Source organism: Streptomyces sp. STR69 (assembly GCF_024519455.1).
Lineage (GTDB): Bacteria > Actinomycetota > Actinomycetes > Streptomycetales > Streptomycetaceae > Streptomyces.
On record NZ_JALJRY010000038.1, the window covers coordinates 1 to 57197 of the forward strand.

The following is a 57197-nucleotide window of genomic DNA, read 5'->3' on the forward strand; positions in this document are numbered from 1 at the left end:
CACCCCACACCCCGCACCCCACACCCCACACCCCCACCCCACTCCAATCCCCGCGCACCCCCACCTCCACCCCGGCGTCCACATCCCGGACCCTCGGCCAAACCGGCTGGCCTACCCACCCCCCTCCTCCCCTACGCTTGTCCCGTGACCCCCGTCGAGCTCTCCCGTACCGTGCTGCGCGCGGTGCGCCGTGCTGTCGAGGACGGGGAGCTGAGCGTGGTCGTGCCGGAGAAGGTCTCGGTGACTGTGCCGGGGGCCGGCGGGTGGGGTGACTACGCCACCAACATCGCCCTTCAGCTCGCCCGGCCCGCCGGAGAGACCCCCCGTCACGTCGCCGAGCTGCTGCTGCCGCATCTGGCCGGCGCGCAGGGCGTCAGCGGTGTCGAGATCACCGGGCCCGGTTTTCTCAACATCAGTCTGGGCAGTACGGCGTCCACCTCGCTCGTCGCGGAGATCCTGCGACGCGGACCGCGGTACGGGTTCGTCGACGGCCCCACCGGCCGCGATGACACCCCGAACGCCCCAACCACTCACCTCGTACGCCTCCACGCCCCCCACGAACCCCGCGCCCGCGTCGTCATGGACGTCGTCGCCCGCCTCCTGCGCTCACAGGGTGCCCACGTCCGCATCAGCTGTGAGACCGGGCCACCCGAGCCCGCCTGGGCGACCGTTCTCGGTGTCGCCGGTCTCGCCGGTGTCGACGCGTACAGCTCCCCACAGGAACCGTCGGCTCCACCCGACGTCGCCGTACGTCCCGTCCCGGTCCCCACCCCCGACATCGCAGCCCTCCTCACGCTCGGTCGCGACGCCGCCCGCTGGGCCCTGCTCCATCCCGCCGCCCACGACCGGCCCCGTCTCACCGCCGACCACCTCGTGCAGCGGGAGACGAATCCCCTCTTCCGCGTCTGTTACGCCTACGCCCGTACCCGGGCCGTCAGCCGCAACGCCGCCGACCTCGGATTCACCGCCCAACCCGGCGACGTACGAGACACGCACGACGTACAAGGCGACGCACAAGGCGCCGTAGAAGAGTCCGCCGCCCCCCTCGGGCGGCCTCTCGTTCAAGAGGTCACCACCCTCCTCGCCGACCACCCCCGCGTCCTGTCGCGGGCGGCAGCCCACCGCGCCCCCGACCTGCTCGCCCGTCACCTGGTCGCCGTAGCCGATGCGGCGTTTCCTCTCCTTCCCGCAGTGCTTCCGCTCGGGGACGAGAAACCCTTGGCCGCCCACCGTGCCCGGCTTGCGCTTGCCGAAGCCGTCGGGGCGGTGCTCGCCGGTGGCCTCTCCCTGCTCGGCATCGACGCACCCGAACACCTCTGAGCGCCAGGACCGGGCCAAGATCAGGCCAGACAGAACAAAGCAAGAAGTCACCGCTCGGTCCCCGCGCCAGGAAGAGACAGAAGAGAACACGACATGAGCCGTTCCGCACACCCCGCCGGTCCCCGTCACGCCGATGTGCTGCCCGAAGGGCACTACTCGGGGCCCGCCGCCGACCTCAACGCACTCGACCCCAAGGTGTGGGCACAGACCGTCACCCGTGACGCCGACGCGAACGGTGTCGTCACCGTCGGCGGTATCGATGTGAAGACCCTCGCCGAGCGGCACGGGACCCCCGCCTACGTCCTCGACGAGGCGGACTTCCGGGAGCGGGCCCGTGCCTGGCGTACCGCGTTCGGGCCGGACGCCGATGTCTTCTACGCCGGCAAGGCGTTCCTGTCCCGTGCCGTCGTGCGGTGGTTGCACGAGGAGGGGCTCAATCTCGATGTGTGTTCCGGGGGCGAGCTCGCCACCGCTCTCTCCGCCGGCATGCCCGCCGACCGCATCGCCTTCCACGGCAACAACAAGTCCGTGAGCGAGATCACGAGGGCCATCGAGGCCGGTGTCGGGCGGATCGTTCTCGACTCCTTCCAGGAGATCGTCCGCGTCGCCCACGTCGCGCAGTCCCTCGGCAAGCGGCAGCCCGTGCAGATCCGCATCACGGTGGGGGTGGAGGCGCATACGCACGAGTTCATCGCCACCGCCCACGAAGACCAGAAGTTCGGGATTCCGCTCGCCGGGGGGCAGGCCGCCGAAGCCGTACGGCGTGCTCTTCAGCTCGACGGGCTCGAACTGATCGGGATTCACTCCCACATCGGGTCGCAGATCTTCGACATGTCCGGGTTCGAGGTCGCCGCCCATCGCGTTGTCGGGTTGCTGAAGGACATTCGCGACGAGCATGGCGTCGAGCTGCCCGAGATCGACCTCGGGGGCGGTCTCGGTATCGCCTACACCAGTGACGACGATCCCCGTGAGCCGCACGACATCGCCAAGGCGCTCACCGAGATCGTCACCCGTGAGTGCGATTCGGCCAGGCTGCGGACTCCTCGTATCTCCGTCGAGCCCGGGCGCGCCATCGTCGGGCCGACCGCGTTCACGCTGTACGAGGTCGGCACCATCAAGCCCCTCGACGGGCTGCGGACGTATGTGTCCGTCGACGGCGGCATGTCCGACAACATCCGGACGGCGCTCTACGACGCCGAGTACAGCGTCGCTCTCGTGTCCCGCCGCTCCGATGCCGAGCCGATGCTCGCCCGCGTTGTCGGCAAGCACTGCGAGAGCGGGGACATCGTGGTCAAGGACGCGTTCCTGCCGGGGGACCTGGCACCCGGTGACCTGATCGCCGTACCGGCGACGGGCGCGTACTGCCGTTCCATGGCCAGCAATTACAACCATGTGCTCCGGCCGCCGGTCGTCGCCGTGAAGGACGGCGAGTCGCGGGTCATCGTCCGCCGGGAGACCGAGGAGGACCTGCTCCGGCTCGACGTCGGTTGAGCCGGAGCGAGCTGAGACCGGGGTGGAAGATCTCCCGTCTTCCACCCCCGTGAAAATGAAATCGATGTCTCACGATCCGGACTATGGATAGAAAGTCCCGTCCGGTGAGTGAGACTGGTCCAACCGATGACGGTATGAGGAAACGAGGTCGGATGATGCGTACGCGTCCGCTGAAGGTGGCGCTGCTGGGCTGTGGAGTGGTCGGCTCAGAGGTGGCGCGCATCATGACGACGCACGCCGACGACCTCGCCGCCCGCATCGGCGCACCTATCGAGCTCGCGGGGGTCGCGGTACGGCGGCCCTCCAAGGTCCGTGAAGGCATCGACCCCGCCCTCGTCACCACCGACGCCACCGCCCTCGTCGAACGCGGCGACATCGATGTGGTGGTGGAGGTCATCGGGGGGATCGAGCCCGCCCGTTCCCTCATCACCACCGCCTTCGCGCACGGCGCCTCCGTCGTCTCCGCGAACAAGGCGCTGCTCGCCCAGGACGGTGCCGCCCTGCACGCCGCCGCCGAGCGGCAGGGCAAGGATCTGTACTACGAGGCCGCCGTCGCCGGTGCCATTCCGCTGATCCGGCCGCTGCGCGAGTCCCTCGCCGGGGACAAGGTCAACCGGGTGCTCGGCATCGTCAACGGGACGACCAACTTCATCCTCGACAAGATGGACAGCACGGGGGCGGGGTACCAGGAGGCCCTCGACGAGGCCACCGCCCTCGGCTACGCGGAAGCCGACCCGACCGCCGACGTCGAGGGTTTCGACGCCGCCGCCAAGGCCGCCATCCTCGCCGGAATCGCCTTCCACACGCGCGTGCGTCTCGACGACGTCTACCGCGAGGGGATGACGGAAGTCACCGCCGCGGACTTCGCCTCCGCCAAGAACATGGGCTGCACGATCAAGTTGCTGGCTATTTGCGAGCGGGCCGAGGACGGCGGGTCCGTCACCGCGCGCGTGCACCCCGCGATGATCCCGCTCAGCCACCCGCTCGCCTCCGTGCGCGGCGCCTACAACGCCGTGTTCGTCGAGTCCGACGCCTCCGGGCAGCTGATGTTCTACGGCCCCGGAGCGGGCGGCGCCCCCACCGCCTCCGCCGTCCTCGGCGACCTCGTCGCCGTGTGCCGCAACCGGCTCAACTCGACCACCGGGCCCGGGGAGTCGGCGTACGCCGGACTGCCCGTGTCGGGCATGGGCGAGGTCGTCACGCGGTACCACATCAGCCTCGACGTCGCCGACAAACCAGGTGTTCTCGCACAGGTCGCCACCGTGTTCGCCGAGCACGGTGTCTCGATCGATACGGTTCGGCAGCAGGGGAAGGACGGCGAGGCTTCTCTCGTCGTCGTCACGCACCGCGCGTCCGACGCCGCCCTGGGCGGGACCGTCGAGGCGTTGCGCAAGCTCGACACCGTGCGGGGTGTCGCCAGCATCATGCGGGTTGAAGGAGAGTAACCAGCAATGACCCACCAGTGGCGCGGAATCATCGAGGAGTACCGGGACCGGCTCCCGGTGTCCGACAGCACGCCGGTCGTCTCCCTCCGCGAGGGCGGCACGCCCCTCGTGCCCGCGCAGGTGCTCTCCGAGCGCACCGGCTGCGAGGTCCACCTCAAGGTGGAGGGCGCCAACCCCACCGGGTCCTTCAAGGACCGCGGTATGACCATGGCCATCACACGGGCCAAGGAGGAGGGCGCGCAGGCCGTCATCTGCGCCTCCACCGGCAACACCTCCGCGTCCGCCGCCGCCTACGCGGTACGCGCCGGGATGGTCTGTGCCGTCCTCGTGCCGCGCGGCAAGATCGCGCTCGGCAAGATGGGCCAGGCCCTCGTGCACGGCGCGAAGATCCTCCAGGTCGACGGGAACTTCGACGACTGCCTCACCCTCGCCCGCGAGCTGAGCGACAACTACCCTGTGGCGCTGGTGAATTCGGTCAACCCGGTGCGCATCGAGGGCCAGAAGACGGCCGCCTTCGAGATCGTCGACATGCTCGGCGACGCGCCCGACATCCACGTCCTGCCGGTGGGCAACGCGGGCAACATCACCGCGTACTGGAAGGGCTACAAGGAGTACGCCGGCGACGGCATCGCCGCGAAGACGCCCCGCATGTGGGGGTTCCAGGCGTCCGGGTCCGCGCCCATCGTGCGCGGCGAGATCGTCAAGGACCCCTCGACGATCGCCACCGCGATCCGCATCGGCAACCCGGCCTCCTGGCAGTACGCGCTCGCCGCGCGGGACGAGTCCGGCGGGTTCATCGACGAGGTGACGGACCGTGAAATCCTGCGCGCCTACCGGCTGTTGGCCGCGCAGGAGGGCGTTTTCGTCGAGCCCGCGTCCGCTGCTTCTGTCGCCGGTCTCCTCAAGGCGGCCGAGCAGGGCAAGGTCGACCCGGGCCAGACCATCGTCTGCACGGTGACCGGAAACGGCCTCAAGGACCCCGACTGGGCCGTCGCGGGCGCCCCGCAGCCGGTCACGATCCCGGTCGACGCGCCGACGGCCGCCGAGCGACTCGGACTCGCGTAGACCCACAAGCGGAACGGCACCCGGGGAAGATCCCCGCAGGGGGTGCACAGGGGGCTTACGACACGCATCGTGCGCCTCCTGTGCGCCCTATGTCGCCACAGAACCTTCCTTCGATAGGCTGTACCGAACCCGCCCGCCGCATATGCCTGCGCGCATGGCTCGGCACCGCGCCGTCTCCACGGCCCGAGGGTCTCCACGTACCTATCGGATGTCATCGAACTTCATCGCACTTCATCGAATGTCTTCGACAATCACGCAGCTCAAGGAGAGTCATCGAGCGATGGCCGGTCCAGCCTTCCGCGCCGCCGCCGTCCGGGTGCGCGTCCCCGCCACCAGCGCCAACCTCGGCCCGGGCTTCGACGCCTTCGGCCTCTCGCTGGGGCTCTACGACGACGTCGTCGTCCGTGTCGCCGACTCCGGGCTGCTCATCGACATCGCCGGCGAGGGCAGCGAGACCCTCCCGCGCGACGAGAACCACCTCCTCGTACGGTCCCTGCGCACCGCCTTCGACCTGCTCGGCGGGCAGCCGCGCGGCCTGGAGATCGTCTGCGCCAACCGCATTCCGCACGGCCGCGGCCTGGGCTCCTCCTCTGCCGCCATCTGCGCCGGCATCGTCGCCGCGCGCGCCGTGACCATAGGCGGGGACTCCCGGCTCGACGACACGGCCCTGCTGGAGCTCGCCACCGAGATCGAGGGCCACCCCGACAACGTGGCGGCCTGTCTGCTGGGCGGCTTCACGCTCTCCTGGATGGACGCGGGCGCCGCGCGGGCGATCAGGATGGATCCCGCCGATTCCATCGTTCCGGTGGTTTTCGTGCCCGGGAAGCCCGTCCTCACCGAGACCGCGCGCGGTCTGCTCCCGCGCAACGTCCCGCACGTCGACGCCGCCGCCAACGCGGGCCGCGCCGCACTTCTCGTCGAGGCCCTCACCCGCCGCCCCGAGCTGCTGCTGCCCGCCACCGAGGACCGGCTGCACCAGGAGTACCGCGCGCCGGCCATGCCGGAGAGTGCCGCACTCGTGGACCGCTTGAGGGCGGACGGAGTTCCGGCCGTCATCTCCGGTGCCGGGCCCACAGTGTTGGCACTGGTCGATGCCGACAACGCCGACAAGGTCGCCCATCTCGCCGGCGAGGGCTGGGCCGCCAACCGGCTCGACCTCGACGAACAAGGCGCGTGCGTACTCCCGCTCGCGGCCCCGAGCAGCAATTGACTACGTATGGTCGCCGGATTTCGAGAGGGGGAATGTTTGTTGGATCCGGTAGTGTTAATCTCAAGTCTGCACCCGACCCCACCATGGCGAGGTGCTTGTTGTCCCCGTCAGGGACAGACATTCTTCCGGGAGCCTCCCACACCACACTGTGTTCCGTCCGGGCACTGAGTGGTTCGCCGGGCACGCTCCGGAAGCCGGGAAAGCTCCGGAATTGGTGCGACCAAGCAACGTGACACAGCCACTCGGTGCCACTGCTTTGGGAAGCGCCGTCACCCGAAATCTCTTCCGCCGCTTAGGCGGACCACCGCCCCGGCACGGTTCACACAGCAAGAACCGAAGCCGGACAGCACAACCGGTCGCCGAGCCAGACAGGCCGACGTCCGCTCCAGGGAAGGACCCTTCGTGAGCGACACCACCGATCTGATGGGCGCGCGTGTCGAGGAGACCGCTGCCGCGCCCGCCACGGACGCCTCCGCGCCTGCCACCGGTGCCGGCTCCCGGCGGCGCCGCGGTACCGGCCTCGACGGCATGGTGCTGGCCGAGCTGCAGCAGGTCGCATCCGGCCTCGGCATCAGGGGCACCGCGCGGATGCGCAAGAGCCAGCTGATCGAGGTCATCAAGGACGCGCAGGCGGGCGGGGGTGCTCCGGCCAAGGCCGAGACCGCCACCGAGACCAAGCCCAAGCGCCGCGCCACCTCCAAGACCCGTACGGGCGACGAGACGGTCGCCCCGGCCGAGCAGAAGGCCGAGCAGGTCGCCGCCGAGAAGGCCGTGGCCCAGCAGCAGATCGAGATCCCCGGCCAGCCGGCTGGGGGCCCCTCCCGCGCGAGCGAAGCCGAGCGTGGGGGAGAAGACGCGCCTGTCGAGCGTCGTCGGCGCCGTGCCACCGCCGAGGCGGGCAGCCCCGAGACGGTCGTCGCCGAGGTCAAGAGCGAGCCGAAGGCCGAGACGCCCGCCGCCGCGCAGGGCGAGGCCAGGGGCGACGCGGGTGACGACGGCCGACAGGGCCGCCGTGACCGCCGCGACCGCGACCGCGGTGGCCGCCAGGACCGTGACCGCGGCGACCGCCGCAAGGGCGACGAGCAGCAGGGCGCCGGCCAGCAGCAGAGCGGTGGCCGTCAGGACCGGCAGCAGCAGGGCCAGCAGCAGAGCGGTGGCCGCCAGGACCGTCAGGACCGGCAGCCGCGCGACAACGGTCCGCAGGACGACGACGACTTCGACGGCGGACGCCGTGGCCGTCGCGGCCGGTACCGCGACCGCCGTGGCCGTCGCGGCCGTGACGAGTTCGGCGGCACCGCCGCAGGCGAGCCGCAGGTCGCGGACGACGATGTCCTGATCCCCGTCGCGGGCATCCTCGACATCCTCGACAACTACGCCTTCATCCGTACGTCGGGCTACCTGCCGGGCCCCAACGACGTGTACGTCTCCCTCGCCCAGGTCCGCAAGAACGGTCTGCGCAAGGGCGACCACGTCACCGGCGCGGTCCGCCAGCCGAAGGAGGGCGAGCGCCGCGAGAAGTTCAACGCGCTCGTGCGCCTCGACTCGGTCAACGGCATGGCGCCCGAACACGGCCGCGGGCGGCCGGAGTTCAACAAGCTGACGCCGCTGTACCCGCAGGACCGCCTCCGCCTGGAGACGGACCCGGGCGTCCTCACCACCCGCATCATCGACCTCGTCGCGCCGATCGGTAAGGGCCAGCGCGGTCTGATCGTGGCCCCGCCGAAGACCGGCAAGACCATGATCATGCAGGCGATCGCCAACGCGATCACGCACAACAACCCCGAGTGCCACCTGATGGTCGTCCTGGTCGACGAGCGTCCGGAAGAGGTCACCGACATGCAGCGGTCGGTGAAGGGCGAGGTCATCTCCTCGACCTTCGACCGCCCCGCCGAGGACCACACCACGGTCGCCGAGCTCGCCATCGAGCGCGCCAAGCGACTGGTGGAGCTGGGCCACGACGTCGTCGTCCTGCTCGACTCGATCACGCGTCTGGGCCGTGCCTACAACCTCGCCGCCCCCGCCTCCGGCCGCATCCTCTCCGGTGGTGTCGACTCCACGGCGCTGTACCCGCCCAAGCGCTTCTTCGGCGCCGCGCGCAACATCGAGGACGGCGGCTCGCTGACCATCCTCGCCACCGCGCTCGTCGACACCGGCTCGCGTATGGACGAGGTCATCTTCGAGGAGTTCAAGGGCACGGGCAACGCCGAGCTCAAGCTCGACCGGAAGCTCGCCGACAAGCGCATCTTCCCCGCGGTGGACGTCGACGCGTCCGGTACCCGTAAGGAAGAGATCCTGCTCGGCAGCGACGAGCTGGCCGTCACCTGGAAGCTGCGCCGGGTGCTGCACGCGCTCGACCAGCAGCAGGCGATCGAGCTGCTCCTCGACAAGATGAAGCAGACGAAGTCGAACGCCGAGTTCCTGCTCCAGATCCAGAAGACCACTCCTGGCAACGGAGACTGACGCAAGTCGGCATTACCGGAGGGCCGCTCCCTGTTGAGGGGGCGGCCCTCTGCGTTGTCAGTGCCCCGCTGTAGGATCACGCCCTTCGGACTTGCATTCGACATTCGTCCGAACTTCTGATCCCGAGGGGGGACTTGAGTGGGTACGCCCATGCCTGGGACGGGTCGGCACAGACGCCGGATACGTTTCGCCCTGCCCGTCGCCGCGGCCGGTATCGCCGCCGCCGTGACCGTCGCAGTGCTGACGACGTCCGCCGGCGCTGCCACCGCGCTTCCGACACCGACCGCGAAGCCCGTAGTCAGCCAGCCGTCGCTCGCCACGCTGAAGAAGCGCATCGCGGGCGCCGAGGCCGGTGACGACATCGCCGGCCAGACGACCAAGAAGTCGTCCCGGAGCGCGAGCACCACCGCCACGACCGTCAGCCCGAAGATCATCGGCGGTACGACGACCACCATCAGCGCCGCGCCGTACATGGCGCAGCTCTGGTACTACGACGACAAGGGCACCGCCGACGAGAGCGACGACCTCGGCTTCTTCTGCGGTGGCTCGGTCATCTCGCCGTCGAAGATCCTGACCGCCTCGCACTGCGTCAAGGGCTACAACTGGGCCAAGTACGGCACGGTCGTCACCAGCGCCACCGTGCTGCCGACCACCGACGCCGACAACAACCTCGACCTGCACGGCGGCCAGGCCACCGCGGTCCTGCGCCAGTGGAACCACCCGTCGTACAACGCGACGACCGTCGACAACGACGTAGCGGTCCTCACCCTGGCGGCCCCCGTCAAGGCGACCCCGATCCGTATGACGACGAACACCGACACCACGTCGTACACGGGCACGGCCGCCAAGACCGCCAAGGTCTACGGCTGGGGCCGCACCAGCTCCTCCTCGGAGGACATCTCCGAGACGCTGAAGACGGCCTCGCTGCCGATCCAGTCGGACGCCACCTGCGCCGCCGCCTACGGCAGCCTGTACATCAAGGGCCACAACGTCTGCGCGGGCGAGCCCGCCACCGGCAGTGACGCCACCACGACGGCCATCTGCAACGGCGACTCCGGCGGCCCGCTGGTCGTCGCCGGCCGGATCGTCGGTGTCGTCTCCTGGAGCGCCGACGACGGCGACGCCAGCACGGTCAACGACTGCGTCGTCGAGGGTACCTACGGCGTCTTCGCGAAGGTCAGCGCGTACGTCGGCGCGGCCTACGCGCAGGTCGACGACGGCAACCTCAGCTACACCGACAACAAGGCCGACATCTTCGCCCGCAAGTCCTCCACCAAGGTGGGCTACGAGCTGGACTCCAAGGGCACCTCGCTGGCCACCCGCCAGTCCCTGGGCGACTGGGGCGGCGTCAACCTGGTCCGGTCCGCCGACCTGAACCGGGACGGCTTCCAGGACTGGGTCTACCGGACCACCGCCGGCGCGGTCTACTGGGACCACTTCCAGCTCAACAGCGCGCGTGACGACGGCAGTTGGGTCAGCACGAAGATCTTCGCCAACTGGAAGACCCGCACCCGGATCGTCGCCCCCGGCGATGTCACCGGCGACTACCTGCCCGACCTGATCTCGGTCGACAGCTCCGGTGTCCTGTGGATCTACCCCGGCAAGGGCAACGGCACCTTCAGCTCGCCGTCGCGGGTCGGCGGGGGCTGGAGCCAGTACAACGCGCTCGTCGGCAAGGGCGACTTCAACGGTGACGGCAAGGCCGACCTGATCGCCCGCAACAAGAGCACCGGCGCCGTCTACCTGTACAAGGGCGCAGGCAAGTCCGGCTCGGGTGCCTTCGCGGCCCGCGTCAAGGTGCGCAGCTGGCCCAGCTACAACGCCTTCGACTCCGTCGGCGACTTCAACGGCGACGGCAAGGCGGACCTCCTGATCCGCAACGCGAGCGGCTCGCTGTACCTGTACCCGGGCACCGGAAAGGCCACCAGCGAGATCTTCGGCACAGCGAAGTCACTGGGCACCGGTTTCCAGCAGTACGACATCTTCGGGTGAAATAGCAGGTGAGCGCGGTTTGACCCGCTGACACGACTACACAGAGTGCCCATCGCCGTACGCGATGGGCACTCTGCGTTGTGCAACCCTTTGTCGAGTTTCGCCGTCTGACCAGGCGGACGAAAATGGAGCGGTACTGACCGCGCCTGACCCTGAAAGCAGGGGGTAACCGACCGGACGAGAGACCGAGGAGCCCATGTCCGCCGAGAGCACGCCGGAGCCCGCCATACCGGGCAAGGACGGCAGCAGCGGCCCGCGCCACCGCGCCGGAGGCCGCAAGCAGAAGAACCGCGGTCCGCGCCACAGGGCCCTGATGATCACGGCCTGGGTCGCGGGAGGTGTCCTGGTGCTGGGTGGCACCGGCGCCGGGTACGTGTACTTCAAGCTCAACGGCAACATCAAGAGCGTCGACATCAACCAGGCCCTCGGCACCGACCGGCCGGTCAAGGTCGACAACGGCTCCGAGAACATCCTCGTCCTGGGCTCCGACTCCCGCTCCGGCACCAACAAGAAGCTGGGCGGCGGCACCGACGACGGCAGCGCCCGCTCCGACACCGCGATGATCATCCACGTCTACAAGGGCCACAAGAAGGCCAGCGTGGTGTCCATCCCGCGCGACACCCTCGTCGACCGCCCCGAGTGCACCGACACCAAGGGCGTCACGCACGACGCGGCCTCCGGCGTGATGTTCAACGAGGCGTACTCGACCGGCGGCGCCGCCTGCACGGTGAAGACCGTCGAGTCCATCTCCGGTCTGCGCATGGACCACTACCTCGAAGTCGACTTCGCGGGCTTCGAGAAGCTCATCAACGAGCTCGGCGGGGTCCAGATCACCACCACCAAGGACATCAAGGACACGAAGAGCCACCTGGACCTCAAGGCCGGCAAGCACACGCTCAACGGCTCGCAGGCCCTGGGCCTGGTCCGCACCCGGCACGGCGTCGGCGACGGCTCCGACCTGGGCCGCATCCAGCTCCAGCAGGCGTTCATCAAGGCCCTGGTCAACCAGGTCAAGCACGTCGGCCTCCTGACCAGCCCGACCAAGCTCTTCGACCTCGCCAACACCGCCACGCAGGCCGTCACCACCGACTCCGACCTCGGCTCGGTGAACTCCCTCACGTCCTTCGCCAACGGCCTCAAGGGCATCAGCTCCGCCAACATGAACATGGTCACAATGCCGGTCGAGTACGACCCGGCCAACCCGAACCGGGTGATCGTGGAGAAGTCGAAGGCACAGCTGGTCTGGACGGCACTGAAGAACGACCAGGCGATTCCCGCGGCGGCCTCCAAGGGCACGGCAACAGGCGAAGCCAAGGGCGTCGTAACAAGTTCCTAGGGCGCAACCCCCCTAAGGGGCGCGGGGCCGTGTCGATTTGCGGCTCCGCCGCGGGGCGCGACAAGCCCCCACCGGCCCGCAGGGAATACACAACGCACACCCCCCGTTTTGGGGGATGGCCCCAGTCCTGGCAGACTGGACAGTCGGCCCCGGTTCACGCCCCGCGAACCCGCGGAGCGACCCGGCGCCCTCCCGAACCTAGGAGACACCTTGAAGCGCGAGATCCACCCCGAGTACGTCGAGACCCAGGTCAGCTGCACCTGTGGCGCGTCGTTCACCACCCGCAGCACGATCACGAGCGGCAACATCCGCGCCGAGGTCTGCTCCGAGTGCCACCCGTTCTACACGGGCAAGCAGAAGATCCTCGACACCGGTGGCCGCGTGGCCCGCTTCGAGGCCCGCTTCGGCAAGGCTGCTGCCGGCTCCACGAAGTAGCGAGCTCAATTTCGCCGGTCCACGGCCACGCCCCTCCACTGGCGTGCCGGGACCGGCGTTTTTGGTCGCCCGCCTTCCCTTTCTTCACCGCATTTCAGGAGCCCAAGATGTTCGAGGCTGTCGAGGACCTCATCGGCGAGCACGCCGACCTTGAGAAGAAGCTCGCCGACCCGTCGGTCCACGCCGACCAGGCCAACGCGCGCAAGCTGAACAAGCGCTACGCCGAGCTCACCCCGATCGTCGCCACGTACCGCTCCTGGAAGCAGACCGGCGACGACATCGAGACCGCGCGTGAACTCGGCGCCGACGACCCGGAGTTCGCGGCCGAGGTCAAGGAGCTGGAGAAGCACCGGGACGAGATCACGGAGAAGCTGCGGCTGCTGCTGGTGCCGCGTGACCCCAACGACGACAAGGACGTGATCCTTGAGGTCAAGGCGGGCGCGGGCGGCGACGAGTCCGCCCTGTTCGCCGGTGACCTGCTGCGCATGTACCTGCGGTACGCGGAGCGCGTCGGCTGGAAGACCGAGATCATCGACGCCACCGAGTCCGAGCTGGGCGGCTACAAGGACGTCCAGGTCGCCGTGAAGACCAAGGGCGGCAACGGCGCGACCGAGCCCGGCCAGGGCGTGTGGGCCCGTCTGAAGTACGAGGGCGGGGTGCACCGCGTGCAGCGGGTGCCCGCGACCGAGTCCGCGGGCCGTATCCACACCTCCGCGGCCGGTGTCCTCGTCACCCCCGAGGCGGAGGAGGTCGACGTCGAGATCAACCCGAACGACCTCCGCATCGACGTGTACCGCTCCTCCGGTCCCGGCGGCCAGTCCGTCAACACGACCGACTCCGCGGTGCGCATCACGCACATTCCCACCGGAGTCGTCGCCTCCTGCCAGAACGAGAAGAGCCAGCTGCAGAACAAGGAGCAGGCGATGCGTATCCTGCGCTCCAGGCTGCTCGCCGCGGCGCAGGAGGAGGCGGAGAAGAACGCCGCCGACGCCCGCCGCAGCCAGGTCCGCACGGTCGACCGCTCCGAGAAGATCCGTACGTACAACTTCCCGGAGAACCGCATCTCCGACCACCGCGTCGGATTCAAGGCGTACAACCTTGACCAGGTCCTGGACGGCGACCTCGACGCGATGATCCAGGCTTGCGTCGACGCGGACTCGGCCGCCAAGCTCGCGGCGGCGTAACACCACGGCACGCACGGCACGTTCGGCACGGACGAGTACGACACGGAGGACTTGCGTGAACCTGCTGCTAGCAGAGGTGGCCCAGGCCACCCAGCGGCTGGCCGACGCCGGCGTGCCCTCGCCGCGCAACGACGCGGAGGAGCTCGCCGCGTTCGTGCACGGTGTGAAGCGGGGCGAGCTGCACTCCGTGAAGGACGTGGACTTCGACGCCCGCTACTGGGAGACCATCGCCCGCCGTGAGCAGCGTGAGCCGCTCCAGCACATCACCGGCCGCGCCTTCTTCCGCTATCTGGAACTCCAGGTCGGTCCGGGGGTGTTCGTGCCGCGCCCCGAGACCGAGTCGGTCGTCGGCTGGGCCATAGACGCGGTCCGCGCGATGGACGTCGTGGAGCCGCTGATCGTGGACCTCTGCACCGGATCCGGCGCCATCGCGCTCGCCCTCGCGCAGGAGGTCCCGCGCTCCCGGGTGCACGCCGTGGAGCTGTCCGAGGACGCCCTGCAGTGGACCCGCAAGAACATGGAGGGGTCGAGGGTCGACCTGCGGCAGGGCAACGCCCTGGACGCCTTCCCCGACCTCGACGGCCATGTCGACCTGGTCATCTCCAACCCGCCGTACATCCCCCTCACCGAGTGGGAGTACGTCGCTCCCGAGGCCCGGGACTACGACCCCGAACTCGCCCTGTTCTCGGGCGAGGACGGCCTCGACCTGATCCGCGGCATCGAACGCACCGCACACCGACTTCTCCGTCCGGGCGGTGTCGTCGTCATCGAGCACGCCGACACCCAGGGCGGCCAGGTGCCGTGGATCTTCACCGAGGAGCGTGGCTGGGCCGACGCGGCCGACCACCCCGATCTCAACAACCGCCCGCGCTTCGCGACCGCCCGCAGGGCGACGCCGTGACCGGCGCCCCGACTTTCGACCCGCAGCAGTACGTGTACGAGGAGGCCCGCTAGACATGGCACGGCGATACGACACCAATGACGCGACCGACCGCACGACGGGTCTGCGCGAGGCCGCGTCCGCCGTCCGCCGGGGCGAACTCGTGGTCCTGCCGACCGACACGGTCTACGGCATCGGGGCCGACGCGTTCACCTCCGAGGCGGTCGCCGATCTCCTGGACGCCAAGGGCCGGGGCCGCAACATGCCCACGCCCGTCCTCATCGGCTCCCCGAACACCCTGCACGGCCTTGTCACGGACTTCTCCGAGCTGGCCTGGGAACTCGTCGACGCGTTCTGGCCGGGCGCCCTCACGCTGGTCGCCAAGCACCAGCCGTCCCTCCAGTGGGACCTGGGGGACACCCGGGGCACGGTCGCCATCCGTATGCCGCTGCACCCCGTCGCCATCGAGCTGCTGACGGAGGTCGGCCCGATGGCCGTCTCCTCCGCCAACCTCACGGGCCACCCCGCGCCGGAGGACTGTGACGCGGCCCAGCAGATGCTCGGCGACTCGGTCTCCGTGTACCTCGACGGCGGTCCGACGCCCGGCAACGTGCCGTCGTCGATCGTCGACGTCACGCGCGAGGTGCCGCTGCTGCTGCGGGCCGGCGCGATCTCGGCCGAGGAGCTGCGGAAGGTCGTCCCCGACCTTGAGGTGGCGAATTGACAGCCCCTGACGCGGGGCGTGGCATAGGCAACGGGGAAGTGACGGGGACCTTCGGGCTCCCCATGGACAGCTTCCGCATCCTCCACGTCAGCACCGGCAACGTGTGCCGCTCGCCGATCACCGAGCGGCTGACCCGTCATGCCCTGGCGGACCGGCTCGGCGACCCGCTGTGGGGCGGGCTCATCGTGGAGAGCGCCGGCACCTGGGGCCATGAGGGCGCACCCATGGAGACCAACGCGGCGACGGTCCTCACCGACTTCGGCGCGGACCCCTCCGGGTTCACCGGCCGCGAGCTGCTCGACGACCACGTGATCCGCGCCGACCTGGTGCTGACCGCCACCCGGGACCACCGTCAGCAGGTCATCTCCATGGGCCACTCGGCGGGCCTGCGCACCTTCACCCTGAAGGAGTTCACCCGCCTGGTGAAGGCGATCGACCCGGCGACCCTGCCGCCCCTGGGGGACGGCATGGTGGCCCGCGCCCGCGCCCTGGTCCGCGCGGCGGCGGCCCTCCGAGGCTGGCTCCTGGCCCCCACGGCGGAGGCCGACGAGGTCTTCGACCCCTACGGCGCCCCCCTCCCGTTCTTCCGCTCCATCGGAGACGAGATAAACCAGGCGATCGATCCGGTGGTCACGGCGTTGACGGGTGTGTCTGCGCGGACTTGATCCGGTGGGAGCGGGGTCGGCGAGGGCCGCTGCGGTGCGGTTGATCCGGTGGGCCGAGTCGGAGACGCCCGCCGCGGAGCGGCTGATGTGGCTGAACCAGGCGATCGATCCGGTGGTCACGGCGTTGACGGGGGTTTCCGCGCGGACTTGATCCGGTGGTCGTGGCGCTCACGAGTCTGTCCGCGCGGACTTGATCCGGTGGGAGAAGGGTCGGCGACGGCCGCGCGTCCCACCCGCCCCGGGCCTACATTGGACGTACGTCACCGTCGACGGCTCGGAGTCCACCATGTCGGTCACCCCTGTCCTTGAGGCCGATGTCCTGCGTCGTCAGGACCCCGAGCTGGCCGAGATCCTGCTCGGGGAGCTGACCCGGCAGTCGACGACGCTCCAGCTGATCGCCGCCGAGAACTTCACCTCGCCCGCCGTGCTGGCCGCCCTCGGCTCCCCGCTCGCCAACAAGTACGCCGAGGGCTACCCCGGCGCCCGCCACCACGGCGGCTGCGAGATCGTCGATGTCGCCGAGCGCGTCGCCGTGGACCGGGCGAAGGCGCTGTTCGGTGCCGAGCACGCCAACGTGCAGTCCCACTCCGGGTCTTCGGCCGTGCTGGCCGCGTACGCCGCGCTGCTGCGCCCCGGTGACACCGTCCTCGCGCTGGGGCTCCCGTACGGCGGTCATCTCACCCACGGTTCGCCCGCGAACTTCTCCGGGCGGTGGTTCGACTTCGTGGGCTACGGGGTCGATGCCGAGACCGGGCTCATCGACTACGACCAGGTGCGCGCCCTCGCCCGTACGCACCGGCCCAAGGCGATCGTGTGCGGCTCCATCGCCTACCCCCGGCACATCGACTACGCCCTGTTCCGCGAGGTCGCCGACGAGGTGGGCGCCTACCTCGTCGCCGACGCCGCCCACCCCATCGGCCTCGTCGCCGGGGGAGCGGCGCCGAACCCGGTGCCGTACGCCGATGTCGTCTGTGCCACCACGCACAAGGTGCTGCGCGGGCCGCGCGGCGGGATGCTGCTGTGCGGGAGGGAGCTGGCCGAACGGGTGGACCGGGCCGTTTTCCCGTTCACCCAGGGCGGTGCGCAGATGAACACCATCGCGGCGAAGGCCGTCGCGTTCGGCGAGGCGGCGACGCCGGCCTTCACGGCGTACGCCCATCAGGTGGTCGCCAACGCCCGGGTGCTCGCGGCCGGACTGGAGGCGGAGGGGCTGGTCGTCACCACGGGCGGCACCGACACCCATCTGATCACCGTCGACCCGATGCCGCTGGGCGTCGACGGACGCACCGCGCGCGGCCGGCTGGCCGCCGCCGGAGTGGTCCTGGACTGCTGTGCGCTGCCGCATGGTGAGGCCCGTGGCCTGCGGCTCGGTACGGCCGCGGTGACCACCCAGGGCATGGGGGAGGTGGAGATGGCGCGGATCGGCGCGCTGCTCGCGGGGGTGCTGAGGGAGAAGGTGGAGAGCCGGAGGGCCCGTGACGAAGTGCGGGATCTTGTGGGTGGATTCCTGCCGTATCCGGGCTGAACGGGGGTACCCGGACCCGAGTACACAGCCACACGTGCAACCATCTTCGCTACCCGGAAGTCCCCAACCATATGCGTCCCTCGCTAGGGTGTGGGGCTGTGATGGCCAGCGAGACCTGTGGGGAAGCCTGTGCGTGAATACCTGCTGACGCTCTGCGTGACGGCCGCGGTGACGTATCTGCTGACCGGGCCGGTGCGGAAGTTCGCGATCGTGGCCGGGGCGATGCCGGAGATCAGGGCCCGTGACGTGCACCGGGAACCCACTCCGCGGCTCGGCGGTATCGCCATGTTCTTCGGTCTGTGCGCCGGTCTGCTGGTCGCGGACCACCTGACCAACCTCAGCGAGGTCTTCAAGAACTCGAACGAGCCGCGCGCCCTGCTCTCCGGCGCGGCCCTGATCTGGCTGATCGGTGTCCTGGACGACAAGTTCGAGATCGACGCGCTGATCAAGCTGGGCGGCCAGATGATCGCCGCCGGCGTGATGGTCATGCAGGGTCTGACGATCCTGTGGCTGCCCATCCCGGGCGTCGGCAACGTGGCGCTGACCCAGTGGCAGGGCACCCTGCTCACGGTCGCCCTGGTCGTCATCACCATCAACGCGGTCAACTTCGTCGACGGCCTCGACGGCCTCGCGGCCGGCATGGTGTGCATCGCCGCCGCCGCGTTCTTCCTGTACGCCTACCGCATCTGGTACTCGTACGGCATCGAGGCCGCCGCCCCGGCCACGCTCTTCTCGGCGATCCTGATGGGCATGTGCATCGGCTTCCTGCCGCACAACATGCACCCGGCGCGGATCTTCATGGGCGACTCCGGCTCGATGCTGATCGGCCTGGTGCTGTCCGCGGGCGCGATCTCCATCACGGGACAGGTCGACCCGGACGCGCTGCAGCTGTTCCTGAAGTCCGAGAAGGCGGCCGTGCACTCGACGGTGCCCGTCTACATCCCGCTGCTGCTGCCGCTGACGATCATCGCGGTGCCGGCCGCCGACCTGGTGCTGGCGATCGTGCGCCGCACCTGGCGGGGCCAGTCGCCGTTCGCCGCGGACCGCGGCCATCTGCACCACCGGCTCCTGGAGATCGGCCACTCGCACAGCCGGGCGGTGCTGATCATGTACTTCTGGTCGGCGCTGATCGCGTTCGGCGCGCTGTCCTACTCGGTCAACTCGGCCTCGATGTGGATCGTCCTCGGCATCGTCTTCCTGAGCGCGGTCGGTCTGCTGCTGCTTCTGCTGCCGCGCTTCACCCCGCGCGCTCCGCGTTGGGCCGAGCACCTGGTGCCGCCGCGTTATCGCCGTCGCAGGGCGGCAGTTGAGCCCGTCGTGGTGCTGGCGGAGGAGGACCGCGATCCGCGTCCGCCGGTTGTCGCCGGAGTGTCAGGAGTCAACGGGGCGACCGCTGTCGGCCCCCGTTCGCGGCTCCTGGAGGGACGTAAAGCGGAGTCCTCGCGCTGACGCCAAGGTAAGAATCTGACTAAAGCGTTGCCATCTCGTGGGCAGACAAAGCCCCCCTATACCAGACAAGTCGGCCGCTATTTTGCACAGACGCGCAGCGTCACTCTCATGTGTGACAGCAAGCACACCTTCTAGGTAAAGACCGCATCAAATAGTTTGTGATACGGTTCACGAGAACCCGGGACAGAGCCGAAGGACCGTAGTGCGAGGGTCCATTGGCGTGAGGTTCTCTCTCATCCCGGGACTACGCTCGTCCATGACGACACGCCCCCCTTAGCAAGCGGAGTTGCCGCCATGCCGTCCAATGACGCCCGGATTCTCCTTCAGGCCGCTGTGCCCACAGCTGCCGTCGGCGCGATTGCCGCCGTCGTCAGTGGTGTGGTCGCCGGCGGCAAAGGAGCTATTGGGGCAGCCGTTGCGACGCTGATCGTGATCCTCTTCATGGGAATCGGGCTCTACGTTCTGCAGCGCACTGCCAAATCGCTTCCGCACTTGTTCCAGTCAATGGGACTCATGCTCTTCGCGGCGCAGATTCTTCTGCTGTTCATCTTCCTGGCCGCGTTCAAGCACACGACGCTGTTCAGTCCCAAGGCCTTCGCGTTCACGCTGCTCGCCGGAACCATCATCTGGATCGTCGCGCAGACCCGTGCCCACATGAAGGCCAAAATCCTCTACGTCGAGCCCGAGAAGTCGGAGCACTCGTCGTGAGAGGTAGGGCCGGGATAAGAGCACGTAAGCGACCCTGCTATCGTCCGGTGCCAACTGCGGCATCGCGGGCGCGGGCATCTGAGCTGACGCCTGCTCAATCGCGAGGCTCGATGCCCCACTGCCGCCCCCACATCCGTAACACCAGTCCAGTGCCGAACCGCGGCTGCGCGCCGCGCCGACACAACGAGGTTGCCGTACCTATGCGCCACGCTGAAGGAGCCCGCGGTGAGTGCTGACCCGACGCAGGTGCTCGCCTTCGAGACCGACTGCCACATCTTCGACGGCTGTGGCTTCCCGGCTCCCGGCCTGCACTCGTTCCTGTTCAAGCCCCTTCTGGGGGACGGCGACAGCAACGTGTACTTCAACAAGCCGATGCTGCTGGCGCTGATCGGCTCGGTCATCGTCGTCGGTTTCTTCTGGGCCGCCTTCCGCAAGCCGAAGGTCGTCCCCGGCAAGCTGCAGATGGTCGCCGAGACCGGTTACGACTTCATCCGCCGCGGTGTCGTCTACGAGACCATCGGAAAGAAGGAAGGCGAGAAGTACGTACCGCTGGTCGTCTCGCTCTTCTTCTTCATCTGGATGATGAACCTCTGGTCGATCGTTCCGGTCGCCCAGTTCCCGGTGACCTCGATCATCGCGTACCCGATCGTCCTCGCGGCGATCGTCTACATCACCTGGGTCTCGCTGACCTTCAAGCGGCACGGATTCGTCGGCGCGTTCAAGAACTTCAGCGGTTACGACAAGTCGCTCGGCGCGGTTCTCCCGCTGGCGATGGGCATCGAGCTGCTCTCGAACCTGATCGTCCGGCCGTTCACGCACGCGGTGCGACTGTTCGCGAACATGTTCGCGGGCCACACCCTGCTGCTGCTCTTCACGATCGCCAGCTGGTACCTGCTCAACGGCATCGGCATCGCCTACGCGGGTGTCTCGTTCGTCATGGTCATCGTGATGACGGCCTTCGAGCTCTTCATCCAGGCCCTGCAGGCGTACGTCTTCGTGCTGCTGACCTGCACCTTCATCCAGGGCGCGCTCGCCGAGCACCACTGAGCAACCCCCTCCGGAACCCCCCTTAGCGTCCGGTGGCCAACCCCCGCCGGTCCGTACAGATAAGGAAGAATCAGCATGGCTGCCATTGAGACCCTCGCCGCCGTCGGCGGTTCGCTCGGTTCGATCGGCTACGGCCTCGCCGCCATCGGTCCCGGCGTCGGCGTCGGCATCATCTTCGGTAACGGCACCCAGGCTCTGGCCCGTCAGCCCGAAGCTGCCGGCCTGATCCGTGCCAACCAGATCCTCGGCTTCGCCTTCTGTGAGGCCCTCGCCCTCATCGGTCTGGTCATGCCGTTCGTCTACGGCACCTGATCGACCGCGATCAGCGACAGCCCACTAGACGAAAGGCACTGACATGAGCCAGCTGCTCATTCTGGCGGCCGAGAAGGAGAACCCTCTCGTCCCGCCGATCCCCGAGCTTGTCATCGGCCTGATCGCCTTCGTCATCGTCTTCGGCTTCCTCGCCAAGAAGCTCCTCCCGAACATCAACAAGGTTCTGGACGAGCGGCGCGAGGCCATCGAGGGCGGTATCGAGAAGGCCGAGGCCGCCCAGACCGAGGCCCAGAGCGTGCTTGAGCAGTACAAGGCTCAGCTCGCCGAGGCCCGGCACGAGGCCGCGCGGCTGCGCCAGGAGGCGCAGGAGCAGGGCGCCACGCTCATCGCTGAGATGCGCGCGGAAGGCCAGCGGCAGCGCGAGGAGATCGTCGCCGCCGGTCACACGCAGATCGACGCCGACCGCAAGGCCGCTTCGCAGGCGCTGCGCCAGGACGTGGGCAAGCTCGCCACCGACCTGGCCGGCAAGCTCGTCGGCGAGTCCCTTGAGGACCACGCCCGGCAGAGCCGCGTCATCGACCGTTTCCTCGACGAGCTCGAGGAGAAGGCCGAGGCGGCTCGATGACTATGCACGGAGCGAGCCGCGAGGCCCTGGCAGCCGCACGTGAGCGTCTCGACGCGCTGACGGACTCCACGTCCGTGAACGCGACGCAGCTCGCCGACGAGCTGGCCGCCGTCACCGCGCTGCTCGGCCGTGAGGTGTCGTTGCGTCGGGTCCTCACCGACCCGGCGCAGGACGGCGAGGGCAAGGCCCAGCTGGCCGAGCGCCTGCTCGGCGGTCAGGTCGGCGGCCCCGCCCTCGACCTGCTGTCCGGCATGGTGCGCTCCCGCTGGTCGCAGTCCCGCGACCTGGTGGACGCGCTGGAGGAGCTGGCGGCCACCGCCGACCTCACCGCCGCACAGCAGTCGGGCCAGCTCGACGACGTCGAGGACGAACTGTTCCGGTTCGGCCGGATCGTCGCCTCGAACACCGGGCTGCGTGCCGCGCTGACCAACCGCGCGGCGGGCACCACGGCCAAGAGCGAGCTGCTGAGCAGCCTGCTCGGCGGCCGGGCCAAGTCGGCCACCGAACGACTGGTGACGCGCCTTGTGACCGCGCCCCGGGGACGTAGCCTGGAATCGGGACTCGAATCCCTGTCCAAGCTCGCCGCCGAGCGCCGCAGTCGCCTGGTCGCGGTCGTCACCACGGCGGTCCCGCTGAGCGACCCGCAGAAGCAGCGCCTCGGCGCCGCCCTCGCGAAGCTCTACGGCCGTCACATGCACCTGAACATCGACGTGGACCCCGAGGTCCTCGGCGGAATCCGGGTGCAGGTCGGCGACGAGATCATCAACGGCTCCATCGCGGACCGCCTCGATGACGCCACCCGCCGCATGGCGAGCTAGCAGCACCACAACAAAGACGTAGTAAGGCGGCCCGAGTTGGGCCGTGCAGAGGATTCACCTCGTTCAGGGGGGAGTCCCCCCATCCCCCCAAGTGAAACTTCGGGCCCAACAAGGAGAGCAGGGAACCCAGATGGCGGAGCTCACGATCCGGCCGGAGGAGATCCGGGACGCGCTGGAGAACTTCGTCCAGTCGTACAAGCCGGACGCGGCCTCGCGCGAGGAGGTCGGCACGGTCACCCTTGCCGGCGACGGCATCGCGAAGGTCGAGGGCCTGCCCTCGGCCATGGCCAACGAACTGCTGAAGTTCGAGGACGGCACCCTCGGTCTCGCGCTCAACCTCGAAGAGCGTGAGATCGGTACCGTCATCCTCGGTGAGTTCAGCGGTGTCGAGGAGGGCCAGCCGGTCACCCGTACCGGCGAGGTCCTGTCCGTCGCCGTCGGCGAGGGCTACCTCGGCCGTGTCGTCGACCCGCTCGGCAACCCGATCGACGGCCTCGGCGAGATCGAGACCACCGGCCGCCGCGCGCTGGAGCTGCAGGCCCCGGGCGTCATGGTCCGCAAGTCGGTGCACGAGCCGATGGAGACCGGCTACAAGGCCGTCGACGCGATGACCCCGATCGGCCGTGGCCAGCGTCAGCTGATCATCGGCGACCGCCAGACGGGCAAGACCGCCCTGGCCGTCGACACGATCATCAACCAGCGCGACAACTGGCGCTCGGGCGACGTGAACAAGCAGGTCCGCTGCATCTACGTCGCCATCGGTCAGAAGGGCTCCACCATCGCCTCCGTGCGTGGTGCGCTCGAAGAGGCCGGCGCGCTGGAGTACACGACCATCGTCGCCGCCCCGGCGTCCGACCCGGCCGGCTTCAAGTACCTTGCGCCGTACACCGGTTCGGCCATCGGCCAGCACTGGATGTACGACGGCAAGCACGTCCTCATCATCTTCGACGACCTCTCGAAGCAGGCCGACGCCTACCGCGCCGTGTCCCTGCTGCTGCGCCGTCCGCCGGGCCGCGAGGCCTACCCGGGTGACGTCTTCTACCTGCACTCCCGTCTGCTGGAGCGCTGCGCGAAGCTCTCCGACGAGATGGGCAAGGGCTCGATGACCGGTCTGCCGATCGTCGAGACCAAGGCCAACGACGTCTCGGCGTTCATCCCGACCAACGTCATCTCCATCACCGACGGCCAGTGCTTCCTGGAGTCGGACCTCTTCAACGCCGGTCAGCGCCCCGCGCTGAACGTCGGTATCTCCGTCTCCCGAGTCGGTGGTTCCGCGCAGCACAAGGCGATGAAGCAGGTCTCCGGGCGGCTGCGCCTCGACCTCGCCCAGTACCGCGAGCTGGAGGCGTTCGCCGCCTTCGGTTCCGACCTGGACGCCGCGTCGAAGGCCCAGCTGGAGCGCGGTCAGCGTCTGGTCGAGCTGCTCAAGCAGCCGCAGTACCAGCCGATGCCCACCGAGGACCAGGTCGTCTCCGTGTGGTCCGCGACCACCGGCAAGATGGACGACGTACCGGTCGCGGACATCCGCCGCTTCGAGAAGGAGCTCCTGGAGTACCTGCACCGCAAGGAGCAGGGCCTCATGACCTCCATCAAGGAGGGCGGCAAGATGTCGGACGACACCCTTACCGCCGCCGCGGACGCGATCACCGAGTTCAAGAAGCAGTTCGAGACCTCGGACGGCAAGCTCCTCGGCGAGGACGCCCCGGCCGCGGCCAAGTGACGTAAGGAAGGGACCTGACTCATGGGAGCCCAGCTCCGGGTCTACAAGCGTCGCATCCGATCCGTCACCGCGACCAAGAAGATCACCAAGGCGATGGAGATGATCGCCGCCTCGCGCGTCGTCAAGGCGCACCGCAAGGTGCAGGCCTCGACGCCGTACGCGAAGGAACTGACGCGTGCGGTCACGGCGGTCGGCACGGGTTCCAACACCCGGCACCCGCTGACCACCGAGGCCGAGACGCCGACCCGTTCCGCTGTGCTGCTCCTCACGAGCGACCGCGGTCTGGCCGGCGCCTTCAACTCCAACGCCATCAAGGCCGCGGAGCAGCTGACCGCGCGTCTCGAGGCCGAGGGCAAGGAGGTCGACACGTACATCGTCGGCCGCCGCGGTGTCGCCCACTACAACTTCCGTGAGCGCAAGATCGCGGAGCAGTGGACCGGCTTCACCGACCAGCCCGAGTACGCGGACGCGAAGAAGGTCGCGGGTCCGCTCATCGAGGCCATCGAGAAGGACACGGCCGAGGGCGGCGTGGACGAACTCCACATTGTCTACACCGAGTTCGTCTCGATGATGACGCAGACGCCGATCGACAGCCGGCTGCTGCCCCTCAGCCTCGAAGAGGTCGCGGAAGAGGCGACGCCCCAGGGCGAGATCCTTCCGCTGTACGACTTCGAGCCGTCGGCGGAGGACGTCCTGGACGCCCTGCTGCCGCGGTACGTCGAGAGCCGTATCTACAACGCGCTGCTCCAGTCGGCTGCCTCCAAGCACGCCGCCACCCGCCGCGCGATGAAGTCGGCGACCGACAACGCGGGAGACCTGATCACCACGCTCTCCCGTCTTGCCAACGCGGCCCGCCAGGCCGAAATCACCCAGGAAATCAGCGAGATCGTCGGTGGCTCCGCAGCCCTGGCCGACGCGACCGCGGGGAGTGACAAGTAATGACGACGACAGTTGAGACGGCCGTTGCCACGGGCCGCGTCGCCCGGGTCATCGGCCCGGTCGTCGACGTGGAGTTCCCCGTCGACGCGATGCCGGAGATCTACAACGCTCTGCACGTCGAGGTGGCCGACCCGGCCCTGGACGGCGCGCAGAAGACGCTGACCCTGGAGGTCGCCCAGCACCTGGGTGACGGCCTGGTCCGCACCATCTCGATGCAGCCCACCGACGGTCTGGTCCGCCAGGCCGCGGTCACCGACACCGGCACGGGTATCACCGTCCCGGTCGGTGACTTCACCAAGGGCAAGGTGTTCAACACCCTCGGTGAGGTGCTGAACAGCGACGAGGAGTACACGGGCGAGCGCTGGTCCATCCACCGCAAGGCCCCCCGCTTCGACGAGCTCGAGTCGAAGACCGAGATGTTCGAGACCGGCGTCAAGGTCATCGACCTGCTGACCCCGTACGTCAAGGGCGGCAAGATCGGCCTGTTCGGCGGTGCCGGTGTCGGCAAGACGGTGCTCATCCAGGAGATGATCTACCGCGTCGCCAACAACCACGACGGTGTCTCCGTGTTCGCCGGTGTCGGCGAGCGCACCCGAGAGGGCAACGACCTCATCGAGGAGATGGCCGACTCGGGCGTCATCGACAAGACGGCCCTTGTCTTCGGCCAGATGGACGAGCCCCCGGGCACCCGTCTGCGCGTGGCCCTGGCCGGTCTGACCATGGCGGAGTACTTCCGCGATGTGCAGAACCAGGACGTGCTGTTCTTCATCGACAACATCTTCCGGTTCACGCAGGCCGGTTCCGAGGTCTCGACCCTGCTCGGCCGCATGCCCTCCGCGGTGGGCTACCAGCCGAACCTGGCCGACGAGATGGGTCTCCTCCAGGAGCGCATCACCTCGACCCGCGGTCACTCGATCACCTCGATGCAGGCGATCTACGTCCCCGCGGACGACCTGACCGACCCGGCCCCGGCCACCACCTTCGCCCACCTCGACGCGACGACGGTTCTGTCCCGTCCGATCTCCGAGAAGGGCATCTACCCGGCCGTGGACCCGCTGGACTCCACGTCCCGCATCCTGGACCCGCGGTACATCGCGGCGGACCACTACAACACCGCGATGCGCGTCAAGACGGTCCTGCAGAAGTACAAGGACCTTCAGGACATCATCGCGATCCTCGGTATCGACGAGCTGGGCGAGGAGGACAAGCTCACCGTCCACCGTGCCCGTCGCGTGGAGCGCTTCCTGTCCCAGAACACCCACGTCGCCAAGCAGTTCACCGGCGTCGACGGGTCGGACGTCCCGCTGGACGAGTCGATCGTGGCCTTCAACTCGATCATCGACGGCGAGTACGACCACTTCCCGGAGCAGGCGTTCTTCCTCTGCGGTGGTATCGAGGACCTGAAGGCGAACGCGAAGGAGCTGGGCGTCTCCTGACCCCGTGCTTCACCTGAGGGGGTGGGGCCGTGTCCCACCCCCTCTTTCATGCCTACTAGAATTGAACCCACACCCGGCACGACCGCCGGGTGGTGACCCGAGGAGCCCACCTTGGCTGCTGAGCTGCATGTCGAGCTCGTCGCCGCGGACCGCCAGGTCTGGTCCGGCGAGGCCACCCTGGTCGTCGCGCGCACCACGTCCGGCGACATCGGCGTCATGCCCGGTCACCAGCCGCTGCTCGGTGTGCTGGAGTCGGGCCCGGTGACCATCCGTACGAGCGATGGAGGGACGGTCGTCGCCGCGGTGCACGGCGGTTTCATCTCGTTCGCGGACAACAAGCTGTCGCTGCTCGCCGAGATCGCCGAGCTGTCGGACGAGATCGACGTCCAGCGCGTGGAGCGCGAGCTGGAGCGGGCGAAGGCGGCGGGCGACGAGTCCGCCGAGCGCCGCGCGGACGTCCGACTGCGTGCGGTGGAGACGCGCTGAACCCAGTTCTGACGCGATGACGTGACTCAGCCGCGGCTGGGACCGGAGGAATCCGGTCCCAGCCGCGGCTGAGGCGAATGTGGGTGTTTTTTCCGTTCCGTTACCTGTTTTGCCTAGGAGACGAGGAGGTCGGTGTCGATGGTCCTCGCTCTGACTGTGTGCGGAATTGTTGTCGCCCTTGTGGTGGTGGGTCTGTTCGTCTTCGGCCTGCGCCGCAGACTCATCCAACGCTCCGGCGGCACCTTCGACTGTTCGCTCCGCTGGGACGTACCGGAGAAACCCGACACCAACGGCAAGGGCTGGAGCTACGGCGTCGCCCGCTACAACGGCGACCGCATCGAGTGGTACCGCGTCTTCTCCTACGCCTACCGCCCGCGCCGCACCCTGGAACGCTCGGCGATCGAGGTGGCCGGCCGCCGTCTCCCCGAGGGCGAGGAGGAGCTGGCGTTGCTCTCCGACGCGATCATCCTGACTTGCCTGCACCGGGGCACGCGTCTCGAACTCGCCATGAGCGAGGACGCGTTGACCGGGTTTCTCGCGTGGCTGGAGGCGGCTCCGCCCGGCCAGCGCGTCAACGTGGCCTGATCGGACAGACCGGGTTGGGTACGTCGGCCTGACTGACGACGGCCGTGTGGGGCGCGGAGCCCAGTGTGACGGTGACGTCGACCGGGCAGGCGGCCATGGCGGCGGTGGCGAAGGCGGCGGCAAGCGCGGCCCAGGAGGGGACGGGCTGCCGGGCGGTGTGGGACGTGCTGGACCTGCGCTTCATGTTTTCCCCCGTGGTGCGCTGTTCCGCTTGGTGCTGGGAGACCACGATGCCCCAGGTCAACGCTCTGTCCCCAGCCGCCATCCGGCCCGCTGCCAGGGGCCGAAGGACCCTGTGAGGTGCACGCCGGGGGCGCGCATCGCGCACAACGCGCCGCGGACAGACCGGAGAGGTCTGCCCGCGGCGGTGTGCTGAGCAGCGTGGGGATCAGCTCAGCCCGCTGTTGATGGCGCTCACCAGCTCGCCGTTGCTGGTGTCACCGCTGAACTCCCAGAAGAACGCGCCGCCGAGACCCTGGGTCTTGGCCCAGCTCATCTTTCCGGCGATGGTGCTCGGGGTGTCGTAGGACCACCAGTTGGTGCCGCAGTGGGCGTACGCGGTGCCCGCGATGGTGCCGGTGACCGGGCAGGACGTCTTGAGGACCTTGTAGTCCTCGATGCCCTGCTCGTAGGTGCCGGTCGCCGGGCCGGTGGCCGTGCCGCCCGGGGCGTCCTGGGTGACGCCGGTCCAGCCTCTGCCGTAGAAGCCGATGCCGAGCAGCAGCTTGCTCGCCGGGACCCCCTTCGCCTTGAACTTGGCGATCGCGTCGGCCGAGGTGAAGCCGGGCGTCGGGATGCCGGTGTACGAGGTGAGCGGGGAGTGCGGGGCGGTCGGGCCGGTGGCGGTGGCGCCGAAGGAACCGAAGAAGTCGTACGTCATCACGTTGTACCAGTCGACGTACTGGGCCGCGCCCGCGTAGTCGGCGGCGTCGATCTTGCCGCCGGAGGTGCCGTCGGCGGTGACGGCGGAGGTGACCAGGTTGTTGGAGCCGAACTTGGCGCGCAGGGCCGCCATCAGGTTCTTGTAGGCCGCGGCGCCGCTGGTGTCGCAGGAGAGACCGCAGGCGTTCGGGTACTCCCAGTCGATGTCGATGCCGTCGAAGATGTCGGCCCAGCGCGGGTCCTCGACCAGGTTGTAGCAGGACTGCGCGAACGCGGTCGGGTTGGCGGCGGCCTGGCCGAAGCCGCCGGACCAGGTCCAGCCGCCGAAGGACCAAAGGATCTTGATGTTCGGGTACTTGGCCTTCAGTTCGCGCAGCTGGTTGAAGTTGCCGGCGATCGGCTGGTCCCAGGTGTCGGCGACACCGCTGACCGACTGGTCGGCGGTGAACGTCTTCTGGTAGTCGGCGTAGGCGTCACCGATCGCGCACTGGCCGTTGGTGACGTTGCCGAAGGCGTAGTTGATGTGCGTGATCTTCGCGGCGGAACCGGAGGTCACCAGGTTCTTGACCTGGTAGTTGCGCACGTAGGTGTCCCACTCGGTGAGGTACCCGAGCTTGACCTTGCCACCGGTGGTCGGGGGAGTGGTCGTACCGCCGGTGGTGTGCACGGCGACCGCGCCGCTGACCGGTCCTGTCTGGTCGGCGGTGTCCCGGGCCTGCACGGTGTACGAGTAGTCGGTGCCGGCGGTCAGACCGGTGTTCGTGTACGACGTGGTCGTCACCGTGGCGACCTTGGTGCCGTCGCGCAGGACGTCGTAGTTCTTGATGCCCTTGTCGTCGGTGGCCGCGCTCCAGGACAGGTTCACCGAGGTGTCGGTGATCCCGGAGGCGGTGGGGGTGCCGGGCGCGGAGGGGGCCGCGTCACCGGGGACCGTGGTGCCGCCGTCACAACTGCCGCCGTTCAGCAGACAGTTGGTGGGCGCGCCGCTGCCGGCACCGTTGAAGCCGAAGGAGACGGAGGCGCCTGCGGCGATGGTGCCGTTGTACGACTTGTTCTTCGCGGTCCAGTGGTTGCCGGAGTTGGTGACGTCCGCGTCCCAGGCCGAGGTGACGGACGTGCCGGAGGGGAAGTCCCACTCGACCGTCCATGAACTGATGGCGCTGGTACCGGTGTTCTTCACGGTCCACTGACCGCCGAAGCCGGTACCCCAGTCGCTGGTCTTGGTGAAGGTGGCGGTCGCGGTCGAGGCGGCCTGGGCGGGGGCCGCCAGACCGACGAGAGCGGCGAGCGGAAGCAACAGGGTCGCGAACCCGGCAACTGCTCTGGTTCTGAAGCGCATTGAGCGCCTCCTCGGGGGTAAGGGGGCGCGACTGAGCCTTCGCACCCACAGTCCCGTGAGGATAGGAAGGTCTGGACCACCGGTCAATAGGTCTGGACCACTTGGGAGTTGGGGTGTCAGCGCTCCCCGCCGGGAACCCAAAGGACGTCCCCTGCCGCCTTGTTGGCCGTACGGGCCAGGATGAAGAGGAGGTCGGACAGTCGGTTGAGGTAGGTCGCCGTCAGCGGGTTCATCACCTCCGCGTGGACCTCCAGGGCCGACCATGTCGAGCGCTCGGCCCGTCGTACGACCGTGCAGGCCTGGTGGAGGAGGGCCGCGCCCGGGGTGCCGCCGGGGAGGATGAAGGAGCGGAGCTTCTCCAACTGCTCGTTGAAGTGGTCGCAGTCCGCTTCCAGCTTGTCGATGTAGAACTGCTCGACCCGCAGGGGAGGGAACTGCGGGTTCTCCACCACCGGGGTCGAGAGGTCCGCACCGACGTCGAAGAGGTCGTTCTGGACACGGGTGAGGACCTTGACGATGTCCTCGTCCAGACCGCCGAGGGCGATGGCCGTGCCGATCGCCGCGTTCGCTTCGTTGGCGTCGGCGTACGCCGAGATCCGGACGTCCGTCTTGGCGACCCGGCTCATGTCGCCGAGGGCGGTCGTGCCCTGGTCGCCGGTCCTGGTGTAGATGCGCGTCAGATTGACCATGTGGCCAGCGTAGTCAGGCCCGGCCGGTGCTCAACTAGGCCGTACGGGCGGTCGTATGACCCGCACCGGTGTGATGTCCGTCAGATGAGACGTGACGCGCGTTACTAACCGGTCACACAGCGCCGCACCTTCGCTAGTGTCCGCCGAGAGGCATACGGATACACGCTGTAGGCGTTTCAAAGGGGAGTCGCACAGTGGCACGGAAGCTTGCCGTCATCGGCGCCGGACTCATGGGTTCCGGTATCGCCCAGGTCTCCGCGCAGGCGGGCTGGGACGTCGTCCTGCGCGATGTCACCGACGAAGCCCTGAAGCGTGGCACCGACGGCATCAAGGCCTCGTACGACAAGTTCGTGAGCAAGGGGAAGCTGGAGGCGCACGACGCCGACGCTGCCCTCGGGCGCATCACGGCGACCACCGACCTCGACGCCGTCGGCGACGCGGACATCGTCGTCGAGGCCGTCTTCGAGAAGCTGGAAGTCAAGCACGAGATCTTCCGCGCACTCGACAAGATCGTCCGCGAGGACGCCGTCCTCGCCTCCAACACCTCCGCCATCCCGATCACCAAGATCGCGGCCGTGACGGAGCGTCCGGAGCGCGTCGTGGGCGCGCACTTCTTCTCACCGGTGCCGATGATGCAGCTGTGCGAACTCGTGCGCGGCTACAAGACGAGCGACGAAACCCTCGCCACCGCGCGGGAGTTCGCCGAATCCGTCGGCAAGACCTGCATCGTCGTCAACCGTGACGTGGCCGGCTTCGTGACGACCCGTCTCATCTCGGCGCTCGTCGTCGAGGCGGCGAAGCTGTACGAGTCGGGCGTCGCCACCGCCGAGGACATCGACCTCGCCTGCAAGCTGGGCTTCGGTCACGCGATGGGCCCGCTGGCCACCGCGGACCTCACCGGCGTCGACATCCTGCTGCACGCGACCAGCAACATCTACACCGAGTCACAGGACGAGAAGTTCGCCCCGCCGGAGCTGATGCGCCGAATGGTGGACGCCGGTGACATCGGCCGCAAGAGCGGGCAGGGCTTCTACAAGCACTGAAACCGCACACGCCCCTGCGGCATCACACCCAGGGGTGAATTCGGTATCGGTTCGCTCACAGACGGCAACCTCCCGGCACTTCACGCAGTCAGAGGTTGCATCACCTACATCACGGAGTACGCCACCGCACTCACGGGGAGCGCATATGTACATCAGGGGCGACCACGTCGAGCTGGTCGTCGGGGGCCGCCTCGACGTCCGCAGCGCGGCGGACGCCCGTACGGTCCTGCACTCGGCCGTCGACGACGGAGTCGGCGATCTGGTGCTGGACCTGTCCGAGCTCGACTCCTGGGACGCCACCGGCCTCGGCGTCATCATGGGAGCCCATCGACGGGCCGGCCGCTGCGGCCGGCGCCTGGTGCTGCGCGACGTACCGCCGCAGATGCAGCGCCTGCTCGTGGCCACCAGGCTGCACCGCATCCTCGCCATCGAGGGCGGGATCGGGGTGGAGTCCCTTCCCCGGGTGTGACGTTCCGCCGCGCACAATCCTCACGAGACTGTGACGTCTCGGACGGCGCGGTACCCCGGGCTGTCGTAGATACTGTGCGAAGGTTTAGGGTTCGGTCGCCCGCTGTGTGACAACCCTTCGAGCGGGCCCGGACCAGAAGCGACAGCGCGGTGTGCAGCAAGGCCGGGAGGGGCCTGGGTCCTGTCGACCCGCACACGACGCTTTTGGGGGGCTTGGACCTATGGACCCGATCAACCGGGAACCCGAGGAGTACGGCCAGGACGGCGACGACACGTCGTCGCGCCAGCGCCCGCCCCGGGAACCGCTCACACCCGACTTCGGCCAGCACACACCCGCGCTCGCCCGCACCGTGCAGCTGGTCACCGGTGACTTCCTGCTCACCGTCAATCCCGTCGACGGCAGCGAGATCGAGGCCTGCCCGCCCGGACAGCGGCCCGGCCGCCCGGCCAAGCTCACCGCCGCCGAGCGCGCCGAGACCGCCCGCGCGGCCAAACCGCCCGTACCGCCCGGCCTGAACCGGCCCGCACTCCCGCTCCTGGAACGCCAGGAGGAGCGCGAGCGCCTCGTACGGCTGCTCGCCCGCGGCCGTTCCGTACGTCTCACCGGCCCCTCGGGCTCGGGCCGCAGCAGCCTCCTCGACCTCGTCGCCGAGGACTGCATCGACCTCGCCCCCGACGGAGTGATCCGCCTCACCGGCTTCCACCGCACCGCCACCGACCTCCTCCACGACCTCTTCTACGCCGTCTACGACGCCCCCCTGCACCGGCCCGACCGGGGCGAACTGCTCACCCTGGTGCGGGAGATCGGCGCGGTCGTCGTCCTCGACGACATCGAGTTCGGCGCCGCCGCCCTGGAGGAACTCCTCGACGCGACCCCCGAGTGCGCCTTCCTGGTCGCCGCGACCCCCGAGATCCCCGCACCGGCCGCCGACTCCGTCATCGAGGAGGTCTTCCTCGGCGGCCTGCAGCGGGCCGGCGCCGTGGAGGTCCTGGAGCACGCCGTGGGTCGCGTCCTCACCGAGGAGGAGGCGAACTGGGCGGGCGACCTCTACTTCGAGTCCGAGGGCCTGCCCCTGCGCTTCGTCCAGGCCGGCGCCCTGCTCCGGCAGCGCGACGAACTGCGCGTCGGCACCAGCGTGGTGGAGGAGTTCGGCGTCTTCCAGGACATGATCCCGGCCGACGCGCCCCCGATCACCCCCGTCGACTCCGGCGAGGAAGACGCCGTACCCCTGCCGTCCCTCGGCGAGGCCGCCGCGCCCGCCCCGCTGCTCGCCTCCCGGCTCAGCACCTCGGCCCGCGCCACCCTGCGCTTCGCCGTCGCACTCGGCGGCGAGGTGCCGCACCAGGCCCATCTGCCCGCACTCGTCGGCGACACCCACGCGGACGCCGCCCTCGGCGAACTCGCGGCCTGCGGACTGGTCTCCCCGGTCGGCTCCCGCTACCGGCTCGCCGCCGGCGTCCAGACCCAGCTGGAGGCCGCCGGATACGGCGACGAGATCGAGGCCAGCGCCCTCATCGCCGGGCTGCACTACTCCTGGTGGGCGGGACACCCCTCGGTCACCCCCGAGCGGGTCTGCGCCGAGGCGGACGCGCTGCTCGCCGCCCTCACCGTCCTGGTACCGGCGACGACCCCGCCCGGCGAGGGCGAGGAGAGCGCCACCGTCGAACTGGCCCGCACAGCGGCCCCCGCGTTCGCCGCCGGACTCCACTGGAGCGCCTGGGAACGGGCGCTGCGCTCTGGCGCCGAGGCCGCCCAGCTCGCCGGCAACGTGAGCGAACAGGCCTACTTCCAGCACGAGTTGGGAGTCCTCGCGCTCTGCGAGGGCGACCTCGACCGGGCCCGGGCCGAACTGGAGTCCTCCATCGGCCTGCGCGACAGCGCCGCCGACAAGCGCGGCACCGTCGCGGGCCGGCGCGCCCTCGCCCTGGTCGCCGACCGCTCCGGCATCACGATCGGCCTCGGCGCCGCGGCCGGCGAGGAAGTGTCCGACGCCCGCTACGAGGAGTCCGCCTCGCCGCCCGGCGGGACCCCGACGCCCTTCCCGCCGCTCCAGCCCCCCGGCGATACCTACACCCTGGTCGCCCACCAGTCCTCCGCCCCCACGTCCCACAACAAGGCGCGTGGCGGCCTGCGCGGCTATGCCCGGCGCAACCTCGTCGCGGCCGGTGCGGGCGCGCTGCTCGCCGCCGTCCTCGGCACCGTCGTGACCCTCGGCGCCACGTCCAACAACAACGCCGACAACCCGTCCGACAAGGTCGGCGTCAACCCGTCCGCCAGCCAGGGCAACTCCGACGACAGCCTCGGCGCCGACCCGGCGAAGAAGGGCGGCAAGGGCGACACCGGCACGGCCACCAGCAGCCCGACCGACCCGGGCCCGGACGGCACCTACGGCACGTCGGACGACCCGACCCCGCCGTCGAGCAGCGGCACGCCTTCGGACAAGCCGAGCGGGACGAGCGGGAGGCCCACGTCGCCTACGCCGTCCAGGTCCACGTCGCATTCGCCGAGTTCGACTCCGTCGCACTCGCCGTCGCCTTCGCACTCGTCGTCGCCCAGTTCGTCCGAGTCCCCGACACCGTCCGGGTCCGCGACCCCGTCGAGCACCCCCTCCGCCACGAACTCCGCGAGCGGCGCGGCCTCCTCCAGCGCCCCCGTGGTCACGACCAGTTCCGCCGCCCCCGCGAGCAGTGTCGCCCCGGGCACCGTGATCTGACACTCCGTACGACGCCGAAGGGCCGGCTCCGATGATCGGAACCGGCCCTTTTCGTCGTAGTGAAATCGATGTCGGTCAGAACAGGCGCAGTTTGTCGTCCTCGATGCCGCGCAGGGCGTCGTAGTCCAGGACCGCACAGCCGATCCCGCGGTCCGTGGCGAGGACACGGGCCTGCGGTTTGATCTCCTGGGCGGCGAAGATGCCACGTACCGGGGCGAGATGCGGGTCGCGGTTCAACAGCTCCAGGTAGCGCGTGAGTTGCTCCACGCCGTCGATCTCGCCGCGCCGCTTGATCTCGATCGCGACGGTCTGGCCGTCCGCGTCCCGGCACAGGATGTCGACCGGTCCGATGGCCGTCATGTACTCGCGGCGGATGAGCGTGTAGCCGTCGCCGAGGGTGTCGATGCGGTCGGCCAGCAACTCCTGGAGGTGCGCTTCCACGCCGTCCTTGATCAGGCCGGGGTCCACGCCGAGTTCGTGCGAGGAGTCGTGGAGGATCTCCTCCATCGTGATGATGAGCTTCTCGCCCGCCTTGTTGATGACGGTCCAGACGCCCTCGTCGTCCCCGGAACCCTCCTTCAGCGTGCAGGGCGGCGACATCCAGTTGAGGGGCTTGTAGGCCCGGTCGTCCGCGTGGATCGAGACGCTGCCGTCCGCCTTCACCAGGATCAGGCGGGGGGCGGAAGGGAGGTGGGCGGTGAGCCGGCCCGCGTAGTCCACGGAACACCGGGCAATGACGAGACGCATGGTCGGCAACGCTACTCGACGGGCGGCAGTGAACGCGATTCGCCCTGGAAGACCCGTGACGCCCCTTGTTCATTAGTGGCCGATTGTGGGCCCATTGAGAGTTCCGTATGTACGCATTCTCCTGGTGCCGCCTCCTTCTGTTGCCTACCGTATAAACGGGAGGTCGCGAGACATGTACGCAGCGTGTTCGTAATCGCGGACTCCCTTATCTGTCCGGCAACCCCTGCGCGTTGGGGGTGCGAGAGGAGAACCCATGTCGCTCGACGTCTCACCGGCCCTACTCGAAAAGGCCGAGCGAGGCGAGGTCGACGAAGCTGAATTCGTCGACTGCGTCCGGACCTCCCTGCCTTACGCATGGGAGATGATCAGCTCCCTGGTGGCTCAGCTGAAGGTCGACGGCGGTGCGTTCGCCGACAACCAGACGCCGCCGCCGGACGAGCAGGCACGCGGTCAGTTGCTGCGTGCGCTCGCGAGTGACGCGATACGCGGCGCGCTGCAGCGGCACTTCGGTGTGCGGCTGGCCTTCCAGAACTGCCACCGCGTGGCGGTGTTCCCGTTGGACGGCTCGGTCGACGAGACGCTGACCCGCTTCACCTCGGTGCGCAGCCAACTGCTGAACCAGTCCCCGGAGTTCAGGGACTGCTGACGCGGCGGTGCTGCACTGCTTGCCGCTCCCGTACGCGGGAGGTGCATCTGTACTGGGGCGGCAAGCTCCCCGCGGCTGGTTCAGCCGAGGTGAGGGAGCACCTCGGCACCCAGCCGCCGTACGTTCTCCTCGGTCGACGCCAGGTCCCCGGAGCCCTCGACGAGCAGCGCGAAGCGGGAGATGCCGGTCCGCTCCGAGGTCGCCGCGAGCCGGTCGACGCACAGCCGCGGGGTGCCCACCGGGTGCAGCCCGCAGAGGAGTTCGGTGTACGCCAGCGGGTCGCGCATCCGGCGCTCGCGGTTGTCCACCGTCACATGGGCGTCCAGCCCCTGCTTCAGCCAGCCCGGCATCGCCTTCACGAGCGCTTCCACCGCGTCGGCCCGCCTGTCCGCGATCTGGCAGACCCCGGCCGAGACATGGGCCGCGCCCCGGATCTCCTCCGCCGAGCGCCCCGCCGCCCGCGCCAACTGCCGCCACAGGGCGACCATCTCGGCCTTCTCCTCGTCCCCGACATGCATTCCGAGCAGCATCGGCAGGCCCCGCTCGGCCGCCAGCCGCACGCTCGCGGGCGAGGTGCAGGCGACGACGACCTCGGGGCCCGGCGCGTCCGACAGCGCCTCCGACGGCCTTGGTACGACGGGGACTTCACGGAACGCGTAGCGGTCACCGGTGCCCGCGACCGACGGTTCGCGCAGCCAGCTCATCAACAGATCCAGTGATTCCGGGAACCCCCGTTCGTATGCCGCGAGGCCCGCGCCGAACACCTCCAGGTCGACCCACGGCCCGCCGCGCCCCACGCCCAGCGAGAAGCGGCCCCCGCTCGTGACATGCAGCAGCGCGGCCTGCTCGCCGAGGGCGACGGGGTGGACGGTGGGCAGCACGCTGACCGCGGTGCCGACGCGGATGCGCTGGGTGCGGCCCAGCAGTAAGGCGGCCAGGGTGACCGCGGACGGGCAGGTGCCGTAGGGCACGAAGTGGTGTTCGGCCAGCCAGGCCGTGTCGAGGCCGGCTTCTTCCGCGAGCTCCACCGAGCGGACCGCGCGGTGCAGGGCTTCCCCCTGGCCCTGTCCCGGGAACTGGGCCGCCAACACAAAACTTCCGACGCGCATGGTTCTTCCTGCTTCCTCGGCTCCGACACGGAGCTCCCCCACCGGGCATAACCGTCCGACACGTGCCTAGGACACGGCCTCGCGGAGAGATTTGCGGATTGTCTGCAGAATGTGCGGCCCTGAGGGGGACTTGTGTGGGTTGGTGCCCTTCGCATACCCCTTCGTGGGGCACGTAGGCTGGACACAGCCCGTGCCTCCTGTATAGCCCCGTGAGGTGTTCTGTGTCCCCGCGTCGCAACCGACCCAAGGAGTCCGGTTCCTCCGGCCCCAGCGCCGACGACGACCGCTCCGGCCGCTACGGCGGCTGGCAGTCCACGGAGCACTGGCAGGGCGAGGAGTGGAGCGTGCGCCATGTCGCCGGGGCCAGTGCCGAGGGCAAGACATACCGCTGCCCCGGCTGCGACCAGCAGATTCCCTCCGGCGTACCGCATGTCGTGGCCTGGCCGGAGCACGCGGGCGTCGACGACCGCCGCCACTGGCACAAGGCGTGCTGGAACGCGAAGGACCGCCGCACCACACGGGTGCAGCGGTCCAGGAACGCGCCGAAGTTCTAGTAGGTGTTCCTGCTCACACGTCCCGCTTCTCCAGCAGGGCGACGGCGCCCGCGAACGCGACGGCCGTCACCCCCGCGATGATCCACAGCGGGTCCCATCCCGAAGGGCCGGACTCGGTGAGGGAGTTGGAGTAGAAGACGCTCAGTTGGTTCGGGATCGAGTACTCGAACAGCGCCTGCCGTACGTTCTCCAGGGACTGCGAGAACATGAACAGGGCGACGACCAGCGGGGCGAGCACGGCGCCGATCATGATGGTGATCGCGCCCGCCGAGTGCCGGATGATCGAGCCGATGATCAGCGAGAGCAGCCCGAGCAGCGCGACGTAGAGGGAGACCCCGACGGTCCCCTTCAGCCACTCGCCGGCGGACGGGTCCTTCGCGCCGTTGTTCTCCAGCAGCGAGGCGTCCACGAAGGCGATGAACGACGTGGTCACCAGCGTCACCACGAAGGCGACCGCGAAGAACACGATCGACTTCGCCGCGAGCACGCGGGCCCGGCTCGGGCACGCCGTCATGGTCGTGCGGATCATGCCGGTGCCGTACTCGGAGGCCGTGGTCAGCACGCCGAGCGTGATGATGCACATGAGGCCGAGCAGTAGCCCGAAGAAGCCCAGGGAGAGCGGGTTCTCGCCGTTCATCTCGGACGAGGAGTTGCTGACCACGACGGCGGCGAGCAGCCCGATGCCGAGCACCAGGACCACGAACACCCCGAGCGTCCAGATCGTCGAACGCACCGACTTGATCTTCGTCCACTCGGAGGCCAGCGCATGCCCGAGATGCGTGCGCACCACCGGGATCGGCGAGGTGTACCCACCGTACGAAGGACCGTTCGCCGCCTGCCGGTTGGGCGCGGCTGCCGGCGGCATCGGGAGCTGGGGCGTACTCATCGGGCGTCCTCGGGCTTGGTCAGGTCGGTGGCGGGGGAGGGCTCCACGGGGGCGGGAGCGGAAGCGGCGGACGGGGCCTGAGGCTCCTGTGCCGGCGTCTGCGGGGCCACGGGGGCCGGAGCCGCGTACGGGCCCGGTGCGCCTCCGCCGGGCGCCGCAGGAGCGGCGTACGGGTTCGGAGCGCCGTAAGGATTCGCCGGCGGCTGCCCCATGGTGAACGGCCGGCCGCCCTGCGCCGGTGACGGCGGCGCGTACCAGCCCGGCTGGCCCTGCCCCGGTACCGGCATCGGCGGCTGCACGCCCGGCGGCAGCGGCTGCATCAGACCGGCCTTCTGGTCGATCGTCGAGCGGTAGTCGACGGCCCCCTGAGTCATCCGCATGTACGCCTCCTCCAGCGAGGCCTGGTGCGGGGACAGCTCCCACAGTCGTACGTCCGTGTCGTGCGCGATGTCGCTGATGCGCGGGAGCGGCAGTCCCGTGACCCGCAGCCCGCCGTCCTGCTCCGGCAGCACATGGCCGCCCGCCTCGGTCAGCGCGGAGGTCAGCTTCTCGCGCAGCTGCGGCTCGGTGTCGGGCGTGCGCACGCGCGCGAAGTCGGCGGAGTTGGCCGAGATGAAGTCCCGCACGCTCATGTCCGAGAGCAGCTGCCCGCGCCCGATCACGATCAGCTGGTCCGCCGTCAGCGCCATCTCGCTCATCAGGTGCGAGGAGACGAAGACGGTACGGCCCTCCGCCGCGAGCGCCTTCATCAGGTTCCGCACCCAGAGGATGCCCTCGGGGTCGAGTCCGTTGACCGGCTCGTCGAAGAGCAGCACCTGCGGGTCGCCGAGCAGCGCGGCGGCGATGCCGAGCCGCTGTCCCATGCCGAGGGAGAAGCCCTTGGAGCGCTTTCTCGCCACGTCCTGGAGGCCCACGACCCCGAGCACCTCGTCCACGCGCCGGTCCGGGATGCCCGAGAGCTGGGCCAGGCTCAGCAGATGGCTGCGGGCGCTCCGGCCGCCGTGCACGGCCTTGGCGTCGAGCAGGGCGCCGACCTGTCTGGGGGCGTTCGGCAGCTTGCGGTAGGGGAAGCCGCCGATCGTCACCTGTCCCGACGTGGGGTTGTCCAGGCCGAGGATCATGCGCATCGTCGTCGACTTGCCCGAGCCGTTGGGCCCGAGGAAGCCGGTGACGGCACCTGGCCGCACCTGGAAGGAAAGGTTGTACACGGCGGTCTTGTCGCCGTAGCGCTTGGTCAGGCCGACAGCCTCGATCATGCTCCGCACCCATCGAAAGGATCAGGACAGCAGGGCACACGCCCCCGTAAGGGTTAGGAGGATATCGGGGCGCTGACGGTTCCGCTCAAGAGAAAGTAAAGCCATGGCCTTGGCCGGGAGCGGTCGGGCCGATCATGCGGCAGGCGCGGGATGCCCTCCGCCGCGTCGCCCGCTACGGCCGCCGATGTCCCGCGCGAGCCGAGCCGATCCCCCGGCGGAGCCCTACGCGTCCCGCCGCTTCAGCAGGACGTACGCGCCGAGCAGTGCCGCCGCCACCCACAGAGCCATGATCCCGAACCCGCCCCAGGGGCCGTACGGTGCGGAGTCGTCGACCGGGGTGACCACCTGCATGATCTTGCTGCCGGCCTGGTCGGGCAGGTACTGGCCGATCTTCTTCGTCGCCGAGACGTTGCCGAGGATGTTGGAGATCAGGAAGAAGAACGGCATCAGGATGCCCAGCGACAGCATCGGCGAGCGCAGCATCGAGGCGACGCCCATGGAGAACATCGCGATCAGGGTCATGTAGAGCCCGCCACCGATCACCGCGCGCAGCACACCGGAGTCGCCGATCTCCGCCTTGTGCGAGCCGAGCATCGCCTGGCCGAGGAAGAACGTGACGAAGCTGGTCACCAGCCCGACGACGAGACAGAGCCCGGTGGCCACCGCGATCTTGCCGAACAGGAAGGTGCCGCGCTGCGGGACTGCCGCGAGGGACGTGCGGATCATGCCGGTGCTGTACTCGTTCGACACGACGAGCACCCCGAACACGATCATCGCGAGCTGCCCGAGACTCATCCCGGCGAAGCTGATGAACGTCGGGTCGAAGGACAGTTTGTCCTTGGCGCTCATGTCGTCGAACTGGTTCTTCGACAGCGCCGAGATCAGCATGCCGAGCCCGATCGTCACCACCAGCGCGAGGGACAGCGTCCACACCGTCGACGCCACGGAACGGATCTTCGTCCACTCCGACCGGATGACCTGGGTCGCCGCCATGTCAGTCCTTCTTCCAGCCGTCGCCCCAGCCCTGCTGCCGCTCGGCAGGTGCCACGGGGGATGGTGCGTCGGAATGCGCGTGGTACTCCACCGACTCCGCGGTCAACTGCATGAACGCCTCCTCCAGGGAGGCCTGTTGGGGACTCAGCTCGTGCAGCACGAGCTGGTGCGACGCGGCCAGCTCACCGATCTGCTCGGACTTGCCGCCGTCCACCTCAAGGGTCCCGTTGCCGGATTCGACGACGGTGATCCCGGCCTGGTGCAGCACATCGAGCAGCCGCTCGCGGTGCGGGGTGCGGATCCGGACGTAGGACCGCGAGTTCTGCTGGATGAAGTCGGCCATGGAGGTGTCCGCGAGGAGTCGGCCCTGGCCGATGACGACGAGGTGATCGGCCGTCAGCGCCATCTCGCTCATCAGGTGCGAGGAGACGAAGACCGTACGGCCTTGCGCGGCAAGGGACTTCATCAGGTTGCGGATCCAGTGGATGCCCTCGGGGTCGAGCCCGTTGACCGGCTCGTCGAACATCAGGATCCGCGGATCGCCGAGCAGCGCGCCCGCGATGCCGAGCCGCTGGCCCATGCCCAGCGAGAACCCCTTGGCCTTCTTCTTCGCCACGGCCGTCAGCCCGACGGTGTCGAGGACCTCGTGCACCCGGCTGTTCGGGATGCCGTTGCTCTGCGCGAGACACAGCAGGTGGTTGAAGGCGCTGCGCCCGCCGTGCATGGCCTTCGCGTCGAGGAGGGCGCCGATGTACGTCAGCGGGTCCTTGAGCTGGTCGTAGTGCTGGCCGTCGATGCGTACGTCACCGGCGGTCGGCCGGTCGAGCCCGAGCATCATGCGCATCGTCGTGGACTTGCCGGCGCCGTTCGGGCCGAGGAAGCCCGTGACGATGCCGGGCCGGACGGCGAAGGTGAGGTTGTTCACCGCCACCTTCTCGCCGTACCGCTTGGTCAGCCCCTCGAGCTCGATCATGCGGCCACGCTAAGACGGCAGTTCGGCGGATGCCACCCGAACGGGCAAACAGAGTCCGACGCCGCAGGCAACAACGGTGAACGCCGTCGCCCAGGCGAACGCGTGCGGGAAGGCCGTGCTGCCGTGGCCGTGCGCGAGGACCGTCGCCAGTACGGCGGTGCCGACGCCGCCGCCCAGCTGCTGCACGATCCGGATGCTGGTGCTGGCGTGCGGGATGCGGGCGCGGTCGAGGCCCTGGTAGGCGCCCACCATGACGGCCATGTTGGCCGCGCTCATCCCGAGTCCGCGCACGACCAGGGCGACGTCGAGCAACGCGGCACCGGGGTGCGGGAGGACAAAGGGGACGGTGCCGAGCGCGCACAGCACCATGCCCGCCACCACGACCGGGCGCGGTCCGAGCCGGTCGGTCAGCGGTCCGGTGACCCGGGCCAGCAGACTGCCCACCCCCTGCGGTGCCAGCAGCAGGCCGGCCGCGATCACGCCCTCGCCGCGCACCTGTTGGTAGTAGAGGGGGAGCAGGAACATCCCGCCGAAGAGGGTCAGCCCGTTCAGGAACGTCAGCAGGGAGGAGACGGCGAAGGCGCGGTCCCGGAACAGCCGGAGGTCGACGAGGGGTTCGCGGGCGCGCAGCGCGTGGCGGGCGAACAGGGCGATGAGTACGGCGCCCACCGGGATCGCGGTCGCCCGGGCGACACCGGTCTCGGACAGGCCGTAGACGAGGGTGGCGAGGCCGGGGGAGAGGAGCAGGAGGCCGGTCAGGTCCAGGTGGTGGTCGGACCTCGGGGTGTCCTTCGGGACGCCGCGCCGGGCGAGGGCGAGGGCGAGGAGGCAGACGGGCAGGTTGACGTAGAAGATCCAGCGCCAGCTGAGGTGGCCGACGATCAGGCCGCCGAAGACCGGGCCGAGGATCGGCACGACCATGACGGGCAGGGTGATCGCCGCCATCAGGCGGCCGAGACTGCGGCCTCCGGCGGCCCGCATGACGAGGGTCTGCATGACGGGCAGCAGCAGTCCGCCGCCGATGCCCTGGACGACCCGGAAGGCGATCAGCGAGCCGATGTTCCAGGCGAGTCCGCAGAGCAGGGACCCGGCGAGGAACAGGGTCAGCGCGCCGAGCCAGACGCGCCGGGAGTCGAAGCGTTCGACGGCCCAGCCGGAGACCGGGACGACCGTGGCGAGGGCCAGGAGATATGCGGTGCTGACCCACTGCAGGCTCGTCGTCGAGGCGCCGAGGTCGTGGCCGAGGGAGTGCAGGGCGATGGAGACGATCGTGCTGTCGAGGAGCGGGGCGAGGGCGCCGAGGACGAGGATGCCCGCGAGCCTGCGGACGGCCGGGTCGAGGCGCTCGGAGGAGTGGACGGTGGTGTCGGGCATGGCGGTTCCCCCTTTAGAGACGATGCGTCTCTAAAGCGCCACGATAGGCTGAACTCGATAAGAGACGCAAGGTCTCCTAGTGGAAGGTGCCGGTGATGACCGGAGAGCAGACGCGGCGGCGCGGGGCCGCGCTGGAGGCCGACATCCTGGACGCCGTATGGGAGGAGCTGACCGAGGTCGGCTACGCCCGCCTCACCATGGAGGGCGTCGCGGCCCGGGCCAGGACCGGCAAGCAGGTCCTCTACCGCCGCTGGGCCAACCGCGCCGAACTCGTCAAGGCGGCCCTGCCTCACCGCACCGGCTTCATCGTCGACCAGGTGCCCGACACCGGGGAGTTGCGCGAGGACGTGCTCACCCTGCTGCGGCTGATGGTCGTACGGCAGCGGCAACTCGGCCCGGACGTCATCCGGGGCCTGCTGGCGGAGGCGCACGACCTGGACCCGAAGGTCTTCGGGATCATGCACGACATCCTGCTGACCCTGCTTCGGCGGGCCGTGAAGCGGGGCGAGATCCCCACCGCCGACCTTCCCCGACGGGTCGTCACCGTCCCCGCGGAGCTGCTGCGTTACGAGATGTTCCTCTCCCGCGACCCGGTCGCCGACGCCACCCTCGTCGGGATCGTCGACGACGTGTACCTGCCCCTGCTGGGCGGATACGGCTGAGACACGGCTGAGGCCCGCATCCCCCGGAGGGAACGCGGGCCTCAGCCGTACGAACTACCGCATGACTACCGGGACTGCTGAGCCGGAACCCCACGGGAGATGGGCTCGTCCTCGACCGGCGAGCTCGCGGCGGCCACCGCGGCGCCGGTGAGCGTGGCGAGCATCTCGCGCACGTTCGTCAGCTGTGCGTTGATGCTGTCGCGACGGTTGGTGAGGGCGGCCAGCTCGCGCTCGGACTCCGAACGGATGCGGTCGGCCTTGGCGTTCGCGTCGGCCACGATGTCCTCGGCCTGGCGCTGAGCCGTCTCCACCGTCTGACGGGCGCGGCGCTCCGCGTCCGTGCGCAGCTTCTCGGCCTCAAGACGGAGCTGCTCCGCGCGGTGCTCGATCTCCGCGAGACGCTTCTCCGCCTTCTGCTGACGCGACGCCAGGTCGCGCTCGGACTGCTCGCGGCGCTTGGCGAGGTTCGTCTCGAAGTCGGCGGCGGCCTGCGCGGCCTTGGCGCGGGTCTCCTCGAAGAGGGCGTCGGCCTCCTCGCGCTTCTGCTGGGCGTCCTTCTGGGCCTCGCCACGCAGCTGCGCGGAGTCGCTCTTGGCCTTCTCGACGATCCGGACGCCCTCGTCCTCCGCCTTGGCCTTGCGCTCCGCAGCGAACGATTCTGCGTCGTTACGGACCTGCTGAGCAGCGGACTCCGCGAGTTCGCGGTGCTGCTCGGCCGCGCGCCGGGCCTCCTCGCGCAGATCCTTGGCCTCTTCCTCGGCGAGGCGGAGGATCTTCTCGACCCGCGCGCCGAGCCCGGCGTACGACGGCTCGGCGTCGCTTACCTGGGCCGCGGCGTTCTGCGTTTCGAGGTGGAGCTCCTCGATGCGCTTTTCAAGAGCAGTGATACGAGCCAGAGCGCTGTCACGGTCGGAGACGAGCTTCGAGATGCGTTCGTCCACCTGAGCGCGGTCGTACCCACGCCGCACAAGCTCGAAGCCGTAGGGGGAAGTGTCGCTCATGGGGTTCCTGTCGAATGAGACCGGTGAGGTGATAGGTGGAATCCTAGGGGCCGAAGCGGTGTGTCATCGAGCGGATGCGTGTTTGATCTGGAGAATGACACCCCTTTTGAGTGGCTAACCGTCCGACCGCTTGCCAAAGACCGGGTCAAAGGCCCCAGAACGCCCGAACCTCACAGCAGGTTCTTAAGCTTCGCTAGCCTTCAACCGACTTGCCACCCGAACGAGTTGCGCCCGCGGCGGCGCCGGCCTTGACCGCGCCGTCCTTGGCCGCGGCCGGGGCCTCAAAAGACTCCAACGCTTCCAGGACGTCCTGGACACGGGAGATTTCGGCATTGATGTCCTCGCGGCGGCGGACCAGCACGTCGAGTTCGCGCTTGCCCTCCTCCACCGTGCGCCGGGCCTCGCGGATCGCCTCCGCCTTCAGGTCCTCGGCCTCACGGATCAGCGTGGACTTCTTCTGCTCGGCCTCCTTGAGGAGACCCTCCGCCTTCTTCACCGCGGCGATACGGACCTTGCCCGCCTCGGAGTTGGCCTCCGAGACCAGCTCCTTGGCCTTCATCTGAGCCTTGCCGAGCTGCTCCTCGGCCGCCTTGATGAGCGCGTCGCAGCGGTCGCCGGCCGACCTCATCGTCTCCGCGGACTCACGGCGGGCCCGCTCGTGCAGGCTCTCGATCTCGCTCGTGATGCGGTCGCGCAGCTCCTCCGACCGCTCCCTTATGGCGGTGGCGTCCCGACGCGCGCCGACCAGCAGCTCGTCCGCGTCCGCACGGGCCTGCTCCACCCGGGAGTTGCCCTCGACGGTGCCCTCGGACACCAGCCGCTCCGCCTCGCTGCGGGCCGCGCCCACCATGGAGTCGGCCTGCGCCTCGGCGTCCGCCGTCGTCTTCTGTGCCTGCTGCTGCGCCTCGCTGAGGAGTTTGTCCGCCTCCGCGGCGGTCTCCGTGATGAGCGTGTCGACCTGCTCGGCGACGTCCGACCGGCGTTTGTTGGCCTCCTTGCGGGCCTCGTCCAACGTCCGCTCGGACTCCTCGCGCGCCGCGCTGGTGACCCGCTCGGCCGCCGCCTCCGAGTCCGCCCGCAGCCGCGCGGCCTCGGCCCGGGTCCGCTCGGCGTGCAACTGCGCGGCACCGACCGTCTCGGCGGCCTCGGCACGCAGCCGCTCCGCGTCCCCGGTCGCGTCCGAGATCAGCTTCTCGGCCTTGGCCACGGCCTCCGAGCGCACCCGCTCCGCCTCGTTCGCGGTCTCCGTCTGGAGCCGCTCCGCCTCCGCCGTCACCTCGGTGATGAGGGTGTCGGCCTGCGTCGCCGCGTCCGAACGGATCCGGTTGGCGTCCTCGCGGGCGTCCGCCCGGGCCCGCGCCGCGTCCTGGTCGGCCTGCGCGATCGCGTCCGCCGCCTCCGTGCGCCCCCGCTGGAGGTGCTCGGCGGCCTCCGAACGCATCCGCTCGGCCTCCGCGATCGCCTCCGAAACGGTGCGCTCCGCAAGGGCCTTGGCGGCGTCCGTCTCCTCGCCGGCCACGCGCCGGATGCGGTTGGCGTCCTCGGTGGCCCGCTCCCGCTCGCTGTAGGCGTCGGCGCGGACCCGGTCCGCCTCCTCCTGCGCCTCGCGCCGGGTGCGGTCCGCCACGTGCTCGGCGGCCGACCTGATCCCCTGGATGTCCTCCTGGGCCTGCTCGTGCAGCCCGGCGACGGACTCCCGCACCTGCTGCGCGTGCTGCTCGGCGCCCGACACCATCTCGGTGGCGCGCCGGTCGGCCTCCTCGACCAGCCGCAGCGCCTCGGACTGCGCCTCCTCGACGCGGTTGCGCGCCGAGGCCAGCAGCTCCTCGCTCTGCTCCCGGGCCCGCTCGCGCTCCTGCCCGGCCTCCTCACGGGCCGACCCGAGCAGCTCCTCGGCTTCACGACGACGTCGTACGGCCTCCTCCTGGGCGGCGCCCAGGGTCTCCGACGCCTCGATCGCCAGCCGCTCGGCGGCGGCCTGGGCCTCCGCGCGGACCCGGTCGGCGGTGTCCTGCGCCTCGGTCTTGAGCCGCTCGGCCTCGGCCGCGGCCTCCGACCGCAGGCGTACGGCGATGGCCTCGCCCTCGGCGCGGGAGGCGGACGCGTCGCCGGCCGCCTCGTTGCGCAGCCGGTCGGCCTCCGCCTCGGCCTGCGCCTGCAGGGAGCGGATGCGGTCGGCGGCCTCGCCGCGCAGACGTTCCGTCTCCTCGGCGGCCTCGCGGCGGATCCGCTCGGCCTCCTCGCGGGCGTCGGTCAGGGCCTGTTCGGCCGCGGCGAGCCGCTCCTCGGTCTCCGTGTGCAGCCGCGTCAGGCCCTCGGCGGCCTCCTCGCGGCGCGCCTCTATGGCCCGCTCGGTCTCGTCGCGCAGATCGCGCGCGGCCTGTTCGGCGTCCGCCTTGATGCCCTCGGACTGCTCGATGACCTCCGCGCGGTGCCGTTCGGCCTCCTTGCGGGTGCGGTCGAGGGTCTCCTCGGCCTGCCGGCGCAGGGTGGTGGCGCGCTCGATGGCCTCGGTGCGGACCTTCTCGCTGTCCGTGGTGGCGGTCTGGCGCAGCTCGTCGGCGTCGACGCGGGCCTTGGAGAGCAGTTCCTCGGCGGTCTTGGCCGCCTCCTCGATCTGCTGGACGGCCTCGCGGCGGGCCTCGGCGCGGATGCGCTCGCCCTCGCCGACCGCGTCGGCGCGCAGCTGCTCGGCCTCGCCGCGCAGCCGGCGCGCCTCCTCCTGCAGCTCGACCGTCTTGGCCCGGTACTCCTTGGTGTCGTCCTTCGCCGTGCCCTTGAGCTGTTCGGCGATGTCGTGCGCCTGGGCGCGCAGCCGGTCGGCCTCGGCCTCCGCCTCGGAGCGGATCCGCTCGGCCTCCTCGGTGGCGGCCTTCGTGGTGTTCTTGGCGTCCTCGGACGCCTTGTCGAGGACGTCCTCGGCGGTCCGGGCGGCCTTGGCGAGCTGGGAGGCGGTCTCCTCGGCGGTGAGGCTGCGGGCGTTCTCCTCGGCCTCCGCGACGATCTTGTCGGCCTTGGCCTGGGCGTCGGCGACGATCTGATCGGCGTCGGCCTTGGTGGTCTCGGCCTCTTTGGTGGCCTCGGTGACGAGCCGGGCGACCTGTTCCTTCGCGGTCCGGGTGCGCTGCTCGTTGGCCGACTCGGCGCTCGCGAGGGCCTTGGCCGCGGCCTCCTTGGCCTCGGTGAGGACCTTCTCGGCCTCCAGGCGCGCCTCGCGCAGTGAGGTTTCGGCCTCGGCCATGCGGGTCTCGGCGGCCCGGCTCATCTCGGTGGCCTGCCGGCGGGCGGAGTCCGACTCGTTGACCGTGGAGCTGCGCAGCTGCTCGGCGTGGTCGGTGGCTTCCTGGGCCTGGCTGGAGGCGGCGTTCAGCAGCCGTTCGGCGTCCGTGCGGGCGCGCCGCAGAAGTGCCTCGGCCTCCGAGCGGGCCGCCTCGGCGTCCATCTCCAGCCGCTGCCGGGCCTCGGCGGCGACGCGCTCGGCCTCGGCGCGGGCGGCGGCCAGGGCCTGCTCGGCCTCGGCGCGGGACTCCTCGACGAGACGGCGGGCCTGCGCTTCGGAGCGGGCGCGCAGCTGCTCGGCCCACGCCACGTTCTCGTTGACGTGCGACTCGACGGTCTGCCGGCGTTCGCCCAGCTCCTGGTCGAGCTGCTGGCGCCGGGTCACCGCCTCCTGGTGCAGCTCCGCCTGGAGGCGGGCGGCGTTCTCCGCGTGCTCCTGGAGGATGCGCTGGGTCTGCGCGCGGGCCTGGCTCAGCTCCCGCTCGGCGTCCTGCCGCAGCTGGTCGGCCTGGACCTGGGCATTACGGAGCATCTGCTCGGCCTGGTAGCCGATGTCACCGCCGTCGTATGCCGGCCGGGACATGAGGGTGCGGCGCGCCTCGTGGAGCTTGGCGCGCAACACCTCGACCTGGTAGCCGAGGTCCTCGGCATGCTGGATCGCCTTTTCCCGCTCGGTCTTCAGCCGCTCCATCTCGGCCTCGAACCGAGAGAGGTGGTCGACGTCAGCCGCCGGCTCTCGCTCCTGGCGTTCGTAGCCCCGCACTGCGCGGTCCCATCCGTCCCCTGGTCGCGGTTTACTCCAACGAGCGCCGTCCATCCAACGGACGGTGCTCCCGGGGAATGGTGTCAGATCAATGGGGGAGCCCGGGCTGCTGCCCCGACGCTCGCCCCCCGAAACCGGACCCCGGCATGCCGTTGCCCTGGTTGCGAGCGACGACCGACCCCAACCCTACCGGCCCATATGTACGAGGGTCAGTGCTCAGGTGACTCAACAGGCGCCGAAGTGACCAGTTCTGTCAGTACGCCGTGGCAATCCTTTGGGTGCAGGAACGTGATCCGTGACCCCATGGAGCCGCGTCGCGGCTCCTCGTACAGAACGCGCACACCCTTCCCGCGGATGTCCTCGGAGTCCGTGTCGACGTCGGCCGTGCCGAACGCGATGTGGTGGACCCCCTCCCCGTTCTTCGCCAGCCACTTTCCTACGGCGGAGTCCTCGCGGGTCGGTTCGAGGAGCTGGAGGTAGGAGGCGCCGCCGTCGTCCGTGTTGTTGATCTTCAACATGGCCTCGCGTACACCCTGCTCCTCGTTGACCTCGGAGTGGAACACCTCGAAGCCGTACGTGGCCCGGTAGAACTCGACGGTCGTGTCGAGGTCGAAGCAGGCGATCCCGATGTGGTCGATTCGCGTCAGCATGTATGTAGTGCAGCGCTCACCGGGTGGTTACGCAACGTGCGCGCGATCACACCGACGGCCCGATGACGGGGTGGTCTACCGCTCAGTACATTTCAAGTAAACCCTCGTTCACTCCTCAGCTGAAACACGCTGGAAGGGGATCGCACCTCATGTCTGGAACGAACAGCACGACCTCGGTGATCGTCTCGGGCGCCCGGACGCCCATGGGACGGTTGCTGGGCTCCCTGAAGTCCTTCTCCGGAGCCGACCTCGGCGGCTTCGCGATCAAGGCCGCCCTCGACCGTGCGGGTATCGGTGGCGACCAGGTGCAGTACGTGATCATGGGCCAGGTGCTCCAGGCCGGGGCAGGGCAGATCCCGGCACGCCAGGCCGCCGTCAAGGCGGGCATCCCCATGAGCGTCCCCGCGCTCACCATCAACAAGGTCTGCCTCTCGGGCCTCGACGCCATCGCACTCGCCGACCAGCTCATCCGTGCAGGTGAGTTCGACGTGATCGTCGCGGGCGGCCAGGAGTCCATGACCAACGCCCCCCACCTGCTCCCCAAGTCCCGCGAGGGATACAAGTACGGCGCGATCGAGATGCTCGACGCGATGGCCCACGACGGCCTGACCGACGCCTTCGAGAACATCGCCATGGGCGAGTCCACGGAGAAGCACAACACGCGCCTCGGCATCAAGCGCCCCGAGCAGGACGAGGTCGCGGCCCTGTCCCACCAGCGGGCCGCGGCAGCGCAGCAGAACGGCATCTTCGAAGCGGAGATCACCCCGATCGAGATCCCGCAGCGCAAGGGTGAGCCGGTCGTCTTCAGCAAGGACGAGGGCATTCGCGCCGAGACCACGGTCGAATCGCTCGGCAAGCTGCGCCCCGCGTTCACCCGGGACGGCACGATCACCGCCGGCACCTCCTCGCAGATCTCGGACGGTGCGGCGGCCGTGGTCGTGATGAGCAAGACCAAGGCGCAGGAGCTGGGCCTGCAGTGGATCGCCGAGATCGGCGCCCACGGCAATGTGGCGGGACCCGACAACTCGCTCCAGTCGCAGCCGTCCAACGCGATCCTGCACGCCCTGAAGAAGGAGGGCCTGGAGGTCGAGAGCCTCGACCTGATCGAGATCAACGAGGCCTTCGCCGCCGTCGCGGTCCAGTCAATGAAGGACCTCGGGGTGTCCACGGAAAAGGTGAACGTCAACGGCGGAGCCATCGCCCTGGGCCACCCCATCGGCATGTCCGGCGCCCGCCTGGTCCTGCACCTGGCCCTGGAGCTCAAGCGGCGCGGCGGCGGGGTCGGCGCGGCGGCACTGTGCGGCGGCGGCGGTCAGGGTGACGCACTGATCGTGCGGGTACCCAAGGCCTGAGCAGTACTTTCTCGCACGTCGGCAAGGGAACGGAGCTGTGATGCAGGACGTCGCCTCGCTGGTGGCCCAGGCCAGGGAAGGCCGGCCGCGGGCCGTGGCCCGGCTGATCTCCCTGGTGGAGGGGGCGTCCCCCCAGCTCAGGGAGGTCATGGCGGCCCTCGCACCGCTGACCGGCGGGGCGTACGTCGTCGGCCTCACGGGGTCACCGGGCGTCGGCAAGTCGACCTCGACGTCCGCGCTCGTCACCGCGTACCGCAAGCAGGGCAGACGGGTCGGCGTCCTGGCCGTCGACCCGTCCTCGCCGTTCTCGGGCGGTGCCCTGCTCGGCGACCGGGTCCGCATGTCGGACCACTCCTCCGACCCCGGCGTCTACATCCGCTCGATGGCCACCCGCGGCCACCTCGGCGGCCTCGCCTGGTCCGCCCCGCAGGCCATTCGCGTCCTCGACGCGGCGGGCTGCGACGTGATCCTGGTGGAGACGGTCGGGGTCGGCCAGTCGGAGGTCGAGATCGCCTCCCAGGCCGACACCTCCGTCGTACTCCTTGCACCCGGCATGGGCGACGGCATCCAGGCGGCGAAGGCCGGAATCCTGGAGATCGGCGACATCTACGTCGTCAACAAGGCAGACCGGGACGGCGCCGACGCGACCGCCCGCGAGCTCAACCACATGCTCGGCCTCGGCGAGTCCCGCGGCCCCGGCGACTGGCGCCCCCCGATCGTCAAGACGGTCGCCTCCCGCTCCGAGGGCATCGACGAGGTGGTGGAAGCCCTGGAGAAGCACCGGGCATGGATGGAGGAACACGGCGTCCTCGCGGAACGCCGGGCGGCCCGGGCGGCCCGCGAGATCGAGACGATCGCGGTCACGGCCCTGCGCGCCCGCATCGGCGACCTGCACGGAGACCGCCGTGTCGGCGCGCTCGCGGAGCGGGTGGTGGCAGGGGAGTTGGACGCGTACCGCGCGGCGGACGAACTGATCGCGGGCATCACGGAGGGCTAAGTCGATGGTCAACGTCCTTGCGGCGCTGCTACGTTGACCCACATGTCGTTCCTCCTCATGGCATAGGGCACGCCGAACACACCGGCGTCCCTTTCCCATGCCTCCAGTTGAGGAACCTCGCGCATGTCCGCGCCTTCTTCCACGCCGACTTCGGCGTGCCCTTCGTACGCCGCCGTGCTCCAAGTCCCGTACGCGCGCCGCACGTTCACCGCCGCCCTCGCCGGACGGCTCTCGTACGGCACCGTCTCCCCGGCCGTGCTGCTCGCGGTCGTCCGCTCCACGGGCTCGTACGCCGCCGCCGGCACGATCATGGCCGTCTTCGGCACCGCGACCGTCCTCCTGCTGCCCCTGCGCGCGGCCCTGGTCGACCGCCACGGCCCACGCCGCGCCCTGCTCCCCATGGCCCTGCTCTACGGCGGCCTCCTGTGCGTCCTCGCGGCCGTGACCTGGCGCCCCGGGACACCGGAGGTGGTGCTCGGCACGGTGGCCGCGCTGACAGGCATGTGCGCGCCCCCACTTGGACCCACCATGCGCTCCGTGTGGGCCGAACTCGTCGATGACCGTGGGCTGTTGCAGCGCGCGTACAGCCTCGACGGCGTCGCCGAGGAACTCCTGTACATCGTCGGCCCGTTGATGATCGGGGCGCTGATGGGTTTCGCCCCGCCGGCCGCCGGAGTCCTGCTCAGCGCGGCGCTGATCGGCGCGGGGACGTTCGCCTTCGTCACCTCACCGGCGCTGGCCGGTGTACGGGTTCCCGCCGGGGGTCGGTCGGGGCTGAGGCTCGCCAGGGTTCGCGGGCTCCTCGCGCCGGTCGTCGTGGCCGCCGGCATGGGGCTCGCGCTGAGTGCCGTCTACCTGTTGGTGATGGCGTTCGTGGAGCAACGGGGCTACGGCGACGCCGTCGTGCCCTGGGTGCTGGCCGCGGTCTCGGCGGGCAGCGCGGTGGGGGGCCTGCTGAACGGCGCGGTCGACTGGCGTAAGGCCGCGCGGGTACGGCTGGCGTTGTCGGCGCTGGGCCTTGGGCTGGCGCTGGCGGTGGCGGGGTTTGCGCCCGGGCTGTGGTCACTCACCGTGGCGGTGGGATGTGCGGGCTTCTTCGTCGCACCGGCGTTGACCACCGCGTATCTGCTGGCCGACGAGGTGGCTGCGCCGGAGGCGCGGACGCAGGCGGGGGCGTGGGTCAACATGGCGGTGAACGCGGGGAGTTCGGGGGGATCGGCGGTGACGGGGCTGCTCATCGGGCGGTTGCCGGTGGGGGTCTGTTTTGTGATCGCCGGGGTGGTGGCGGTGGTGGCGGGGGCGAGCTCGGTGGTTCGTGTGCCGGTCCGCCGTGGCTGGTCGCGCAGTTCCCCGCGCCCCTGAAAACAGGCCGGTATTACTCAGCCCGTCCGGCGTTCGAGGACGAGGCCCCTTCAAGGCCGAAGCGGGGGTCTGGGGGCGGCAGCCCCCAGACGTCCCGCTCAGCCTAGGGACGCCCCCGTTGCCCGCGCAGATGCTCCGCGATCGGCTTAAGCGTTTTGTCGAGTTCCGACAGGCCCTCGGGAGTCACGAGGTCGATGAAGTGCCGCCGTACCGACGCCACATGATGGGGCGCGACCTTCTGCATCGTCTCCAGGCCGTGTTCGGTGAGCACCGCGTACAGTCCCCGGCGGTCCGACTCGCAGTTCTCCCGGCGTACCAGGTCCGCGTTCTCCATGCGGGTGATCTGGTGCGAGAGGCGGCTCTTGGACTGGAGCGTGGCGGCGGCGAGGTCGCTCATCCGCAGCCGTTTGTCCTCCGCCTCGGAGAGGTTCACCAGGATCTCGTAGTCGTTCATCGTCAGGCCGAACGGCTGCAGGTCCTTTTCGAGTTGGTACGTCAGCAGCCTGTTGACCTCCAGGTGGGTGCGCCAGGCGCACTGCTCCTCATCGGTCAGCCAGCGCGTGGCCGTCTCGGTCTCCATGAATGAAGTCTACCTAAAATGTTGAAAGGCGAACTAGTGAGGGTGGCGTGACGGCGCGCACACGTTCGACGTCACACTCCGCAGACTACCGCTCACAGCCCGAAGCGACGCTGGAGATCCCCCAGCTGTCCGGGAAGGCGCGGTGCGCCCGCTTGCTGTGCGGGGCCTGTGCGAGCCCCGCCCCCGCCCGGTACCCCCGGCTCGTGCGGCACAACCCCTGTGGCCTGCTCGGGCATCAGATTCTCCGAGGACTGGAGCAGTACCGTGCCCGCCCCCACGAACTCGAACTGGTGCTCCTCCCCGGAGGCCCCGCCGATGCCCGTCATCGCACGTAGACCGCCCATCAGGCCGGTCATGTAGGCGTGGTCGTAGTGGTGGCAGGGTGAGGGGCAGTCGGCCCAGCCGACGAGTGCCTGCGGGTCGACCCGGATCGGGGGTTCCATGAACACCACCGGGCCGCTGGAGGCGGCCACGATCTTGCCGGTTCCGATGAGTGTCAGAAAGCCGGGGACAATCGACTGCTTCAGAGCAAGACTTGGCTGAAAAGCGAGCAGGTTGCCCGAGCGAATGGTCATGTTGGCGTCTTCGAGGTCGTACGCGTTGACGTCGAAGGCCCGGTCGGCGAGCAGCATCTTGCCCGAGCCGTCCGCCACGACCCAGTCGCTCGCGTGCAGAGGCGAATGGAAGGACGTACGGACAAGTCGGTCGAGTCGCCCGTGCCCGATGCCGTTGAACTCCATCGAGCCGTAGTAGGCGATCATCTTCCCCTTCTGCAGGAACCACTGGCTCCCCTTGAGCTCCACGCAGAAGGTGTACTTGTTGACGTTGTCGTCGACCGGCAGGGTCATCGGGTCGAAGATGGTGGGGCCGGACCCCGCGTACTGGCTCACAGCTTCTCCTCCGACGCCTGGACGTACACCGCGCCACTGCCGCTCAGCTCCAGCTGGAACGCCTCGCCGGAGCCACGGCCCACCATGTCGCGCCAACCGAGCGCCGTGGACAGCTTGTTGCGGACGTCGCCGTGGTGGGCGACGTAGGCCTGCGGGTCGACATGGACGGGTCTGCCGGGGGTGATCGGCACCTCGAAGACACCGCCGTGGGCCATCACGGCGACCGCGCCCCGCCCCTGGAGCGTGGTCGTGAACAGGCCCTGGCCGGTGACCTGGCCGCGGACCATGCCCATGACGCCGCCCTGCGAGCCCATGAACATCGTGCCCTGCCGGAGGGTGCCCTCGAAGGCGAGGAGACGGTCGGCCTCCACGTAGAGGGTGTCTCCGGTGAGCTCGATGATCTGGATGTGGTGGCCGCCGTGACCGAACATCACGGTGCCGCTGCCCTCGACGGTCATGAGGGGGGTCGCCTCGTTGGCGACGCGGCGGCCGAGCATCGACATCACGCCGCCCTGGCCGCCCTGGATGTTCGGGGTGAAGGAGACGTCGCCCTTGTAGGCGAGCATCGCGCCGCGCTGGCTGTACAGCCGCTGACCCGGCATGACGGTGGCCTGGATCATCTTCGAGTTGATCTCCGTGAACGTCATGTCACACGTCCCCCGCGATCGTGTTCCGCTCGCTGGGCTGGACGTAGACGAGTCCGTCGCCCTCGAAGCGGATCTGGAAGGCCTCGCCGCCGCCCTCCCCGAAGAGCGTGCGGAAGGTCACACCGGACTGGAAGGACTGCTGCAGGTTCCCCTGGTGCGCGATGTACGCGCCGGGGTCGACGGTCAGCGGGTACTGCCGGCTCACCCGCAGCACCACCGCCGGGCCGTCCGACATGATCGCCGCCTGGCCGTGGCCCTCGACGGTCGTCGTGAACAGCCCGTTGCCCTGCGAGGCGCCGCGCAGTCCCGTGAACGTCGTGCCCGTTCTCAGCCCCGCGTCGGTCGCGAGCAGGTTGCTCGACTCGACGTACAGCTTGTCGCCCTGGAGGTTCACCAGGTTGATCTCGGACGCCCGGTCCGCGAACCAGCAGGTGCCCTGCCCCCTCACCTCCATCACCGTCATCTGCTCGCCGGTGAGCCGCCGGGTGACCATCCCCCGGATGCCCTCGCCGCCACCGCTCATCTTCTTGAAGGCCATCTGCCCGTCGTACGCGACCATCGAGCCGTTCTTCGCCTTCACGGCGTCCCCGGTCATGTCGACGGCGAGCACCTTGCTGCCCTGGAGTCGAAACATCGCCACCGTGCGAAGGTAACCGCAAGGGCGCGCCCGCGGACAGGGCCCGTGGGTGGACAACGACCCTGACCTGCCCCCTAGGGCGTGTCGCGGGGCGCGCCGAGACGGATGACGGCCGTGCCCGCGCGCAGGTCGACGGTGGACCACGGCGGGTCCCCGTCCTCCTCGTCGTCGCGCATCACCAGCGCGCTCCGCCGTTCCTTCAACTCGGTCTGCTTGCCCGGCGACAGGCTCGCGTGCAGCTGCTCGAAGCCGGTCGCGGAGATCTGGCCCTGCCGACCGGCGTTGCGCCAGGGGAGCATGCCGGCGCGGCCCATCTTCAGCAGCAGCTGGTCGAGGAACGCGAGCGCGGTCAGCAGGACCACCAGCCCGGGCAGCGTCATGAAGAAGACGAACGGCACGGGCACTCCCGGGGGCTCGGCTGCGGACCCCCAGTCTCGGCTCCCTCAGCCGTTTGCCACAATGGGTGAACGTTTGTGCTCGCGTTCACAAGCTGTGGACGTCTCCCTCACCGAAGGTGACCTGTGGACATCAAGACCGCCACCGCAATCCGCCGCCTCCGCCTGGTGTCGGCCCCCGAGGCCGTGTCCTTCCTCCTGTTGCTCGTCTGCTCGGTGCTGAAGCGGACCACGGACTTCAACGCGGTGCCCGTGATGGGCATGGTCCACGGTGTCCTCTTCATCCTGTACGTCCTCTTCTGGGCCGACGCCTGGAACCGTACGAAGTGGGGCGCGAAGTCGGCGGCCCTCTACTTCGTCCTCTCCGTGCTGCCCACCGGCGGCTTCTTCGCCGAGCGCAAGCTCAGGCGCGAGTCCGAGGATGCGGTCATCGCCTCCCGCGCCCGCCAGGAGCAGGAAGGGGCCGTGAAGGCATGATCGTCGCCTTTTCC

The 57197-nt window shown here is 69.5% G+C and carries 54 protein-coding genes (1 of these 54 running past the window's edge); 36 read left to right on the plus strand and 18 right to left on the minus strand.

The features are described 5' to 3' along the window. Positions 1 to 144 precede the first annotated feature (144 nt). From nrtL to OC490_RS43305, 25 genes are all read left to right on the plus strand, one after another. Positions 145 to 1320: an ArgS-related anticodon-binding protein NrtL gene (nrtL, locus tag OC490_RS43185; RefSeq protein ID WP_262063538.1), complete on the plus strand. Its 1176-nt coding sequence runs from the start codon at positions 145 to 147 to the stop codon at positions 1318 to 1320. A gap of 93 nt (positions 1321 to 1413) precedes the next feature. Next, positions 1414 to 2811, plus strand: a complete 1398-nt coding sequence (lysA, locus tag OC490_RS43190; protein ID WP_262063539.1) for a diaminopimelate decarboxylase — start codon at positions 1414 to 1416, stop codon at positions 2809 to 2811. A gap of 152 nt (positions 2812 to 2963) precedes the next feature. Then, on the plus strand, positions 2964 to 4256 hold the full coding sequence (locus tag OC490_RS43195) for a homoserine dehydrogenase (protein ID WP_262063540.1): 1293 nt from the start codon (positions 2964 to 2966) through the stop codon (positions 4254 to 4256). A gap of 6 nt (positions 4257 to 4262) precedes the next feature. Beyond that, a complete protein-coding gene (gene thrC / locus OC490_RS43200; RefSeq protein ID WP_200679749.1) occupies positions 4263 to 5321 on the plus strand; it encodes a threonine synthase in 1059 nt (352 codons plus the stop codon). A 280-nt stretch (positions 5322 to 5601) separates the two neighbouring features. Beyond that, entirely contained in the window at positions 5602 to 6531 is a 930-nt protein-coding gene (gene thrB / locus OC490_RS43205; RefSeq protein ID WP_262063541.1) for a homoserine kinase, read from the plus strand. 402 nt (positions 6532 to 6933) lie between these two features. Further along, positions 6934 to 8991 carry a transcription termination factor Rho gene (gene rho / locus OC490_RS43210; RefSeq protein WP_262063542.1) on the plus strand — a complete coding sequence of 686 codons (2058 nt, stop codon included), beginning with the start codon at positions 6934 to 6936 and terminating at the stop codon, positions 8989 to 8991. 150 nt (positions 8992 to 9141) lie between these two features. Continuing rightward, the gene (locus tag OC490_RS43215; RefSeq protein ID WP_262063543.1) at positions 9142 to 10983 is read left to right on the plus strand and encodes a trypsin-like serine protease; all 1842 of its coding nucleotides are present in this window, start codon (positions 9142 to 9144) and stop codon (positions 10981 to 10983) included. A gap of 196 nt (positions 10984 to 11179) precedes the next feature. Continuing rightward, positions 11180 to 12319, plus strand: coding sequence for an LCP family protein (locus OC490_RS43220; RefSeq protein WP_262063544.1), 1140 nt, complete (start codon positions 11180 to 11182; stop codon positions 12317 to 12319). A gap of 210 nt (positions 12320 to 12529) precedes the next feature. Further along, entirely contained in the window at positions 12530 to 12754 is a 225-nt protein-coding gene (gene rpmE, locus OC490_RS43225; protein WP_019060712.1) for a 50S ribosomal protein L31, read from the plus strand. Positions 12755 to 12861: 107 nt separating this feature from the next. Further along, complete coding sequence (prfA, locus tag OC490_RS43230; protein ID WP_019073184.1) at positions 12862 to 13938, plus strand: peptide chain release factor 1; 1077 nt, start codon at positions 12862 to 12864, stop codon at positions 13936 to 13938. 55 nt (positions 13939 to 13993) lie between these two features. Next, positions 13994 to 14839 carry a peptide chain release factor N(5)-glutamine methyltransferase gene (gene prmC, locus OC490_RS43235; protein WP_019073183.1) on the plus strand — a complete coding sequence of 282 codons (846 nt, stop codon included), beginning with the start codon at positions 13994 to 13996 and terminating at the stop codon, positions 14837 to 14839. A 55-nt stretch (positions 14840 to 14894) separates the two neighbouring features. After that, complete coding sequence (locus tag OC490_RS43240; protein WP_262063545.1) at positions 14895 to 15542, plus strand: L-threonylcarbamoyladenylate synthase; 648 nt, start codon at positions 14895 to 14897, stop codon at positions 15540 to 15542. Then, positions 15539 to 16207, plus strand: a complete 669-nt coding sequence (locus tag OC490_RS43245; protein ID WP_262063546.1) for a protein-tyrosine-phosphatase — start codon at positions 15539 to 15541, stop codon at positions 16205 to 16207. The genes OC490_RS43240 and OC490_RS43245 overlap by 4 nt, the downstream gene beginning before the upstream one ends. A 286-nt stretch (positions 16208 to 16493) precedes the next feature. Next, a complete protein-coding gene (glyA, locus tag OC490_RS43250) occupies positions 16494 to 17732 on the plus strand; it encodes a serine hydroxymethyltransferase (RefSeq protein WP_262063547.1) in 1239 nt (412 codons plus the stop codon). A gap of 129 nt (positions 17733 to 17861) precedes the next feature. Further along, on the plus strand, positions 17862 to 19181 hold the full coding sequence (locus tag OC490_RS43255; RefSeq protein WP_262063548.1) for an MraY family glycosyltransferase: 1320 nt from the start codon (positions 17862 to 17864) through the stop codon (positions 19179 to 19181). A 294-nt stretch (positions 19182 to 19475) separates the two neighbouring features. After that, complete coding sequence (locus OC490_RS43260) at positions 19476 to 19889, plus strand: hypothetical protein (RefSeq protein ID WP_262063549.1); 414 nt, start codon at positions 19476 to 19478, stop codon at positions 19887 to 19889. A gap of 210 nt (positions 19890 to 20099) precedes the next feature. Next, entirely contained in the window at positions 20100 to 20936 is an 837-nt protein-coding gene (atpB, locus tag OC490_RS43265; protein WP_200711013.1) for a F0F1 ATP synthase subunit A, read from the plus strand. Positions 20937 to 21011: 75 nt separating this feature from the next. After that, positions 21012 to 21248 (plus strand): F0F1 ATP synthase subunit C, encoded by a 237-nt coding sequence (locus OC490_RS43270; RefSeq protein WP_093629141.1) that lies wholly within the window; start codon positions 21012 to 21014, stop codon positions 21246 to 21248. Between the two features lie 43 nt (positions 21249 to 21291). Beyond that, positions 21292 to 21834 (plus strand): F0F1 ATP synthase subunit B, encoded by a 543-nt coding sequence (locus tag OC490_RS43275; protein WP_200679770.1) that lies wholly within the window; start codon positions 21292 to 21294, stop codon positions 21832 to 21834. Positions 21835 to 21836: 2 nt separating this feature from the next. Beyond that, on the plus strand, positions 21837 to 22652 hold the full coding sequence (locus tag OC490_RS43280; RefSeq protein ID WP_262063611.1) for a F0F1 ATP synthase subunit delta: 816 nt from the start codon (positions 21837 to 21839) through the stop codon (positions 22650 to 22652). Positions 22653 to 22782: 130 nt separating this feature from the next. Next, on the plus strand, positions 22783 to 24372 hold the full coding sequence (gene atpA, locus OC490_RS43285) for a F0F1 ATP synthase subunit alpha (protein WP_262063550.1): 1590 nt from the start codon (positions 22783 to 22785) through the stop codon (positions 24370 to 24372). A gap of 21 nt (positions 24373 to 24393) precedes the next feature. Continuing rightward, entirely contained in the window at positions 24394 to 25311 is a 918-nt protein-coding gene (locus OC490_RS43290; protein ID WP_262063551.1) for a F0F1 ATP synthase subunit gamma, read from the plus strand. Beyond that, positions 25311 to 26747 carry a F0F1 ATP synthase subunit beta gene (atpD, locus tag OC490_RS43295; protein ID WP_262063552.1) on the plus strand — a complete coding sequence of 479 codons (1437 nt, stop codon included), beginning with the start codon at positions 25311 to 25313 and terminating at the stop codon, positions 26745 to 26747. Before OC490_RS43290 ends, atpD begins: the two co-directional genes overlap by 1 nt. 111 nt (positions 26748 to 26858) lie before the next feature. Further along, positions 26859 to 27233, plus strand: a complete 375-nt coding sequence (locus OC490_RS43300; protein ID WP_262063553.1) for a F0F1 ATP synthase subunit epsilon — start codon at positions 26859 to 26861, stop codon at positions 27231 to 27233. Positions 27234 to 27371: 138 nt separating this feature from the next. Further along, positions 27372 to 27818, plus strand: coding sequence for a DUF2550 domain-containing protein (locus OC490_RS43305; protein WP_026179234.1), 447 nt, complete (start codon positions 27372 to 27374; stop codon positions 27816 to 27818). Here OC490_RS43305 and OC490_RS43310 read toward each other — a convergent pair. The 3 genes from OC490_RS43310 to OC490_RS43320 all read right to left on the minus strand — a co-directional run bounded on the left by OC490_RS43310 (position 27805) and on the right by OC490_RS43320 (position 30728). Next, positions 27805 to 28002, minus strand: a complete 198-nt coding sequence (locus tag OC490_RS43310; protein ID WP_262063554.1) for a hypothetical protein — start codon at positions 28000 to 28002, stop codon at positions 27805 to 27807. The genes OC490_RS43305 and OC490_RS43310 overlap by 14 nt on opposite strands. A gap of 204 nt (positions 28003 to 28206) precedes the next feature. After that, a complete protein-coding gene (locus tag OC490_RS43315; RefSeq protein ID WP_262063555.1) occupies positions 28207 to 30039 on the minus strand; it encodes a glycoside hydrolase family 18 chitinase in 1833 nt (610 codons plus the stop codon). 116 nt (positions 30040 to 30155) lie between these two features. Beyond that, positions 30156 to 30728, minus strand: a complete 573-nt coding sequence (locus OC490_RS43320; protein ID WP_262063556.1) for a cob(I)yrinic acid a,c-diamide adenosyltransferase — start codon at positions 30726 to 30728, stop codon at positions 30156 to 30158. Between the two features lie 194 nt (positions 30729 to 30922). Between OC490_RS43320 and OC490_RS43325 the strand changes: the two genes are divergently transcribed. From OC490_RS43325 to OC490_RS43335, 3 genes are all read left to right on the plus strand, one after another. Beyond that, entirely contained in the window at positions 30923 to 31771 is an 849-nt protein-coding gene (locus tag OC490_RS43325) for a 3-hydroxyacyl-CoA dehydrogenase family protein (protein ID WP_262063557.1), read from the plus strand. A 145-nt stretch (positions 31772 to 31916) separates the two neighbouring features. Beyond that, a complete protein-coding gene (locus OC490_RS43330; protein ID WP_043683078.1) occupies positions 31917 to 32240 on the plus strand; it encodes an STAS domain-containing protein in 324 nt (107 codons plus the stop codon). Between the two features lie 220 nt (positions 32241 to 32460). After that, the gene (locus OC490_RS43335; RefSeq protein ID WP_262063558.1) at positions 32461 to 34953 is read left to right on the plus strand and encodes an ATP-binding protein; all 2493 of its coding nucleotides are present in this window, start codon (positions 32461 to 32463) and stop codon (positions 34951 to 34953) included. 75 nt (positions 34954 to 35028) lie between these two features. Here OC490_RS43335 and nucS read toward each other — a convergent pair whose 3' ends face one another. Continuing rightward, on the minus strand, positions 35029 to 35700 hold the full coding sequence (gene nucS / locus OC490_RS43340) for an endonuclease NucS (protein ID WP_262063559.1): 672 nt from the start codon (positions 35698 to 35700) through the stop codon (positions 35029 to 35031). A 253-nt stretch (positions 35701 to 35953) separates the two neighbouring features. Here nucS and OC490_RS43345 point away from each other — a divergent pair, with 253 nt between their 5' ends. Continuing rightward, positions 35954 to 36346, plus strand: coding sequence for an SCO5389 family protein (locus tag OC490_RS43345; protein ID WP_200679793.1), 393 nt, complete (start codon positions 35954 to 35956; stop codon positions 36344 to 36346). 80 nt (positions 36347 to 36426) lie between these two features. On the opposite strand, the gene OC490_RS43350 is transcribed toward OC490_RS43345, so the two are convergent. Next, positions 36427 to 37455, minus strand: a complete 1029-nt coding sequence (locus OC490_RS43350) for an LLM class flavin-dependent oxidoreductase (protein ID WP_262063560.1) — start codon at positions 37453 to 37455, stop codon at positions 36427 to 36429. A 221-nt stretch (positions 37456 to 37676) separates the two neighbouring features. Here OC490_RS43350 and OC490_RS43355 point away from each other — a divergent pair, with 221 nt between their 5' ends. Continuing rightward, a complete protein-coding gene (locus OC490_RS43355; protein ID WP_262063561.1) occupies positions 37677 to 38009 on the plus strand; it encodes an ATP/GTP-binding protein in 333 nt (110 codons plus the stop codon). A gap of 13 nt (positions 38010 to 38022) precedes the next feature. Here OC490_RS43355 and OC490_RS43360 read toward each other — a convergent pair whose 3' ends face one another. The 5 genes from OC490_RS43360 to OC490_RS43380 form a co-directional block, all read right to left on the minus strand. Continuing rightward, positions 38023 to 38895 (minus strand): ABC transporter permease, encoded by an 873-nt coding sequence (locus tag OC490_RS43360; protein ID WP_262063562.1) that lies wholly within the window; start codon positions 38893 to 38895, stop codon positions 38023 to 38025. Beyond that, the gene (locus tag OC490_RS43365) at positions 38892 to 40151 is read right to left on the minus strand and encodes an ABC transporter ATP-binding protein (protein ID WP_262063563.1); all 1260 of its coding nucleotides are present in this window, start codon (positions 40149 to 40151) and stop codon (positions 38892 to 38894) included. Before OC490_RS43365 ends, OC490_RS43360 begins: the two co-directional genes overlap by 4 nt. A gap of 222 nt (positions 40152 to 40373) precedes the next feature. After that, positions 40374 to 41144 (minus strand): ABC transporter permease, encoded by a 771-nt coding sequence (locus OC490_RS43370; protein ID WP_262063564.1) that lies wholly within the window; start codon positions 41142 to 41144, stop codon positions 40374 to 40376. A 1-nt stretch (position 41145) separates the two neighbouring features. Beyond that, entirely contained in the window at positions 41146 to 42117 is a 972-nt protein-coding gene (locus OC490_RS43375) for an ABC transporter ATP-binding protein (protein ID WP_262063565.1), read from the minus strand. Positions 42118 to 42126: 9 nt separating this feature from the next. Continuing rightward, on the minus strand, positions 42127 to 43491 hold the full coding sequence (locus OC490_RS43380; RefSeq protein ID WP_262063566.1) for an MDR family MFS transporter: 1365 nt from the start codon (positions 43489 to 43491) through the stop codon (positions 42127 to 42129). A 95-nt stretch (positions 43492 to 43586) separates the two neighbouring features. On the opposite strand from OC490_RS43380, the gene OC490_RS43385 reads away from it, so the two are divergent. Next, on the plus strand, positions 43587 to 44153 hold the full coding sequence (locus OC490_RS43385) for a TetR/AcrR family transcriptional regulator (protein WP_262063567.1): 567 nt from the start codon (positions 43587 to 43589) through the stop codon (positions 44151 to 44153). Between the two features lie 65 nt (positions 44154 to 44218). Here the strand turns inward: OC490_RS43385 and OC490_RS43390 are convergent, their stop codons facing one another. The 3 genes from OC490_RS43390 to mce all read right to left on the minus strand — a co-directional run bounded on the left by OC490_RS43390 (position 44219) and on the right by mce (position 49846). Beyond that, positions 44219 to 45154, minus strand: coding sequence for a cellulose-binding protein (locus tag OC490_RS43390; RefSeq protein WP_019060749.1), 936 nt, complete (start codon positions 45152 to 45154; stop codon positions 44219 to 44221). Positions 45155 to 45347: 193 nt separating this feature from the next. Beyond that, a complete protein-coding gene (gene scy / locus OC490_RS43395; RefSeq protein ID WP_262063568.1) occupies positions 45348 to 49196 on the minus strand; it encodes a polarized growth protein Scy in 3849 nt (1282 codons plus the stop codon). 209 nt (positions 49197 to 49405) lie between these two features. Next, positions 49406 to 49846 (minus strand): methylmalonyl-CoA epimerase, encoded by a 441-nt coding sequence (gene mce / locus OC490_RS43400; protein WP_019073152.1) that lies wholly within the window; start codon positions 49844 to 49846, stop codon positions 49406 to 49408. A gap of 149 nt (positions 49847 to 49995) precedes the next feature. Between mce and OC490_RS43405 the strand changes: the two genes are divergently transcribed. The 3 genes from OC490_RS43405 (at position 49996) to OC490_RS43415 (ending at position 53557) form a co-directional block, all read left to right on the plus strand. Further along, on the plus strand, positions 49996 to 51198 hold the full coding sequence (locus tag OC490_RS43405) for an acetyl-CoA C-acetyltransferase (protein WP_262063569.1): 1203 nt from the start codon (positions 49996 to 49998) through the stop codon (positions 51196 to 51198). Positions 51199 to 51238: 40 nt separating this feature from the next. Beyond that, positions 51239 to 52195 (plus strand): methylmalonyl Co-A mutase-associated GTPase MeaB, encoded by a 957-nt coding sequence (gene meaB, locus OC490_RS43410; RefSeq protein WP_262063570.1) that lies wholly within the window; start codon positions 51239 to 51241, stop codon positions 52193 to 52195. A gap of 123 nt (positions 52196 to 52318) precedes the next feature. Beyond that, positions 52319 to 53557, plus strand: a complete 1239-nt coding sequence (locus tag OC490_RS43415) for an MFS transporter (RefSeq protein ID WP_262063571.1) — start codon at positions 52319 to 52321, stop codon at positions 53555 to 53557. A gap of 103 nt (positions 53558 to 53660) precedes the next feature. Here OC490_RS43415 and OC490_RS43420 read toward each other — a convergent pair whose 3' ends face one another. The 5 genes from OC490_RS43420 to OC490_RS43440 form a co-directional block, all read right to left on the minus strand. Next, positions 53661 to 54137 carry a MarR family winged helix-turn-helix transcriptional regulator gene (locus OC490_RS43420; RefSeq protein ID WP_019073149.1) on the minus strand — a complete coding sequence of 159 codons (477 nt, stop codon included), beginning with the start codon at positions 54135 to 54137 and terminating at the stop codon, positions 53661 to 53663. A 92-nt stretch (positions 54138 to 54229) separates the two neighbouring features. Next, positions 54230 to 55027, minus strand: a complete 798-nt coding sequence (locus OC490_RS43425) for an AIM24 family protein (protein WP_262063572.1) — start codon at positions 55025 to 55027, stop codon at positions 54230 to 54232. Further along, a complete protein-coding gene (locus OC490_RS43430; protein ID WP_262063573.1) occupies positions 55024 to 55674 on the minus strand; it encodes an AIM24 family protein in 651 nt (216 codons plus the stop codon). Before OC490_RS43430 ends, OC490_RS43425 begins: the two co-directional genes overlap by 4 nt. Position 55675: 1 nt before the next feature. Beyond that, on the minus strand, positions 55676 to 56308 hold the full coding sequence (locus tag OC490_RS43435; protein ID WP_262063612.1) for an AIM24 family protein: 633 nt from the start codon (positions 56306 to 56308) through the stop codon (positions 55676 to 55678). 77 nt (positions 56309 to 56385) lie between these two features. After that, the gene (locus OC490_RS43440; RefSeq protein WP_262063574.1) at positions 56386 to 56709 is read right to left on the minus strand and encodes a DUF6191 domain-containing protein; all 324 of its coding nucleotides are present in this window, start codon (positions 56707 to 56709) and stop codon (positions 56386 to 56388) included. A gap of 123 nt (positions 56710 to 56832) precedes the next feature. Here OC490_RS43440 and OC490_RS43445 point away from each other — a divergent pair, with 123 nt between their 5' ends. After that, positions 56833 to 57183 carry a DUF3817 domain-containing protein gene (locus OC490_RS43445; RefSeq protein WP_262063575.1) on the plus strand — a complete coding sequence of 117 codons (351 nt, stop codon included), beginning with the start codon at positions 56833 to 56835 and terminating at the stop codon, positions 57181 to 57183. Beyond that, positions 57180 to 57197 carry the 5' portion of an MTH1187 family thiamine-binding protein gene (locus tag OC490_RS43450; protein ID WP_262063576.1) on the plus strand. 276 nt of this gene lie beyond the right edge of the window, so only the first 18 of its 294 coding nucleotides appear in the window; it begins with the start codon at positions 57180 to 57182; its stop codon lies beyond the right edge, outside the window. Before OC490_RS43445 ends, OC490_RS43450 begins: the two co-directional genes overlap by 4 nt.

Coding starts and splice junctions, on each gene's coding strand:
- meaB (WP_262063570.1), top strand. CDS start 51,239: ATGCAGGACGTCGCCTCGCTGGTGGCCCAGGCCAGGGAAGGCCGGCCG.
- OC490_RS43375 (WP_262063565.1), bottom strand. CDS start 42,117: ATGATCGAGCTCGAGGGGCTGACCAAGCGGTACGGCGAGAAGGTGGCG.
- thrB (WP_262063541.1), top strand. CDS start 5,602: ATGGCCGGTCCAGCCTTCCGCGCCGCCGCCGTCCGGGTGCGCGTCCCC.
- OC490_RS43380 (WP_262063566.1), bottom strand. CDS start 43,491: ATGCCCGACACCACCGTCCACTCCTCCGAGCGCCTCGACCCGGCCGTC.
- OC490_RS43420 (WP_019073149.1), bottom strand. CDS start 54,137: ATGGAGACCGAGACGGCCACGCGCTGGCTGACCGATGAGGAGCAGTGC.
- thrC (WP_200679749.1), top strand. CDS start 4,263: ATGACCCACCAGTGGCGCGGAATCATCGAGGAGTACCGGGACCGGCTC.
- OC490_RS43220 (WP_262063544.1), top strand. CDS start 11,180: ATGTCCGCCGAGAGCACGCCGGAGCCCGCCATACCGGGCAAGGACGGC.
- OC490_RS43370 (WP_262063564.1), bottom strand. CDS start 41,144: ATGGCGGCGACCCAGGTCATCCGGTCGGAGTGGACGAAGATCCGTTCC.
- OC490_RS43330 (WP_043683078.1), top strand. CDS start 31,917: ATGTACATCAGGGGCGACCACGTCGAGCTGGTCGTCGGGGGCCGCCTC.
- OC490_RS43260 (WP_262063549.1), top strand. CDS start 19,476: ATGCCGTCCAATGACGCCCGGATTCTCCTTCAGGCCGCTGTGCCCACA.
- OC490_RS43275 (WP_200679770.1), top strand. CDS start 21,292: ATGAGCCAGCTGCTCATTCTGGCGGCCGAGAAGGAGAACCCTCTCGTC.
- OC490_RS43350 (WP_262063560.1), bottom strand. CDS start 37,455: ATGCGCGTCGGAAGTTTTGTGTTGGCGGCCCAGTTCCCGGGACAGGGC.
- prfA (WP_019073184.1), top strand. CDS start 12,862: ATGTTCGAGGCTGTCGAGGACCTCATCGGCGAGCACGCCGACCTTGAG.
- OC490_RS43365 (WP_262063563.1), bottom strand. CDS start 40,151: ATGATCGAGGCTGTCGGCCTGACCAAGCGCTACGGCGACAAGACCGCC.
- OC490_RS43280 (WP_262063611.1), top strand. CDS start 21,837: ATGCACGGAGCGAGCCGCGAGGCCCTGGCAGCCGCACGTGAGCGTCTC.
- OC490_RS43390 (WP_019060749.1), bottom strand. CDS start 45,154: ATGAGCGACACTTCCCCCTACGGCTTCGAGCTTGTGCGGCGTGGGTAC.
- OC490_RS43405 (WP_262063569.1), top strand. CDS start 49,996: ATGTCTGGAACGAACAGCACGACCTCGGTGATCGTCTCGGGCGCCCGG.
- OC490_RS43385 (WP_262063567.1), top strand. CDS start 43,587: ATGACCGGAGAGCAGACGCGGCGGCGCGGGGCCGCGCTGGAGGCCGAC.
- OC490_RS43430 (WP_262063573.1), bottom strand. CDS start 55,674: ATGACGTTCACGGAGATCAACTCGAAGATGATCCAGGCCACCGTCATG.
- OC490_RS43310 (WP_262063554.1), bottom strand. CDS start 28,002: ATGAAGCGCAGGTCCAGCACGTCCCACACCGCCCGGCAGCCCGTCCCC.
- OC490_RS43315 (WP_262063555.1), bottom strand. CDS start 30,039: ATGCGCTTCAGAACCAGAGCAGTTGCCGGGTTCGCGACCCTGTTGCTT.
- OC490_RS43415 (WP_262063571.1), top strand. CDS start 52,319: ATGTCCGCGCCTTCTTCCACGCCGACTTCGGCGTGCCCTTCGTACGCC.
- OC490_RS43435 (WP_262063612.1), bottom strand. CDS start 56,308: ATGTTTCGACTCCAGGGCAGCAAGGTGCTCGCCGTCGACATGACCGGG.
- nucS (WP_262063559.1), bottom strand. CDS start 35,700: ATGCGTCTCGTCATTGCCCGGTGTTCCGTGGACTACGCGGGCCGGCTC.
- atpA (WP_262063550.1), top strand. CDS start 22,783: ATGGCGGAGCTCACGATCCGGCCGGAGGAGATCCGGGACGCGCTGGAG.
- atpD (WP_262063552.1), top strand. CDS start 25,311: ATGACGACGACAGTTGAGACGGCCGTTGCCACGGGCCGCGTCGCCCGG.
- OC490_RS43215 (WP_262063543.1), top strand. CDS start 9,142: ATGCCTGGGACGGGTCGGCACAGACGCCGGATACGTTTCGCCCTGCCC.
- OC490_RS43290 (WP_262063551.1), top strand. CDS start 24,394: ATGGGAGCCCAGCTCCGGGTCTACAAGCGTCGCATCCGATCCGTCACC.
- OC490_RS43270 (WP_093629141.1), top strand. CDS start 21,012: ATGGCTGCCATTGAGACCCTCGCCGCCGTCGGCGGTTCGCTCGGTTCG.
- mce (WP_019073152.1), bottom strand. CDS start 49,846: ATGCTGACGCGAATCGACCACATCGGGATCGCCTGCTTCGACCTCGAC.
- glyA (WP_262063547.1), top strand. CDS start 16,494: ATGTCGGTCACCCCTGTCCTTGAGGCCGATGTCCTGCGTCGTCAGGAC.
- OC490_RS43335 (WP_262063558.1), top strand. CDS start 32,461: ATGGACCCGATCAACCGGGAACCCGAGGAGTACGGCCAGGACGGCGAC.
- OC490_RS43195 (WP_262063540.1), top strand. CDS start 2,964: ATGATGCGTACGCGTCCGCTGAAGGTGGCGCTGCTGGGCTGTGGAGTG.
- lysA (WP_262063539.1), top strand. CDS start 1,414: ATGAGCCGTTCCGCACACCCCGCCGGTCCCCGTCACGCCGATGTGCTG.
- OC490_RS43320 (WP_262063556.1), bottom strand. CDS start 30,728: ATGGTCAATCTGACGCGCATCTACACCAGGACCGGCGACCAGGGCACG.
- OC490_RS43345 (WP_200679793.1), top strand. CDS start 35,954: ATGTCGCTCGACGTCTCACCGGCCCTACTCGAAAAGGCCGAGCGAGGC.
- OC490_RS43240 (WP_262063545.1), top strand. CDS start 14,895: ATGGCACGGCGATACGACACCAATGACGCGACCGACCGCACGACGGGT.
- OC490_RS43360 (WP_262063562.1), bottom strand. CDS start 38,895: ATGAGTACGCCCCAGCTCCCGATGCCGCCGGCAGCCGCGCCCAACCGG.
- OC490_RS43305 (WP_026179234.1), top strand. CDS start 27,372: ATGGTCCTCGCTCTGACTGTGTGCGGAATTGTTGTCGCCCTTGTGGTG.